Here is a 57,671-nt window from a genome sequence, read left to right as displayed (position 1 = left end):
TCGACACCATGGCCGCCGACCCCGCCTACCGGTTCACCATGGACGGCCAGCTCGCCGCCCTGGAGGACTACCTGGAGATCCGCCCCGAACGGCTCGGCGAGGTGCGGCGGCTGGTCGCCGAGGGCCGCTTCGCCGCCGGGCCCTGGCTCATCCTCGCCGACGAGTTCCTCTGCTCCGGCGAGACCCTCATCCGCAACCTGGAGTACGGCATGCGCGGCGCCGAGGATCTCGGCGGCGCCATGCGCGTCGGCTACCTGCCCGACCAGTTCGGGCACTGCGCCCAGATGCCGCAGATCCTGCGCCAGGCCGGCCTGGAGCACGCCTGCCTGTGGCGCGGGGTGCCCGCCGCCGTCGAGCGCGACGCCTTCGCCTGGGTCGGCGCCGACGGCACCGCGATCCGCACCCAGTACCTCCCCGGCGGGTACGGCAACGCCGTCGCCCTGTTCACCGGCCCGGCGGGCGACCTCGCCGACCGGCTGGCCGCCTTCGCCTCGATCATGCGGCCCTGGCACCCCGAGGGCCCGCTGCTGGCCATGTACGGCGCCGACCACAGCGCGCCGGCCGCGGACATCACCGCCGCCGGGCTGCGCCTGGCCACCCTGGAGGAGTACGTCACCGCCCACGACCCCGGCGTCTCCGGGCTGCCCGCCGTCCACGGCGAGCTGCGCTCCCACGCCCGCGCCAACATCCTGCCGGGCGTCGTCTCCGCGCGGCTGCCCGCGAAAAGGCTCATGGCCCGCGCCGAACGCGTCGTCGCCCGCTACGCCGAGCCGCTCGCCGCGCTCTGGCTGCCCGGCGACACCGTCGCCGCCAGGCTGCTCGACCTGGCCTGGCGCCGCCTCATCGCCTGCAGCGGCCACGACTCCATCACCGGCTGCGGCGCCGACGAGACGGCCCAGCAGGTCGCCGCCCGCATCGCCGAGGCCGGGCAGATCGGCCAGGCCGTCGTCGACCTGGCCGCCTCCTCCCTCGCCGCCGGCACGGCCCGCGACGCCGTCGTGGTCGTCAACCCCTCCCCCTTCCGGCGCACCGGCCTCGTCCTGGCCGACCTGCCCGAGTCCCGCCCGGTCCTGACCGGCCCCGGCGGGGCCCGCGTGGCGGCGCAGCGGCTGGAGCTGGCCCCGACCCTCCTCGACGAGACCGTCATGGACGACCTCGCGCTGCTCCTCGGCCGGGTCCACGACCGGGAGCTGTTCGGCCAGCGGATCGTCTCATGGTCCGTGGGCGGGGATTCCGCGGCGCCGTGCCCGGAGAAGGGCGGGGAGGCCCCGGAGGGGGCGCCGCCGGCTTCCACGGGCGGCTCCGGAGCGGTTCCGGCGGACGCCCCGGAAGGGGTCTTCACCGTCGTCGTGGCCCGCGACCCCGCCACCGGCTACGAGTACGCCGACCTGCGCGCGGCGGTCCTGGACGCCGCCGCGACCCGGCCCGGCCCGTGGCGGGTGCGCATCGTCGCCGAACCCGTCGTCACCGTCGCCGCGCTGGTCACCGTCGAGGCGTTCGGCCGTACGGTGCTCACCCCGGCGGCCGGCGGGGGCCTCGGCGGGGAGAGCCCGGCGGTGGAGGACCCGATGGCGGGGGCGGTCCTCACCGGAGCCGGGTCCGCGGAGGAGCGGTTCGCGGACGGGAGCCCGCGGGACCCGTTCACGGAGGGCGGGGCCGCGCGTCCGGGAGACGTGCCGCGTTCCGCCGAGGGCGTCCTCGACAACGGCCTGCTGCGCGTCACGGTCGCCCCCGACGGCACCCTGTCGCTGCGGTCCGCCGGCGCCGAGGTCCACGGGGTGGGCCGCGTCGTGGACGGCGGCGACGCCGGGGACACCTACAACCATGCCCCGCCCCGCCACGACGTCCTCGTGGACGCCCCGTCCCGGGTGGAGGTCGAGACCCTCCACACCGGGCCGCTGGTGTCGGTGCTGGAGATCCGCCGCGAGTACGCCTGGCCCGCGCACGAGGAGGGGGACGGGCGCTCCGCCGCCCGCGAGGACGTCACCGTCACCACCAGGGCCGAGCTGAGGGCGGGCGAGCCGTACCTGCGGCTGGAGATCTCCTTCGACAACCGCTGCCGCGACCACCGGGTCCGCTGGCACGCACCGCTGCGACCCGGCGCCGCCGAGTCCTTCGCCGAGGGGCAGCTGTCGGTGACGCGCCGGGGGACGGCCGCCGAGGGCGGCTGCGGCGAGGAGCCGCTGCCCACCTTCCCGGCCGAGGGCTTCGTCGCCGCGGGCGGACTCGCGGTCCTGCTGGACCAGGTGACCGAGTACGAGCTGACCGGCGGGGAACTGGCGCTCACCCTGCTGCGGTCGGTGGGGCTGCTGTCACGCAACCGCAACGCCTACCGCGACGAGCCCGCCGGTCCCCAGATCGCCACCCCCGAGGCCCAGTGCCCGGGGCCGGCCGTGCTGCGCTTCGCCGTACTGCCCTGCCCCGGAGCCTGGCACGAGGCGGGGCTGCCGCGGCTGGCCGAGGAGTACCGGCACGACCTGCTGGCGGTGCCCGGCGGCGGTCCGGCCATCGGCCCGGCCGCGCGGGCGGAGGAGCGGGGCGCGGGGACGGCCGGGAACGGGACGGGGGCGGATCCGGTGGGCGGCGGAGCGGCGGGGACCCTGGACGGGACGGAGACCGGCCCGGCGGGTCAGGCGGTGGAAGGAACCCTGGACGGGACGGAGGCCGGCCCCGCGGGTCAGGTGGCGGAGGGGGCCCTGGACCGCGCGGGCGCGCGGCTGGAGGTCGAGGGCATCGGCGTGGTGCTCACGGCGCTGCGCGAGCGGGACGGCGCACTGGAGGTGCGTCTCGTCGCCGAGCATCCCCGCGGCACCGAGGCCGTCATCCGGGGGGCGTTCACCGCCGCCCGCCGCGCGGACCTGCTCGGGGTGCCGGGTGAGCGGCTGGAGGCCGCGGACGGGGAGGTGCGGCTGCCGCTGCGCCCCTTCGAGATCGCGACGGTCCACCTCATCGGTTGAGCGGCGGGGCGGGCCCGCCCCGGCCGCCGCGCGCCGGACCCGTCCGGGAGACCGTCCCGGCCGCCGGTCGCCGAGTCCGGATCCGGAGGATCGGCTCGGCGGACCGGCCGCCAGGACGGGTCCCTTCCTGATCCGTCGCCGGGACGGGCTCCCGTCCCGGCCGCGGGAACGCGGGTGACCCCGGCTATTCCCCGCCCTTCTGGATGTACGACCTGACGAACTCCTCGGCGTTCTCCTCCAGGACCTCGTCGATCTCGTCGAGGATCGCGTCGACGTCGTCCGAAAGCTTCTCGTTGCGCTCCTGGACGTCGGAGGTGTCGACCGAGGTGGTCTCCTCCGCCTCCCGTTCGGTCCGGCCGGTCTGCTTCTGGCCGCCGGTGTCCTTGCTAGCCATCTGTGGCACCTCCGCCTGGGGGACGCTTGTGCTTCCTATCTTCCCCGAAGCGACTGACATTGCGCGCGGATCGTCCCCCGATCTTTGTCCGGGGTCCGCGGCGACCGCCCAGGGGTTGTCGTCCGTCCAGAGAACCTCGTTCGTCCCCTTTAAGGCAAATATCCCCTTCTTTCGGCAACGACACCCCTGTCCGGAACGGGAAACCGTCCCGGCCCGACCCGGGAACGTTCCCGCGGCCTCCGGCGGCCGGTCCGGGGAGCCGGCGCCGCCCCGTGCCGGGAGCGGTCCCGCACGTTCTCCGTCCCCGCCTCCGCGGCCTCCCTCCGGTCACACGGCCTGGACCTTCACTCTCTGCGCCGACCGCCTTTACGATGTAGATTCGCAACTTGGGCGGGTTTTCTGACAGATCGGGGGCGTGCCAGTTAGCCCGCGGGGGTGGAAAACTGAGATCATTGACCGGTGAGCACCATCGTCGACAACCGGTACAAACTCGCCTCCCCCGTCGGCCGAGGAGCGACAGGGGTCGTCTGGCGTGCCTATGACATGCTTCTGGACCGCGAGGTGGCGCTCAAGGAGATCCCGCTGCCCCCGGGACCGGACGCGGTCGAACGGCGGCGCCGGGTGGTGCGCGAGGCGCGGATGGCGGCCCGGCTGAGCCACCGGGGCATCGTGACGGTGCACAACCTGGCCGAGGAGGCCGAGCGGCTCTGGATCGTCATGGAGTTCCTGGAGGCGCTGACCCTGCACGACACGCTGGTGCAGGCGGGGCCGCTGCCGGCGGACCTGGTGGCGGCGATGGGACGGCGCCTGCTGGACGCGCTGCGGCACGCGCACGACGGCGGGGTGATCCACCGGGACATCAAGCCCGCCAACATCATGCTGACGGGCGACCGGGTGGTGCTGGCCGACTTCGGGTTCGCCGCGCCGGAGGGGGCGGCGAGCGGCTCGATGCGGGGCACGCCCGCGTTCCTCGCGCCGGAGGCCCTGCACGGGCGGGGCGGCACCCGCGAGGCCGACATGTGGTCGTTCGGGGCGACGCTGTACATGGCCGTGGAGGGGCAGACGCCGTTCCGCACGGTCAACTCGATGGCCGCGCTGGCGGAGGCGCTGCGCGGGCCGGCGCGGGCGCCGCGGCGGGCGGGCCCCCTGGAGCCGGTGCTGCGGGGACTGCTGCGCAAGGACCCGCGGGCCAGGCTGAGCGCCGAGCAGGCCTCGGTCCTGCTGGCCCGGGTCCGCTGCACCAGCGCGGCCTGACCCGCCGGACGCGCCGCGCGGGGGCGCCCCCGCGCGGCGGCGGGCTCACCGGTCGCCGGTGAGGGCGCTGACCAGGTCGGCGGCGGTGCGGCAGCGGTCGAACAGCTCGCCCACGTGGGCCTTGGTGCCGCGCAGCGGCTCCAGGGTGGGGACGCGCTGCAGCGACTCGCGGCCGGGGATGTCGAAGATCACCGAGTCCCAGGACGCGGCGGCGACCGACTCGCTGAACTGGCTCAGGCAGCGGCCCCGGAAGTAGGCCCGGGTGTCGCTGGGCGGAGCCTCGATGGCCCGCTGGACCTCCTCCTCCGTGACCAGGCGCCGCATCCGCCCGCGGGCGACCAGCCGGTTGTACAGGCCGCGGTCGGGACGGATGTCGGAGTACTGCAGGTCGACGAGCTGCAGGCGCGGGTGGGACCAGGCCAGGCCGTCGCGGCTGCGGTAGCCCTCCAGCAGTTCCAGCTTGGCCACCCAGTCGAGTTCGCCGGCCAGCTGCATCGGGTCCTCGGCCAGGCGGGTGAGGACCGACTCCCAGCGGTCGAGGACATCCTTGGTGACCTCGTCGACGCCGTTGCCGCTGCGCTCCTCCGCGTACTTGCGCGCCAGCTCCAGGTACTCCATCTGGAGCTGGACGGCGGTCAGCCGGCGGCCGTCGCGCATGGCGATCTCGTACTTGAGGGTCGGGTCGTGGGAGACCGCGCGCAGCGCCTGGACGGGGTTCTCCACGGAGAGGTCACGCGTGAAGTAGCCGTCCTCGATCATGGCGAGGACGAGCGCGGTGGAGCCGAGCTTGAGATAGGTGGAGATCTCCGACATGTTGGCGTCGCCGATGATGACGTGCAGGCGCCGGTACTTGTCGGGGTCGGCGTGCGGCTCGTCGCGGGTGTTGATGATCGGCCGCTTGAGCGTGGTCTCCAGGCCCACCTCGACCTCGAAGAAGTCGGCCCGCTGGCTGATCTGGAAGCCCTCGCCACGGGAGTCCTGGCCGATGCCGACCCGGCCGGCGCCGGTGACGACCTGACGGGACACGAAGAACGGCGTCAGGTGCCGGACGATGTCGGCGAACGGCGTGGCCCGCCGCATCAGGTAGTTCTCGTGGCAGCCGTAGGAGGCGCCCTTGTTGTCGGTGTTGTTCTTGTAGAGCTGGATGGGAGCGTTGGAGGGGATCGCCGAGGCGCGGACCGCGGCGTCCTGCATGACCCGCTCCCCCGCCTTGTCCCAGATCACCGCGGCTCGTGGGTTGGTGCACTCGGGAGTGGAGTATTCGGGATGGGCGTGGTCCACGTAGAGCCGGGCGCCGTTCGTGAGGATCACGTTGGCCAGGCCCAGGTCCTCGTCGGTGAGCTGACTCTGGTCGGCCATCTCGCGGGACAGGTCGAAGCCCCGCGCGTCGCGGAGGGGGTTCTCCTCCTCGAAGTCCCACCGTGCCCGCCTGGCCCTGGCCGCGGAGGCGGCCAGGTAGGCGTTGACGACCTGGGACGAGGTCACCATCGCGTTGGCCCCCGGCTGTCCGGGCACGGAGATGCCGTATTCGGTCTCGATGCCCATCACCCGCCGTACCGTCATGCGCATCCTCTGTTCATCCGGGACTGTCTCCTCCGCCGTATATATCCCCGACCCTAGACCTTTCACTATGCCCGGTGGCCGGACAGTTATGGCAACGAAGCCTTTTCACCCGTCGCCCAGGGATCCGGGCGGGGATTCGGGGGCGGGCCGGGCGGGAAAGCCGGGGCCGCGGAGGCGACCGGCGGCGCGGCGGGGAACGCCGGCGCGGTGGCGGGGGCCGGGAACGCCTGGGCCACGGGGACCGGCGGCGGGGCGGGCACCGGCGGCGGGGCGGCCCGGCGCGTCCTCGCCCTGACGAACTCCTGGACCGGCCGCTCGGCCACCCGGTACACGAGGTAGGAGAAGGCCATCGCGGCCGCGACGGTGACCAGGGCGGTCAGCCAGGGCGGGAGGACGTCGCGCAGGGCGGGGACGATCAGCACGGCCGCCGCGGTGTGGAAGAGGTACAGGGGGTAGGTGAGCACGCCCAGCGTGACCAGGCCGCGCCACCGCAGCCGGCGCAGCAGGCCGAGCGCGACCAGCGCCATCAGCACGTAGAAGCCGATGACGGTGGCGGCCACGGCCCACGGGGGCACGGGCATGGCCGCGTAGCCGACCAGCCCGATCCGTCCGGCCACCCGCTCCATGGCGGCGCTGACGGCCAGCCCGGCGCTGATCCCGGCCAGGCACCACAGGACGAGGCGGGGGCCGAACCTGGTCATCAGGAAGAAGGCCATGCCGCCGACGAAGTACGGCGCGTACTTCGGCATCACGACGAGGTCCACCCACGCCTGGTCGCTGCCGGACAGGAGACCGGCCGCCAGCAGCCAGACGCCCATGAAGACCAGGCACCGGTTGAGCGTCACGCCGGCGATCACCAGGATCGAGATGAGCACGTAGAAGCGGAGCTCGGCCCACAGGGACCAGTAGACGCCGGTGGCGTCGTAGACGCCGAAGGCCCGCTGCAGCATCGTGAGGTTGACCCCGTACTCGGCGGGGCTGAGCTTGGGGTCCAGGGCGGTGGCGCCGGTCAGGCCGTAGAGGGCGGCGGTGACGGCGACGCTGACCCAGTAGGCGGGGAAGAGCCGCACCAGCCGGGAGAGGGCGAACGCGCCGAGGCCGCGGCCCCAGATGCTCATCAGGATGACGAAGCCGCTGATCATGAAGAACAGCTCGACGCCGAGGATGCCGAGTCCCGAGAGGGTCGAGATCGCGGGGAAGAGCTTCGCCGGCCGCTCGCCCCACACCGAGGCGAAGGCGATGAAGTAGTGGAAGGAGAGCACCGCCAGGGCGGCGACGAAACGGAGGAGGTCCAGCTCGGCGAGACGGCCACTCCCCCGGACCGTCCCGCGAGACCCCGCGCCGGTCACCGGATGACCGCGCCTGAATGATCACGCACGTCGGTTGGACGGCCGCTGGATCACCTGGGTTCCCGGTGGTGTGATCACACTTGTGTGACGGACGGGACGGCCGGTGCGCCGGGGCCGCCCCGCGCGCCCGGCCCGGCACCGTCGCGGCCCGTCGCGGCCCGCGGACCGCACGGTCCCGGACCGCGGCCGACAGGCCAGGGCCCGCCGTACGGCCGGACACGCCGTACCGGCCCGGACACGCCTCGCGGCGCGGCCCCCGCCGGGGTCGCGCCGCGAACGCGCTCGCCGTACGCCGGTGTGGCGACGGTCCTAGAGGTACTGACCGGTGTTGGCCACCGTGTCGATGGACCGGCCGGCCTCGGTGCCCTGCTTGCCCGTCACGAGGGTGCGGATGTAGACGATCCGCTCGCCCTTCTTGCCGGAGATGCGGGCCCAGTCGTCGGGGTTGGTGGTGTTGGGCAGGTCCTCGTTCTCGGAGAACTCGTCGACGCAGGCGGCCAGCAGGTGCTGGATCCGCAGGCCCTTCTGCCCGCTCTCCAGGAACTGCTTGATCGCCATCTTCTTGCTGCGGTCCACGATGTTCTGGATCATGGCCCCGGAGTTGAAGTCCTTGAAGTACAGGACCTCCTTGTCGCCGTTGGCGTAGGTCACCTCGAGGAAGCGGTTCTCCTCGCTCTCGGTGTACATCCGCTCGACGACCCTCTGGATCATCGCGGCGACGGTCGCGGTGCGGTCGCCGTTGTGCTCGGAGATGTCGTCCGGGTGCAGCGGCAGTCCCTCGGTGAGGTACTTGGAGAAGATGTCCTTGGCCGCCTCGGCGTCCGGCCGCTCGATCTTGATCTTGACGTCCAGGCGGCCGGGCCGCAGGATCGCCGGGTCGATCATGTCCTCGCGGTTGGACGCGCCGATCACGATCACGTTCTCCAGGCCCTCGACGCCGTCGATCTCGCTGAGGAGCTGGGGAACGATGGTGTTCTCGACGTCGGAGGAGACCCCCGAGCCGCGGGTCCGGAAGATCGAGTCCATCTCGTCGAAGAACACGATCACCGGGGTGCCCTCGGACGCCTTCTCACGGGCCCGCTGGAAGACCAGGCGGATGTGCCGCTCGGTCTCGCCGACGTACTTGTTGAGGAGCTCCGGTCCCTTGATGTTGAGGAAGAAGCTCTTGCCGGACTGACCGGTCTTCTCCGCGACCTGCTTGGCCAGGGAGTTGGCGACGGCCTTGGCGATCAGGGTCTTGCCGCAGCCGGGCGGGCCGTACAGCAGCACACCCTTGGGAGGACGCAGCTTGTGCTCGCGGAACAGGTCGGCGTGCAGGTAGGGAAGCTCGATGGCGTCCCTGATCTGCTCGATCTGCCGCATGAGCCCGCCGATCTCCTCGTAGGAGATGTCGGGCACCTCCTCCAGGACGAGCTCCTCGACCTCGGACTTGGGGATGCGCTCGTAGACGTAGCCGGAGCGCGATTCCATCAGCAGCGAGTCGCCGGCGCGGATCGGCTGGTCGAGCAGCGACTCCGCCAGCCGCACCACCCGTTCCTCGTCGGCGTGCGAGATCACCAGCGCGCGCTGGCCGTCCTCAAGGAGCTCCTTGAGCATCACGATCTCGCCGATCTCCTCGTATCCGAGGGCCTCCACCACGTTGAGCGCCTCGTTCAGCATGACCTCCTGGCCACGCTTGAGCGACTCGACGTCCACCGCGGGGCTGACGTTCACTCGGAGCTTGCGGCCGCCGGTGAAGACCTCCACCGTGCCGTCTTCTCTGGCCTCGAGGAAGACGCCGAACCCGGACGGCGGCTGCGCCAACCGGTCGACCTCCTCCTTGAGCGCGACGATCTGGTCTCTGGCCTCCTTGAGGGTCGACACCAGACGCTCGTTCTGACCGGTGACGGCCGCGAGATTCGCCTGCACCTCATGGAGACGCTCTTCGAGGACTCTGGCCTGCCGGGGAGACTCCGTCAGCTTCCGACGCAACGCGGTGATCTCCTCCTGCAGGAAGGAGACCTGCGTTCTGAGGTCAGCGACCTCCCGTTCGCGCTGCGCGGCCCGAGCTTCGGCGTCATCGCGAGCTGCCACGGCGTCACCTCCTTCCCAGTCGAGACCGACTACTCAAAACCCTACCCATCCGGGGGCTGTCAGTTACCTGGTAGAGCAGTGTTCGTATAGCTACATTAAGTATCTGGCGATTAATCCCTTATGAAGCGGTTAGTGCGTAGAAGCATAAGAACACGACCGTCTGGCGTCATGTAACACGCCTACGTGCTCTCGTGGCTGAATCGTCATCATGCGGTGGAAGTCGAGTCCTCGCCATACGCTCCCTTTGCCGGACGCCTACGCCGGGGTGGTGGGGTCACCCCGTCCGCCATGCGACGGGCGGTGACGAGGAATCCGGTGTGTCCGACCATCCGGTGGTCGGGCCGTACGGCGAGCCCCTCGACGTGCCAGTCGCGAACCAGGGTCTCCCACGCGTGGGGCTCGGTGAAACTCCCGTGTTCGCGCAGAGTTTCGACCGTTCGCGACAACTGCGTGGTGGTCGCCACATAACAGCAGATCACCCCGCCGGGCGTGAGCGCCTTGGCCGCGGCGTCCACGCACTCCCACGGCGCGAGCATGTCGAGAATGATCCGGTCGACGTCACTCTCGTCGAGCGCTTCGGCGAAGTCCCCGACCACCAGGCGCCACTGCTCCATCGGGCCGCCGTAGAACTTCTCCACGTTCTTGGTGGCCACCTCCGCGAAGTCCGCGCGCCGCTCGTAGGACGTCACCTTGCCCTCCGTGCCCACCGCGCGCAGCAGGAAACACGTCAGCGCGCCGGAGCCGACCCCCGCCTCGACGACGCGCGCGCCGGGGAAGACGTCGGCCATCGCGACGATCTGCGCCGAGTCCTTGGGGTAGATGACCGCCGCGCCGCGCGGCATGGACAGCGTGTAGTCCTGGAGCAGATGCCGGAACGCGAGGTACTGGGTGCCGCCGGACGAACGGACCACCGACCCCTCGGGCTGCCCGATGAGGTCGCTGTGCGGGATCGCACCCTTGTGGGTGTGGAAGACCCCGTCCTCCTTCAGCGTCACCGTGTGGCGCTTGTTCTTGGGGTCGGTGAGCTGAACCTGATCCCCGGCCCTGAAGGGCCCATGCCTGCGAAAACCCATGAACGCAAGGTTATCGGCGCGCGGGGTGCCCCCGATCCCGGGCGGCGGGGCCGCCGGACGCGCGGAGGAGGCAATTCGTTCGCTCCTTTCGGGAGGAACTGATAGCACTTGGAGGGTGTTCCCCAGAGACGTCATCCCCGCCGGTTCCGTCCTCCTGCGCGAGGTGACCCCCGCCGACCTGGAACCGATGGTCAGGGCCTGCGCCGATCCGCTGATCATCCGGTTCGTCCCGAGCGTCCGGGTGCCGTACACCCTCGCCGACGCGTCCTCCTATCTGGAGGTCGCCGGGCGGACATGGGGCAACGGCGGCGCCTCCTTCGCCGTGGCGGACGCCGGCACCGGCGAGTGGCTGGGCAACATCAGCCTCAAGCCGTCCGACCCGCGCGGCAACGCCGAGGTCGGCTACCTCATCGCGCCGTGGGCGCGGGGCCGCGGCGTCGCCACCGCTGCCACCCGGGCGCTGACGGAGCGCGCCTTCGCCCACGGGGTGGCGCGCGTGGAGCTGCTGGCCGACGTGGAGAACCTCCCCAGCCAGCGGGTCGCGATGGCCGCCGGCTTCGGCCGGGAGGGCGTGCGGCGCGCGGCCGAGCCCCGCCGCGACGGCACCCGCGGCGACCTGGCGTCCTTCGCCCGGCTGGCCACCGACTCGGGTGAGCGGGTACGGTCGCTCCTCCCGGACCTGCCCGGCGGCTCGCTGACCGACGGCGTCGTACGGCTGACGCCGCTGGAGGCCGGCGACGCCGACGACTACCACGCCCTGCAGAGCCTGCCGGACGTCGTGGCCCACAGCGTCCCGCCGGAGGCGCCCGACCCCGACGACAGCGAGCGGTTCTGCCGGGAGGCGGGCATGCTGTGGCTGGCCGGCGAGCGGGTCGAGCTCGCCGTACGGGACGCCACCACCGGCGCCTTCGCCGGGCACATCCAGCTCAGCGCGATCATCCCCCCGCTGGGCGAGGCCATGACCGGCTACAGCCTGCTGCCGGAGTTCCGGGGCAGGGGGTTCGCCTCCCGCGCGGTGGACCTGCTCACGGAGTGGGCTCTGGCGCACACCCCGCTGGCCCGGATCGTGGCCGGCACCTCGCCGGACAACATCGCCTCCCACCGCGTGCTGGAGCGCGCGGGCTTCACCCGGGAGGCGCTGCTGCACGGCAGGCTCCCCGGCCCCGGCGGCACGCGCGTGGACGACCTGCTGTGGTATCGCGCCCGGACGGCCGGGGCCTGACGGATCGGCCCGCCCGGACGGCCCAGGGGCCTCCCCGGGGCCGGGCGGCGCCTCCCTAGGCCAGGCGGCGCCTCCCCGGGCCGGGGAGGCGCGGGGAGGCCTCCCCGGAGCCGGTCAGCGGTTGCGGTGCGACTCGTAGCGCATGGTGCGGGAGACCCCGATCCGCACGGTCGTGCCCGGCATGATCGTGACCGGCTCGTTCGGCGGGATGTCGTAGAAGTTGGGGTCGCCCGGCGGCTGGATCTGCGTGCCGTTGACCGAGCCGAGGTCGATCAGGTTGACGTCCCAGCCGTCCAGCGCCACCCGCAGGTGGCGGCGCGACACCGAGCCGTCGGGGCTGGTGACCTTCGCCGGGCGGACCGAGCCGTCGGCGACCTCCGGCGCCCGGTCGGGGTCGCGGCCGACGAGGTGGTCGGCGTCGAGGCGCAGGGTCATCCCGTCGTCGAGCAGCAGCACGCCCAGCGGCGGGCGCGGCCCCTGGTAGGGGGCGAGCGAGCGCTGCACGAGGGCGATGCCGCACACCGCGCAGTACGGCACGCGCGGGTCGTTGAAGTGGTCGTTCTTGCAGTCGACCCCGTAGACCAGCGGCTGCGCCGCGGGGGCGGCCTCCGGCTCGGGCGCCGCCTGCGGGCCGCCCTGCGCCGGCGGCTCGGAGGCGAACTGGCGCTCACGGGACTCGGGCTCGAACGGCCGCTCGCGCGGCCCGGCGGGCTCGCCGCCCGTCCCGGCGGCCTCCATGGCACCCGTGGGCTCCAGGGTGTCCGTCTCCCGCGGCGCGACGGCCGGGATCGGGCCGGACACCGGACCCTGCTGCGGCGGGACCTGCGGTCCCGGTTCGGGGTGCCACGCCTGCTGCTCCGGCCGCGGCGGCGGCGGGACCGGGATCGGCGGGGCGGGGTCGGGGGGACCCATCGGGTAGGGCGCGGGCGGCGGGGCCTCCGTCGCGGGCGCCTCCGCCTGCCGCGGCACGGCGCTCCGGGCCGCGGGCGGGGCCCCGGCGCCGGCCGGGTCGCACAGGATACCGCCGCCGACGACCACGCCGCCGTCCAGCCGGGCCAGCGGATGCGCCGGGCCGGCCTCCGGCAGGCGCAGCTCGATGCCGGTGACCGGGCCGGGGACCAGCCGGTCCGACCAGGTGAGCGCGTCGCGCCCGGCGAGCCGTACCTCTCCGCCCGGGCCGGTGACCGCCGCGGAGGCGGGTCCGCTGACCAGGACGGCCACCCCGTCGCCCACGGACCCGGCGACGGCGCACGCGACGGGCTCGCCCATCATGACGGCCAGCACCTGGGCCACCCGGCGGGCCAGTGCCCGGCCGTCGCCGCCGGAGGCGGCGGTGTCGTGCAGCGCCGCGAGGAGGTCCGCGGCGACGGTCTCGGCCGCGTCGCACACCAGCAGCAGGCCCTCCACGCGGGCGACCAGTCCGCTGCCCGGCAGCGGGCGCACCGTTCCCAGGCCGTCCCCGCTCACCGAGCACCCCCGGCGTGACGGCCCCGTCCTTCGGTGCGGGGAGAAAACGCGGCTCGTTTCTGCATTCTGTCCTCTGAGTCTCGGTGGCTGGGATGGGGCGTCCGGCCGGCCCGGGGCGGGGATGCGGCGGACCGACATCGCCGATCATTCCAGGCCGTAGGAAAAAGTACAGCAGACGGCCGCGGGACGGGCTCCCTCCCGGCCTCGGCGACCCCGCCCGGACCACCGGCTCGTGCCGCGCGGGAGGCGGGAGACGGCCCTCCGGCTCCCTGACCGTGACGCGGCCCATGGCTCCGGCCGCGCCGCGCGGGCGGCGGGCCCGGACCCCCGGCGCGGATCAGACGCCGCTGAACATCCGGTTGACGTCGGAGGTGGCGAGCACCCCGAAGACGGTGCCGTCGCGCTCCACCAGGAGGTACTCCCCCGCCGGGGACTGGCGCATGGCGTCGATCAGGGACTCCCCCACCAGGTCGGCGGCCAGCACCAGCGACGGTTCGAGGCCGCGCGCCAGCGAGCCCGCCGTCACCCAGGGACGGCGGTGCTCCGAGGTGGCCTCGACCGCCGCCTCGTTGACGATGCCCGTCGGGCGGCCGTCGTGGCCGACCACGACCACCGCGCCCGCGCGCACCTCGGCGGCCCGGCGCAGCGCCTCGGCCAGCGGCACGTCCCCGGTCACGGCGACGGCCCGGCGGGCCAGGGAGCGGGCGTTCAGCTGGGGGATGCGGGCCCGCAGCTTGGCGCCCTGCAGCGCCTGGGTGGCGCCGATCCAGATGAAGCTGGCCAGCAGCACCGACCAGATGACCATGCCCCAGCTGGGGTCCTGGCCGCTCATCAGCGCCAGGCTGACCGGCACCGCGATCAGGACGACGGCCAGCACGCGGCCCGTCCAGGCCGCCGCGATCGTGCCCGAGCCGGGGCTGCGGGTCGCCTTCCAGACCCCGGCGCGCAGCATGCGCCCGCCGTCCAGCGGCAGGCCGGGCAGGAGGTTGAAGATCCCGACGACCAGGTTGGCCAGCCAGAGCTGGAAGACCAGGACGCCGAGGACGGTGCCGGGGTCGATGAACATCGAGGCGGCGTAGCCGGCGGCGCCCAGGCCCAGCGACAGCAGCGGCCCGGCGAAGGCGACCATGAACTCCCTGCCGGGCGTCTCCGGCTCGCGCTCGATCTCCGAGACGCCGCCGAGGAGGTAGAGGGTGACGCGCCGGACCGGCAGGCCGTACATCTTGGCGACCACGCAGTGCGACAGCTCGTGCAGCAGCACCGACACGTACAGCAGGACCGCGAAGACGAAGGAGACGACGTACGTCATCGGGAGGCTGAGCTGCGGCAGCCGGTAGGCCACGACCTCCTGGAAGGTGAACGTGATGAACGCCGCGACCAGCAGCCAGGTCGGCGAGACATAGACCGGGATGCCGAACGGCCGTCCCATCCGCAGCCCGGGATTTTCCTGGCGCGGGCTCTCGCTGCTCACCGCTGGCTCACCGTTCCTCGCTCGCTCGCGTCTGTTGGCCTTGATGCTACGCGCCGCCCACGCCGGGCGCGGACGCCCGCGGCCCACCCCGGGCCCAAACTGTCGTCACCGTGACCTACAGTGCGGACATGTCACTGACCGAGCCCACGATCATCGGAGCGCTGTCGCCGTCCCGCGCCGGGGACTTCATGACGTGCCCGCTGCTGTACCGGTTCCGCGTGGTCGACCGGCTTCCCGAGCCGCCGTCGCCCGCCGCGGTGCGCGGCACGGTCGTCCACTCGGTGCTGGAGCGCCTGTACGACCTGCCGGCGCCGGGTCGTACGGTGGCCGCGGCCCTCGATCTGCTGGAGCCGCAGTGGCACAGGCTCCTCGAGGAGGAGCCCGCCTACGCCGGCATGTTCTCCGGGGAGAAGGAGCGGGCCGAGTGGCTGGCCGGGGCCCGCGCCATGCTGGAGCGCTACTTCACCCTGGAGGACCCCACCTGCCTGGAGCCCGCCGAGCGGGAGCTGTACGTCGAGGCGGTGCTCGACAGCGGCCTGATGCTGCGGGGTTTCATCGACCGGCTGGACGTCGCGCCCACCGGCGAGGTCCGCGTGGTCGACTACAAGACCGGCAGCGCGCCGGGGCCGGCCTTCGAGGCCAAGGCGCTGTTCCAGATGAAGTTCTACGCGCTGACGCTGTGGCGGCTGCACGGGTCGGTGCCGCGCCTGCTGCAGCTGATGTACCTCGGCGGCGAGGGCGAGGTGCTGCGCTACGCCCCCGACGAGGCCGACCTGCTGGCCACCGAGCGCAAGGTGCAGGCGCTGTGGGCGGCCATCGAGCGGGCGCTGGAGACCGGCGAGTGGCGTCCACGGCCCAGCCGGCTGTGCGACTGGTGCAACTACCGCGAGCTGTGCCCGGAGTTCGGCGGCACTCCCCCGCCGGTGCCCGAGCGGCAGCCGGGCGACACCGTGCGCAGCACCCGCCGCACGCCCAGGGCCGCCACCGACGAGCTCTGAGGCCCGCCGTACCAGGCCGGCCGGCGGGCTCCGGGACCGGCCGTCCCGGCCGGGCGTGCGGCGGCGTGCGGGACCGGTGACGGCCGCGGCGCCGCGGGGCCGGGCCTCTCCCCGGAACGGACCCGGCGCGGGCTCGCGGCGCCGGGGGGCACGCCGCGCCTCTATGGTGGAGTTCTGCGGATCGGCCCGTGCGGAGGGCCGCTCCGAGGCCGGCGCCCGGTTCCCCTCGAAGGTGTGTGATGACGATCAGAGTGCTGCTGGTCGATGACCAGCCACTGCTGCGCACCGGTTTCCGCCTCATCCTGGAGGCCGAGCCGGAGATCACCGTCGTCGGCGAGGCCGGGGACGGCAAGGCCGCCCAGGAGCAGGCGAGGGCGCTGCTGCCCGACGTGATCCTGATGGACGTCCGGATGCCGGGCGTGGACGGCATCGACGCCACCCGCCGGATCGTCCGGGAGGCGGCGCACGGCGCCCACGTGCCCAGGGTGCTGGTGCTGACCACGTTCGACCTGGACGAGTACATCGTGGAGGCGCTGCGCGCCGGGGCCAGCGGTTTCCTGCTCAAGGACGTCCCGCCCGAGGATCTGGTGCAGGCCATCCGGGTGGTCGCGGCGGGCGACGCCATCGTCGCGCCGAGCGTCACCCGGCGGCTGCTCGACCGGTTCGGCGCGCACCTGCCGTCCACCCGCCGCCCGTCGGCCCCGGTCCGGCTGGAGCGCCTCACCGAGCGCGAGCTGGAGGTGCTGCGGCTGATCGCCCGGGGCATGTCCAACGCCGAGATCGCCGCCGAGCTGGTGGTGAGCGAGACGACCGTCAAGACGCACGTCGGCAACGTCCTCACCAAGCTGGGCCTGCGCGACCGGGTGCAGGCCGTGGTCCTGGCCTACGAGACCGGTCTGATCACCCCGGGCACCACCTTCTCCTAGGAACCGTTCGGAGCCGGTCACGTCCACCGAGGTGGTGTACGAGCCGCCACCGCGTGATCCGTCCTTGCCGGTCACGCGGTACGGCCGTCCTCGTCTCACGACGCCCCGCCCTCCGGCGGACCGATGCCGGCGGCGACGGGTGCGGGGCGCCGGTTCACCTCACCCGGCGGCGTCGAGCACCGCTTTGAGCGACGCCTCGAGGATGTCCACGCCGAGGTGCAGTTCGTCTTCCTTGATCGTGAGAGGCGGGGCGATGCGGAAGATGCCGCCCATCTCGGGTAGCTGGACGATGTTCATGTGCAGGCCTCGTTCGAGACAGGCCGCGGTGATCGCCTTGCCCAGTGCGTCGGCGGGCGCCTTGCTCTTCTTGTCCTTGACGAGCTCGATGCCTTGGAGCAGGCCACGGCCGCGAACGTCACCGACGACCTCGTAGTCGTCGCGCAGCGCCAGCAGCCGGCCGGTGAGCTGGCCGCCCAGCGTCGCGGCACGCTCCGTGAGGTTCTCGCGCTCGACGACGTCGAGGACCGTAAGCGCGACGGCGGCCGCCAGGGGGTCGGAGACGTGGGTGGTGTAGAAGAGGAAACCCCGGTCGTGGCAGACCTGCTCGATCTCGTCGGTCGTGATGACGGCCGCCACGGGCAGTCCGGCTCCCAAGGTCTTCGACAACGTCAGGATGTCGGGTGCGACCCCGTCGCGCTCGAACGCGTACATCGTTCCGGTGCGGCCGAGGCCGGTCTGCGCCTCGTCCAGGATGAGCAGCATCCCGCGTTCGTCGCACATCTCCTTGAGACGACGCAGATATCCCGGCGGCAGGTCGATGATCCCGCCTGAGGACAGGATGGGCTCGATGAGGCAGGCGGCGAGACTCCCGGCGGACTGCCGGTCGACCAGGGCGAAGCCGTAGGCGAGCTCGGCCTCCCAGTCGTACGACCCGTCGGAGGATCGGAACGGCGAACGATAGGCGTTCGGCGTGGGCAGCGCCAGGTTGCCCGGTGTCGGGGGACCGTAGCCATGCCGCCCGGCGGAGAAGGTCGCGGCGGCGGCCCCCTGGGTCATGCCGTGCCACGAGCGGTCGAAGGAGACGATCTCGAAGCGGCCGGTGGAGAGCTTGGCCATCTTGATCGCGGCCTCGTTCGCCTCGGCTCCCGTGGTGAGCAGCATCATCTTGCCGAGCGCCGGGGGCAGGGTCGCGGTGAGCCTGTCGGCGAGCTCCAGCACGGGAGCGCTGAGCATGCCGCTGAAGAGGTGGTCCAGCGACGCGACCGCGGACGAGACCGTCGCCACGATGTCCGGGTGCGCATGGCCGAGGATGGAGCTCATCTGCCCTGAGGTGAAGTCGAGGATCGGCGTGCCCTGGCGATCGAAGACGTACGCACCGGAGGCTCGTTCGATGACCCGCGGGGTGAAGCCGGTTCCGTAGCGGATCAGGAGGCGGTCCGCCTCGTCCCAAAACGTCGTGTCCATCGTCAACCCTCTCTCACCGCGTCCGAGACGACGTCGGATCTTCTGCTCGGTGCCATCTTCCATCGACGACAAAACTCGTAACAAGCAAACAAATACGACTTATCATTCGGTATTGCCTTACGATCGATGCCATGCTCAACCCGCAACGCCTCGCGATCCTGCGCGCGGTCCTGGCCGCCGGGTCGATCAACCAGGCGGCACGGAACCTCAGCTACTCCCCGGCGACGATCAGCCAGCACATGACCGCCCTGGCGAAGGAGACCGGGCTGGTCCTTTTCGAGAAGCAGGGACGCGGTATCAGCCCCACCGATGCCGCGCGGCACCTGGCAGACCAGGCTCAGTCGCTCCTCGCCGACTTCGGACGCCTTGAACGTGTCGTCGCGGACCTCCGGAGCGGTCAGGCGCAGCATCTGGCGATCACCTGCTTCGCCTCCGCGGCCGAGCGGTGGATCCCAGAGGTCGTGCGGACCGTTCGCCGGCACCGGCCGAACCTCACCGTCGAGATCAGCCTCAACGAACCCGTGGACGGGCGCGGTCGCCGACGGCCGGACCTCGACATCCGGACCGAGCCCGCCGACGGAGCCGAGGTGCACCTTGACGGCTACCAGCGTCATGAGCTCGCCGTCGAGGAACTCGTCGCCGTGCTCCCCGCCGACCACCCCCTCGCCGATGCCCGCGAACTCGCTTTCCGGGACCTCGAGGGCGAGCCCTGGGTGGACCACGACATCTACGACAGTCCGATCGGGCAGATCATCCTGACCGCTTGCAGGGCCGCCGGATTCACGCCGCGCTATGCCGCCCGCTTGGACGATCACCGGGCGGCGCTGCGACTGGTGGAGACGGGCATCGGCGTCACCGTCATGCCACGCCTGGCCGTCGCGGAGCTCCCCGGCGGAGTCGTCGCCAGGCCCGTGGTCCGCCCCACCGTCTTCCGGCGCATCGTCGTCCACGCCCGCCAGGATCGACGGCGCGGCGACCTCATCGCCCGCGCGGTGGCACAGCTTCGCGACAGCGCCCGCAAGGTGGTACCGGCGGAGACCTCACCGACGGGGAACGGTCCCTGATCGAGCCTCATCCGCCCCCGGGCGAGCGGGGCCCGGCCCCGGACCCGCGGTCACGGCGCCGGCGGGTGGCCCGCCGGGGCGTGCCGGCGCAGCTCGGCGAGGATCCGGGAGAGCACCGGCCGGGTGTCGGCGCGCCGCCAGGCGAGGGCGACGGTGCACCGCCGGTCGCCGGAGAGCGGCACGAACACCACCCCGGTGCGGGCGTAGTGCTCGTCGGTGCTCTGCGACAGCAGGGCGATCCCCTGACCCGACGCCACCAGCTCCAGGGTCTCCTCGATGGCGCCGGACCCGATCTCACCGGCGATGTCCGTCACGCCGAGCGATCCGGGGCCGCGGAAGTCCCGCCAGACCGGGTCGGGACTGCGCGGCACCACCCACACCCGGCCGCCCAGGTCGGCCGGGCCGAGGACGGAGGCCCGGGAGAGCGGGTCGCCGGCGGGCACCGCGACGGCCCGGCGGTCGGCGCTGACGACCATGAGTTCCAGGGCGTCATCGGTCAGCGGCGGCCACACCACGGCCAGGTCGCTGGTCCCGGCCAGCAGGCCGCAGGAGGGGTCGTCGAAGTCGAAGCGGCGCAGCCGTACGTCCCGACCGGAGGCCCGCCGTACCGTGCCGAGCAGCGTCGAGGTGCGCGTCCCCGCCGCCTCGCCCATGAAGCCCACGGTGAGGCCGGGGGCGTCCCCGGCGAGCAGGGCCTCGAACTCGTCGGCGGCGGCGGTCACCGCGGCCGCGTGGGCCAGCACCCCGGCGCCCAGCTCGGTCAGGCGGGCGCCGTCGTGGTCGCGGACCAGCAGCGGCCGGCCCGCCGCGGCCTCCAGGCGGCGCACCGCGGCGCTCACCGTCGGCTGGCTGACCCCGAGCGCGGCGGCGGCCCCGCGGAAGGAGCCGGCGCGGGCGACGGCGACGAACGCCCGTACGGCGGGCAGCGTGATGTCCACCCCGGGATGATAGCCGTCGGCTATCGGCATAGCGGGAAACTGTCGGACCGGCCGGCGTCCCGTACCCGAGGATCGTCCGGTGATGTTCGCGGGACGGGCGAGCCGCCCGGACGGGCCTGGCCCGCCGCGACGGCGCTCCCCGGCACCGTGGCCGGGGCGCCCGGGATCTTGGAGGAATGTGATGGTGATCCGGGAGCTGACGTCCGGCGACCTCGACGGCTGCCTGCGGCTCGCCGAGGACAGGGGCTGGGGCCGGGAGGAGCGCAAGTGGCGTTTCCTGCTGGAGGGCGGCGAGGGGTACGGGATCGTGGACGGCGCCGGGGACCTGGTGGCGACCGCGATCCTGACCCGGTACGGAGGTCGCACCGCGGCGGTCAGCATGGTGCTGGTGGCCTCACGCCTCGCGCGGCGGGGCCTGGGCACCCGGCTGATCGCGCACGTGCTGGACCGGGCGGGCGGCCTGACCGTCTTCCTGAACGCCACCGCCCAGGGGCGCCCCCTGTACGAGAAGCTGGGGTTCCGGGTGACCGGCGGGGCCTCCATGCACGTGGGGGTCTTCACCGGGCCGCCGTCGGGCGTCTCCCGCGCCGCGCGGCCGGAGGACCTGAAGGCGATCGCCGACCTGGACGCCGAGGTCGTGGGCGCGAACCGGTCCGATCTGCTGCGGCGCTACGCGGGCTTCGCCGAGGAGATCCGGGTGATCGACGACGGCCGGGGCGTGTCGGGGTACGCGGGGATGTGGCGCAACGTCACCAACACGGTCGTCGGCCCCGTGATCGCGGCCGGCCCGGAGGACGCCCGCGCCCTGATCGCCGACCTCGCCGCGCGGGCCGGGCGGCCGGTGCGGCTGGAGGTCGAGGACCGGCGCCCGGAGCTGGCGGCGTGGCTGGACGGCCACGGAGTGACCGCGGGCATGCGGACGTCGGACATGGTCGCCGGGTCCGGGCCGCTGCCCGGTGACCGGTCGCGGTTCTTCGCCCCGGTCATGTCGGCGCTCGGCTGAGGCGCCCGCGGGCCGGGAGCGGCTCGCGGGCCGAGGGGCCGGACGCCGGGGCCGGCCGGGCCGTGGACCGGACGCGGACGCGGACGCGGGGCCGATCGGGACGAGGGGCCGGGCGCGGGGAGGGGAGCCGGGCGCCGGGACGAGGCGTGCTCGTCCCGGCGTCGCGCGGGATGGCCGGCCGGGCGGTCTCCCCCGGCGGGCGGTCAGGCCGGGACGGTCTCCCCCGGGGCGGGCCTGGCGGCCGCGCCGGGAGCGTTCTCCGGGAAGTGGCAGGCGACCTGGTGGCCGGTGGCCAGCTCGACCAGCGGCGGCTCCACCGTCTTGCAGACCTCCTGGGCCTTCCAGCACCGGGTGTGGAAGCGGCAGGCGGGCGGCGGGTTGAGCGGGCTGGGCACGTCGCCCTGGAGCCGGATGCGCTCGCGGTCCTTGCGCCGGGCCGGGTCGGGGACCGGCACCGCCGACATCAGCGCGTTGGTGTACGGGTGCATGGGCGACTCGTACAGGTCCTTGCGGTCGGCCAGCTCGACGATCTTGCCGAGGTACATGACCGCGACCCGGTCGCTGATGTGCCGGATGACCGACAGGTCGTGCGCGACGATGACGTAGGTCAGGTCGAGCTCGTTCTGCAGGTCCTCCAGGAGGTTGACCACCTGCGCCTGGATCGACACGTCGAGGGCGGAGACCGGCTCGTCGGCGATGATGAGCTTGGGCTTGAGCGCGAGCGTGCGGGCGATGCCGATGCGCTGGCGCTGCCCGCCGGAGAACTCGTGCGGGTAGCGGTTGTAGTGCTCGGGGTTGAGCCCGACCAGCTCCAGGATCTCCTGGACGGCCTTCTTGATGCCCTGCTCGGTCTTGATGCCCTGGATGCGGAAGGGCGCGCTGACGATGGCGCCCACCGTGTGCCGGGGGTTGAGCGAGGAGTAGGGGTCCTGGAAGATCATCTGCATGTCGCGGCGGAGCGGCCGCAGCGACGACTGCGACCTGTGGGTGATGTCCTCGCCCTCGAACACGATCTTCCCGCCGGTCGGCTCCAGCAGGCGGGTGATCAGGCGGCCGGTGGTGCTCTTGCCGCAGCCGGACTCGCCCACCAGGCCGAGCGTCTCTCCCTTGCGGACGTCGAAGCTGACTCCGTCGACCGCCTTGACCGCGCCGACCTGACGCCTGAGCAGGCCCTTGGTCACCGGGAAGTGCTTCTGCAGCCCCTGGACGGACAGCAGCGCACCGGGATCGGTCACCGCAGCGCCCTTGTCGTCAGTCACGTGCTCTCCAACATCGGCTTGATCTCGTTTTCCCAGATGGCCCGCCGCTCCGCGGGCGGCATGTGGCAGCGGACCAGGTGGCCGCCCTCGGTCTCGGCGAGCTGGGGCACCTCGGTGGTGGCCTTGCCCCCGGTGCGGCCCTCGTAGGCGCAGCGCGGGTTGAAGGCGCAGCCGGTCGGCACGTTGATCAGGGAGGGCGGGCTGCCCTTGATCGGCATCAGCCGCTCGGTGGGCTCGCGGTCCAGGCGGGGCATGGAGCCCAGCAGGCCCCAGGTGTAGGGGTGCTCGGGACGGTAGAAGATGTCCTCGGCACTGCCGTACTCGACGCACCTGCCGCCGTACATCACCAGGATGTCGTCGGAGAGCTCGGCGACCACGCCGAGGTCGTGGGTGATGACGATCAGCGCGGAGTTGAACTCGCGCTGCAGGTCGAGCATCAGGTCCAGGATCTGCGCCTGGACCGTCACGTCGAGGGCGGTGGTGGGCTCGTCGGCGATCAGCAGCTCGGGGTCGCACGACAGGGCCATGGCGATCATGGCGCGCTGGCGCATGCCGCCGGAGAACTCGTGCGGGTAGCTGTCGACGCGCTTGTCGGGCTGCGGGATGCCCACCCGGCCGAGCATGTCGATGGCGTGCTTGCGGGCCACCTGCTTGCTGACCTTGTGGTGGATCCGGTACGCCTCGATGATCTGGGCGCCGACCGTGTAGTACGGGTGCATGGACGACAGCGGGTCCTGGAAGATCATCGCCATCTTCTTGCCGCGCAGCGTCCGCACGTGGTCGACGCTCGCCCCGACGAGCTCCTCGCCGTCCAGCCAGATCTCACCGGAGATCTTCGCCCGGCCGCCCTTGTGCAGGCCGAGGATGCCGAGGCTGGTCACGCTCTTGCCGGAGCCGGACTCGCCCACGATGCCCAGGGTCTTGCCCCGATCGAGCTTGAACGACAGGCCGTCGACCGACTTGACGACTCCGTCCTCGGTCGGGAAGTGGATGCGCAGGTCGCGCAGCTCCAGGAAGGAGTCGGGCGCGGAGGAACCGGGCGCCGTCGTCATGAGAGCCTCACCCTCGGGTCGACCACCGCGTACAGGATGTCCACGATGAGGTTGGCCAGGACGATGAAGAAGGCCGCGAACATGGTCACGCCGAGCACGACCGGCAGGTCGTTGCCGCGGATCGCGTCGATGACCAGCTTGCCGACGCCGGGGATGGAGAAGGTGCTCTCGGTGAGCACGGCTCCGCCCAGCAGCAGGCCGACGTCGAGTCCGAAGATGGTGAGGATCGGGGTCAGCGTGGCGCGCAGGGCGTGCTTGGTGACGACCGTGCTCTCCTTGAGGCCCTTGGCGCGGGCCGTGCGGATGTAGTCCTCGCCCATGGTCTCCAGCATGCCCGCCCGGGTGAGCCGGGCGTACAGGGCCGCGTAGAGGAACGCCAGGGTGATCCAGGGCAGGACCAGCGCCTGGAACCAGGCGATGGGGTTCTCGGAGATCGAGGTGTAGGTGCCGCCGCCGGGGAAGATCCCGAGCGTGTAGGCGAACACCGACAGTGAGACCAGGCCGGTGAAGTAGATGGGCAGCGAGACGCCGGCGAGCGCCACGGTCATGGCCGCGCGGTCGAGCGCGGTGCCGCGTCTCAGCGCGGAGACGATGCCGATGCTGACGCCGGCGATGAGCCAGAGGATCGCCGCCCCCGCGGCCAGCGACATCGTCGCGGGCAGCCGGTCGAGCAGCGTCGGCCAGACCGGCTGGTTGTTGTTGAAGGAGTAGCCGAAGCAGGGCGCCGGGCACTCGGCCTTGCGCGGGCCGAGCGAGTAGTCCTCGCCGGCGACGATGCCCTTGGCGAACCGCCCGTACTGCACGATGAGCGGATCGTCCAAGTGCAGCCGCTTGACGGCGCCCTGGATCGCCTCGGGGGTGGCATCCCGTCCGACGTAGCGCGACGCCATGCCCTCGGGGGTCTGTCCCAGGGCCCGTGGGATGAGAAAGAAGATCGCGAAGGTGGCCGCGCTGACGACAGCGAGCATCAGCACGGCGGCGATCACGCGGCGGACGATGAATGCGACCACGATCGTTCGGCCGGGTGCCCGGGAGGGTCACTCCCGGGCACCATGGCCTTCACCTGCCTTTGGTTGGCTAGAGAAGGACTACTGCTGCTTGACGCCGAGCCACGTGTAGTCGTACATGCCGTAGGCCGGGTGCACGTACACGTTGGTCAGGTTCGAGGGGCGGAAGAGAAGCGTCTTCTCGTAGACGAACGGCATGAACGCCGCCGACTCCATGACCTTCTTGTCGACCTGGGACCAGATCTCGTTGCGGGCCGCCGTGTCGGTGGTCTGGATGCCCTTGTCGAGCAGCTCGTTGACGGTCGGGTCGTCCAGCTCCATCATGTTGTAGTTGCCGGAGTCCTTGATGAAGCGACCGTCGACGATCTGCGACAGGAAGCCGAAGCCGGACGGCCAATCGGAACCCCAGCCGGCGATCATGATGCCCAGGTTGTTCTTGTGCACGAACTCCGGCTTGCCGGCGTACTGCGAGCTCCAGTCACCCGAGGGGTACTTCTTGATCGTGGCCTTGATGCCGACCTGGTCGAGCGAGGCCTGCAGGGCCTCGGCGACCTGGACCTCCTTGACCCGGTCACCGCGGACCGCGATGTTGGTCTCGAAGCCGTTCGGCTGGCCGCAGGCCGCGAGGCTCGCCTTGGCCTTGTCCTTGTCGCCCTTGTGGTCCTGACCGTTGGGGTACAGGTCGAACGGCTTGTAGCCGACGGTGGTCGGGGTCATCGCGGTGCTGCCGATGTCACCGCCGAGCGGGCCACCCCACGGCGCCTGGGTGGCGACCTTGTCGGTGGCGTACTGCACGGCCTTGCGGCACTCGATGTTGTCGAACGGCTTGACCTTGGTCGACATCATCGCGTAGCGGTTGAACGGCGTGTACGGGTTGTCCGACGAGTTCTTCAGCTCGGGCTTGCCGACGATCTTGGCGCGGGCCGCGGGCTGGACGCCGGTGCCGCCCAGGTCGACGTGGATCTGCCCGTTGAGCAGACGCTGGTCGATGTCGTCGGCGTTCTGCTTGTACTGCACCTCGATGCGGTCCGGCAGCTGCTTGCGGGTGGTGTCGGTCGAGGGGTCCCAGTTCTCGTTCTTGACGAGGTTCAGCTGCTTGCCGACCTCGTAGCTCTCGAACTTGTAGGGGCCGGTCGAGGCGACGTTCTTCTCGTAGTCGAGACCGGTGTCCTTGGCCTGCGGCACCGGAGCCGACTGCGGGTTGGCGACCAGGAAGTCGAACTCCGAGAACGGGGCCTTGAGCTTGAAGACGACGGTGTAGTCGTCGGGGGTCTCGACGCCCTTGAAGTCGTCGAGGTTCTTGTCCTTGTACGGACCCTTGTAGCCCTCGGCGTCGAGGTACTGGGCGAAGTACTTCGGGCCGTCGGTGAGCTCGGAGGTGAAGTTGCTGCGGGCGATGGCGTACTTGACGTCGGCGGCCTTGACCTCGGTGCCGTCGTCGTACTTGATGCCCTTCTTCAGCTTGTAGGTCCAGGTCTTGCCGTCCTCGCTGGCCTGGCCGGGGCCCTCGGCGAGGTCGGGGACGAGCTTCAGTCCCTCCTCACCCGGGGCGGGCTGGTAGGTCATCAGCGGGCGGGCGTACAGCCGCGAGAAGTTCCAGTTCCAGGCGTAGTAGGTGTTGCCCGGGTCCGTGGAGTCCGGCTCGTCCGTCAGGGCGAACTTGAGCGTGCCGCCCTTGGCGTCGGAGGCGTTGACGAGCTTGGTGTAGGCGTCGTTGAAGGCCGTGCCGGAGGCTCCGGTGCCCTGGTTGCCCGAGCCCGTGTTGTTGCCACCGCCGCCGGCCGTGCCGCCGCAGGCGGCAAGACCCATGCTCAGCGTGGTACCCAGCGCGGCGAGCGCAAGGGCTTTGGTCTTCCTCATCGTGGTGGTACACCCCTTGTCGTGAAGTGGCGGTGGTGGAGACGAACGGTCGCGACGGTCGCTTCGCGCTACCTGGCTCGCGGGTCGAGGGCGTCCCGCAGCCCGTCGCCCAGGAGGTTGAAGGCCATCACGGTAATGAAGATCGCGAGACCGGGAACGATCATGAAGTGCGGGGCGATCTGGTAGTAGTCGACCGCCCGGGTGAGCATGCCGCCCCAGGACGCCTGGGGCTCGTTCACACCCACGCCGAGGAACGACAGCGACGCCTCGAACATGATGTTGGTGGGGATGAGCAGCGTGGAGTAGACCAGGATCGGCGCCACGAGGTTCGGGAACACCTCGCGGAAGATGATGTAGCGGTTCGTCGCCCCCAGCGAGCGGGCGGCGTCGACGAACTCGCGCTCGCGCAGCGACAGTGTCTGGCCGCGCACGATGCGCGCGATGTAGGGCCAGCTGAAGAACCCGATGATGAACACGATCACCGCGATGCGCAGCGCGTTGCCCTTCATGCCGAGCGCCTGGTCGGGCAGCGCGCCGACGATGGCGATCGCGAACAGCAGCAGCGGGAAGGCCAGGAAGACGTCCATCAGCCGGCTGATGACCGTGTCGATCCAGCCGCCGAAGTAGCCGGCGAGCACGCCCAGCAGCGCGCCGATCACCACCGAGACGAGCGTGGCGAGGAAGGCGACCAGCAGCGAGATCTGCGCGCCCGACAGGATGCGGGCGAAGATGTCGCGGCCGTTGACCGGCTCCAGGCCGAAGGGGTGCTCCAGGCTGATGCCGCCGAGGGGAGCCGTCGGCGCGCTGGTCATCGGGTCGATGAGGTCGTTGTTGGGGATGTTGGGCGAGTCGCCGAAGAGGGCGATCAGTCCTCCGAAGGGGCGCTCCGCGAAGATCGCCACCAGAACGAGGAACACCACCACGACGGCGCCCGCGACGGCGGCCTTGTCGCGTTTGAGGCGAGTCCAGGCGATCTGGCCGAGCGAACGGCCTTCGATGGCCTTTCCGCCCGTCCCCTGGAGAACGGCCTCCGGCTGGGCCTCCATGGCCTGCCCGGAGACGTCGAGCGGCGTGGTCATGCGTGTGGCCCCCTGGATCCCAGACGACGTTGTCCGACGGGTGCGCCCGGGTGGGGTGCGCCCTCCTGCTGTTCCGAACCGCGCTCACGGTCCTGGACGCAGAATCTATGGGCTGATCTGCGCAGACCAACCCCTGAGGGCGCTATGTGGCTCAACTGTGATTCATGCGCAATTCATTTGTTTTGATCTTGGGCCGAATGTCAGGAAGCCGTTCCGCTTCTGTCTCGGATTCGTGACATTGCACTGAGGGGTAACTCAGTGTCAACCGATCCCACGTCGCTTGAGGATGTCCTCGATCTCCGAGAAGTCGTCATCGGAGGAGGCGGCCCGCTTCCCGGCCGGTTTCCCGGCGGGCTTCGCACCGGGCCGGGCCATGGGCTGGGTGCCGGATCCGGCGGCGGGCCGGGCGGGGTCGGCGGGCGCCGCCCCGGGACGCGGCAGCGGCCGGGTGCCCGAGGAGCCCTGTACGGCGCCGCCCCCGCCGGCCCCCGCTCCCCCGGCCGGCGCCTCCGCGCCCCGCCCGGCCCCGGACGTCCGCAACCGGCGGCTGCGCACCGCCCCGGTCACCACGAACAGCACCGCCGACAGCCCGGCCAGGGCCACCCCCGCCCACACCATGGGGTTGAGCGCCACGCCGGTGACGAACCCGACGATCGCCGTACCGATCCGCCAGAGGGTGGGCAGCGCGCCCGTCAGATAGGCGGCCAGCGGCAGCAGCGACCACGCCACCCCCCGCAGTCCGGCCAGCACCCCCCTGCGGCGCATCCCCAGGAAGCTGAGCAGCAACCCCACCCCGGTCAACCCGGCGCAGAGCGGCAACCATGCGATCTGTTCGAACGACATAGCGGACCGTCCCTCGTATCGGCGTACCCGTCTTCCATCCTGGCACGCGGGATCGCGGGGGTTCCTCCTCCCGGGGGAGGGATGATCCCCTAGGGGACGGCCCCGGGAGCGGCGGCGGTCTCTCGGGGATCCCCCCGGTTCGGCGGGCCCTCCGAGGGCGTGCCCCGGCCCTCCCCGCGGGCGGCCCGGGTCAGGCGGCGCCGAGGACGTGCGCCCGGAGCACCTCGACGTCGACCTCGTGCAGGGAGTCCACGACGAGGCGGCCGGGGGCCGAGGGGATCGGCAGCACGCTGGGCACGGCCACCACCCGGCAGCCGGCGGCGGTCGCCGCGGTCACGCCGTTCGGGGAGTCCTCCAGGGCGACGCACCGGGCGGCGGCCACCCCCAGCAGGCGGGTGGCCGTGAGGTACGGCTCGGGGTCCGGCTTGGTCCGCGCCACGTCGTCGCCGGTCACCACGCGGTCGAAGTGGTGGCGGCCGATGAAGGCCAGGCAGGCGTCGGCGATCGGCCGGACCGAGGAGGTGACCAGGGCCGTGGGCAGGCCGGCCCGCCGTACGGCCGTCAGCAGCTCGGCGGCGCCCGGCATCATCTCCACGCCGGCGGACAGCCGGCGGGTCATGCCCTCCAGCATCCACGTCTCCACGTCGGCCGGGTCGGTGGCCGAACCGGTGACCCTGAGCATGTGGTCCACGGCGGCCGGCATGGAGCCGCCCACCAGATGCCGCTGGTCGGCGTGGCTCCACTCGCCGCCGAGCCGCGCCATCACCTCGCTCTCGACCTCGAACCACACCTTCTCGCTGTCCACGAGAAGCCCGTCCATGTCGAACAGAACCGCGTCCATGTATCGGTGGAATCCTTGACGGTCAGACGTTGAAGTAGTTGGCCTCGGGGTGGTGCGCGACGAGCGCGGAGGTCGACTGCTCGGGGTGCAGCTGGAACTCCTCCGACAGGCTCACCCCGATCCGGCCGGGGTCCAGCAGCCCGGTGAGCTGCACCTGGTCCTCCAGGTTGGGGCAGGCGGGGTAGCCGAAGGAGTAGCGGCAGCCGGTGACGTCGACCTTCAGCATGGCCTCCAGCGACTCGTCGCCGCCGATGCCGAGCTCGGAGCGGACCCGGGCGTGCCAGTACTCGGCCAGCGCCTCGGTGAGCTGCACCGACAGGCCGTGCAGCTCCAGGTAGTCGCGGTAGGCGTCCTTGGCGAACAGCTCGGCGGTGGCCTCGGCGATCCGGCTTCCCATCGTGACGATCTGGAAGGCGACCACGTCGGTCTCGCCGGACTCCCGGGGGCGGAAGAAGTCCGACAGGCACAGGTGCCGGTCGCGCCGCTGGCGCGGGAAGGTGAACCTGGTCCGCTCGCCGCCCGCGTCGTCCAGGATCACCAGGGAGTCGCCCTCGCTGACGCACGGGAAGTAGCCGTAGACGACCGCCGCCTCCAGCAGCCCCTCGGTCTGCATCCGGTCCAGCCACATCCGCAGGCGCGGCCGGCCCTGGGTCTCGACCAGCTCCTCGTAGGAGGGGCCCTCGCCGCCGCGGGCGGCCTTGAGGCCCCACTGGCCCATGAACGTCGCCCGCTCGTCCAGGAACGCGGCGTAGTCGGCGAGCGGGATGCCCTTGACCACGCGGTCGCCGTGGAAGGGGGCGACCGGCACGGGGTTGGCGGTGCTCACGTCGGAGCGGGCGGGCAGCTCCTCCACCGGGGTGCGCTTCAGGGTCGCGCCGGTCCTGACGCGCCGCTGCCGCAGCGGCGGCAGGGCCGCGCCGTCCTCGCCGCGCTTGACCGCCATGAAGGCGTCCATCAGCCGCAGCCCCTCGAAGGCGTCGCGGGCGTAGCGGACCTCGCCCTCGAACAGCTCGGCGAGGTCCTGCTCGACGTAGGCGCGGGTCAGCGCGGCGCCGCCGAGCAGCACGGGGTATCTGCCGGCCAGCCCCCGGGAGTTCATCTCCTCGAGGTTCTCCTTCATCACGACCGTGGACTTCACCAGCAGCCCGGACATGCCGATCACGTCGGCCCGCTGCTCCTCGGCGGCCTCCAGGATCACCGACACCGGCTGCTTGATGCCGAGGTTGACGACCTCGTAGCCGTTGTTGGACAGGATGATGTCCACCAGGTTCTTGCCGATGTCGTGCACGTCGCCCTTGACGGTGGCCAGCACGATGCGGCCCTTGGTCTCACCCTCGACGCGGTCCATGTGGGGCTCCAGGTAGGCCACGGCGGCCTTCATCACCTCGGCCGACTGCAGCACGAACGGCAGCTGCATCTGCCCGGAGCCGAACAGCTCGCCGACGGTCTTCATGCCGTCGAGCAGCACGTCGTTGACGATCTCCAGGGCGGGACGCCGGGCGAGCGCCTCGTCGAGGTCGGCCTCCAGGCCCTTGCGCTCGCCGTCGACGATGCGGCGCTTGAGCCGCTCCCACAGCGGCAGCGCGGCCAGCTCCTCGGCCCGGCCGGCCTTCACCGCGGCGGCGTCGACGCCCTCGAACAGCTCCATGAACCGCTGCAGCGGGTCGTATCCCTCGCGGCGGCGGTCGTAGATCATGTCCAGGGCGACCTGGCGCTGCTCGTCGGGGATCCGGGCCATCGGCAGGATCTTGGAGGCGTGCACGATCGCCGAGTCGAGGCCGGCGTTGACGCACTCGTTGAGGAAGACGCTGTTGAGGACGACCCGCGCGGCCGGGTTGAGGCCGAAGGAGATGTTGGACAGCCCGAGGACCGTCTGCACGCCCGGGTGGCGGCGCTTGATCTCGCGGATCGCCTCGATCGTCTCGGCGCCGTCGCGGCGGGTCTCCTCCTGGCCGGTGGCGATGGGGAAGGTGAGGGCGTCGATGACGATGTCCTCGACCCGCATCCCCCAGTTGGCGGTGAGGTCCGCGATGAGGCGGTCGGCGACCCCGACCTTCCACTCGGCGGTGCGGGCCTGGCCCTCCTCGTCGATGGTCAGCGCCATGACGGCGGTGCCGTGCTCGCGGACCAGCCGCATGATCCTGGTGAAGCGGGAGTCGGGGCCGTCGCCGTCCTCGTAGTTGACCGAGTTGACGATCGCGCGGCCGCCGAGCGCCTCCAGCCCGGCTTCGAGGACGGCGGGCTCGGTGGAGTCGAGCACGATGGGCAGCGTGGAGGCGGTGGCGAAGCGGAACGCCAGCTCCCGCATGTCGGCCACGCCGTCGCGGCCGACGTAGTCGATGCACAGGTCGAGCATGTGCGCGCCGTCGCGGGCCTGGGCCCGGGCGATCTCGACGCACTCCTCCCAGTCGCCGGCGAGCATCGCCTCGCGGAACGCCTTGGAGCCGTTGGCGTTGGTGCGCTCGCCGATGGCGAGGTAGGAGGTGTCCTGGCGGAAGGGGACGGTCTGGTAGAGGGAGGCGGCGCCGGGCTCGGGGCGCGGGCGCCGCGCCGCGACCTCCCGGCCGCGCACCCGCTCGACCACCCGGCGCAGGTGCTCGGGGGTGGTGCCGCAGCAGCCGCCGACCAGCGACAGGCCGAAGTCGCGGACGAAGTGGTCGTGGGCGGCGGCCAGCTCGTCGGGGGCGAGGGGGTAGTGGGCGCCGTCGGCGGTCAGCACCGGCAGCCCGGCGTTGGGCATGCAGGACAGCCGCACCCGGGCGTGGCGCGCGAGGTAGCGCAGGTGCTCGCTCATCTCGGCCGGGCCGGTGGCGCAGTTGAGGCCGATGACGTCGACGCCGAGCGGCTCGATCGACGTCAGCGCCGCGCCGATCTCCGAGCCGAGCAGCATCGCGCCGTTGGTCTCGATCGTCACCTGGGCGATGATCGGCACGTCGCGGCCGGCCTCGGCGACGGCCCGCCGCGCGCCGACGACGGCGGCCTTGACCTGGAGGAGGTCCTGGGCGGTCTCGATGATCAGGGCGTCGGCGCCGCCGGAGATCAGGCCGGCCGCGTTCGCCTGGTAGGCGTCGCGCAGCTCGCCGTACGGCTTGTGCCCGAGGGTGGGCAGCTTGGTGCCCGGGCCGATGGAGCCGAGGACGAAGCGGGGGTGGTCGGGGGTGGACCAGGCGTCCGCGGCCTCCCTGGCGACGCGGGCCCCGGCCTCGGAGTACTCGTGGACCCGGTCGGCGATGTCGTACTCGCCCAGCGCGCTGAGGTTGGCGCCGAAGGTGTTGGTCTCGACGCAGTCGACGCCGACCTCGAAGTAGGCCTCGTGCACGGCGCGGACGATGTCGGGGCGGGTGACGTTGAGGACCTCGTTGCAGCCCTCGTGGCCCTCGAAGTCGTCGAGGCCGACGTCGTGGGCCTGGAGCATCGTCCCCATGGCCCCGTCGGCGACCATCACGCGCTGGGACAGGACGTCACGGAAGGACGGGATGCTCGTCATGGCCCCAAGGGTACTAACCGATCCGCCCTCGGTCGCTCATGGCGGTGTCCGGATGCTGACATCGGAGTGACCGGATGCTGAACCGCCCGCCCCGGGCATCCTCCTCCCGGAACCCTCGTCCGGCCGGGGCCCCGGAGCCCGGGCGGGGCGGGGAAGGGGCCCGTGCCCTGGGAATTCGGTGATGTCCACCGCACCGCATAGGCTTATGCGGTAGACGGCCATGGCGAGGCGAAGAAGGAGGCCGCGCGTGATCGAACTCGAAGGTCTACCCAAGCTCGTCGACCCGGTGCTGATCGCCGCGTTCGAGGGGTGGAACGACGCGGGCGAGGCCTCGAGCGGAGTGATCGCGCACCTCGAGAACGAGTGGAAGGCGACCCCGCTGGTCTCCTTCGACCCCGAGGACTACTACGACTTCCAGGTCACCCGCCCGATCGTGGAGATGGGCGACGGGCTGACCAGGTCGATCACCTGGCCGACCACCCGGCTGCTGGTGGCCCGGCCGCCGGGTGCCGACCGTGACGTGGTGCTGCTGCGCGGCATCGAGCCCAACATGCGCTGGCGCACGTTCTGCCAGGAGATCACCGAGGTCTGCCGTCACGTGGGGGTGGAGCTGGCGGTGCTGCTCGGCGCGCTGCTCAACGACTCCCCGCACACCCGCCCGGTGCCGATCGTGGGCTCGGCGAGCGACGAGGACCTGGCGCGGGCGATCAACCTGGAGCTGAGCCGCTACGAGGGGCCGACCGGCGTCGTCGGCGTGCTCCAGCACATCCTGGGGGCCTCCGGGATACCGGCGGTCTCGCTGTGGGCGTCGGTGCCGCACTACGTCGCCCAGCCGCCCAACCCCAAGGCCACCATGGCGCTGCTGCGCCGCCTGGAGGACCTGCTCGACATCCCGATGCCGCTGGGCGACCTGGCCGAGGAGTCCAGGGCGTGGGAGAACGGCGTGGACGAGCTGGCCTCCCAGGACAGCGAGGTGGCCGAGTACGTCAAGGAGCTGGAGGAGCGCAAGGACGCCGCGGAGCTGCCCGAGGCCAGCGGCGACGCCATCGCCGCCGAGTTCGAGCGCTACCTCCGCCGCCGCGACCGCGACGGCGACGGCTGAGACCCCGGATCCGGGCCCGGGAAAGCACCGGGCCCGGGACGACGCCGGATCCGGGCGCGGGCCCGGAGGCCATGCCCGGGACGGCGCCGGAGCCACACCCGCGTCCGGGCCGGGAGCGCGCCGGCGGTCGCGGGCCAGGTCGGCGGGCCGCGCCCTCCGGAAAAACACTCAGCGCATCGTTATCGTCACCGCACCCCCGGCGCGCCCGCGCGGGGCCATAATCGGCCCCACCCGGTTCGGCCGCGGGCCGTCCGCCGGGTAACCGCTCCGCAACGATTCGACGACCCGGAGGAGCACACCTTCGTAAACTCCGGTGAACGACCCCTCCCCCACGCCGCACATTGTCCGGGTGACTGCGCACGTTAGGGCAACCATGGCGACTCCCCAGCTCGACCCCCGCCGGCTCGACCCCTACCAGAAGGCCCAGGAGACGCGGCGCCGCGTCCTTGAGCTGGCCGGGCTGATGAAACGCGAGGACGGCGAGAACGCCGCCTCCTCCCCCCGCGCGGGCGGCGCCGCCCCCGGCCAGGCGGTCGACATGTTCCTCGCCCTGCTGCAGGACCGGCTGCCGGTCTGGCTGCGCCTCCTCGACGACCTGGGGTACCTGGTCGGCCGGGGCGAGGTCGGCGGCAACCTTCTGCCCGTCACGCGGGCCGGCATCGACTACTACGTCGAGGTGCAGTCGGCGGCGCTGCCGGTCTTCAGCTCCCCCTCCGTCACGGTGCGCTTCCGCGAGGCGCTGCGCGACTCCGCGATGGGGCCGATGGCGTAGGTGGTGCCGCTGACCGCCTATCTCGCGGCCGAGCAGCGCGCGGGCCGGGTCTCCCCCGGCGTGGACCCGGTCGCCAGCGCGCGGCTGCTGCTGGCCGGGTGCTTCCGTCACGCCTACTACGAGATGCTCGTCGGCGCCGCCTCGCTGCCCTCGCGTGACGCCGCCGCCGGGGAGATCGTCCGGGAGCTGAGGCTGGACCCGTCCTGAGGCCGCCCGCCCCGCCGGGTACAAAGGCGCGGGGCCGGCCGGCGGCACCGGCGTCCATGACGGCCTGAGCGGCGCCGGCCCCCGCCGGGCGGCGCCGCGGTCGCGAGAAGGCGGGCCGGACGGCGTCAGGCGGCGCCGCGGTCGCAGGCCAGGCGGTAGCCGCGCTTGATGACCGTCTCGACGATGCCGGACCGGCCCAGCGCCCGGCGCAGCCGGGTGACGGCCATCTCGACGGCGTGCTCGGCGGAGTCGCGGGACGTGGCGCCGGGCAGCACGGTCCGCAGCTCCGAGCGGGCCACCACGTGTCCCGGCCTGACTGCCAGGCGCTTGAGCACCGCCATGGGGGCGGGCGGCAGCGTCCGCAGGCCGCCGTCCACGGCGACGGCGTGCCCGCGGATCTCCAGCTCGCAGCCGGCGGCGACCAGGCGGGTCACGCCGTGCTCGGGCAGGTGCCGGGCGAGGGCGCGGGCCAGCGCGCCCAGGCGGGGCCGTTCCGGGCACACCACCGGCACTCCCCTGGCCAGCAGGGGCCCGGCGGTGACCTGGCCCACGCAGGCCGCGACGACCGGGCCGGCGAACGCGGCGACGAGCGCCTCCTCCAGCCCCTCGGCGCGGGCCGCGGCGAGCATGGCCAGCACGGCGGGGGCGCTGGTGAAGGCCACCGCGTCCACCGCGCCGGTGACCGTCTGGCTGATCAGGCGGCGCAGCGGCGAGGGGTCGCGGTAGGGCAGCCAGCGGTAGACCGGCACCTCGACGACCTCGGCCCCGGCCGCGCGCAGCTCCGCCACGAAGCCGGTCAGCGGCTCGCCGTGCAGCTGTACGGCGACGCGGCGCCCGGTGAGGTCCTGGGCGAGGAGGTGGCGTTTGATCTCCTCGCACGACTCGTCGGGCGCCGTCCAGTGGTCGTCCAGCCCGGCGGCCCGGACCGCGCCGCGCGCCTTGGGGCCGCGGGTCAGCAGCCGGGCGCGGGACAGGTGCGCCGCCAGGTCGCCCGACAGCCCCCAGCCCTCGGCGGCGGCCGTCCAGCCCCGGAAGCCGACACCGGTGGTGATCACCACGTCGTCGATCGGGCCGGACAGCGCCTCCCGGGTCGCGGCCAGCAGGCCGGCGTCCTCCTCCAGGGGGACGAGCCGGATCGCCGGGGCCCGCACGACCCGCGCGCCGCGCCGCTCCAGCAGGGCGCAGAACTCCTCGCGCCGCCGGGTCGCGGTGACCCCGACGGTGAAGCCGGCCAGCGCGTCGGGCGCGGTCTCGGGGGACACGGCGGCGCGGCCCGCGAGCGCCCCTCCCCCGCCGGGGGGACGCTCCGCGCCCGCCCCGGTCGCGGCGCGTCCCGGGGTCGCCGCGGCTCCGGTCACGGCGCGCCCACCTCCACCGCGCCGCCCGAGAGCCGTACCGGATAGGTCGGTACGGCCACCGCCGGGTCGTCCAGGCAGGCCCCGGTGGCCAGGGAGAACGTCTGCCGGTGCATGGGTGAGATCACGACGGGCGAGCCGCCGCGGGTGCCGACGATCCCCCGGGAGAGGACCTGGGCGCCGCTGAACGGGTCGTGGTTGCCGATCGCGAACAGCTCGCCGTCGAAGGTGCGGAACAGCGCGATCTGGTGGCGGCCGACGAGCGCGCACACCCCGCGTTCGGGCAGCAGGTCGGTGTAGGCGCACACCGGTGTCCAGCGCGGCGCCGTGTCCTCCCCGGGCGGGGTTCCGGGCGGGGCGGCGGGCGGCGGCTCGTGGAGAACGGTCATCGGGTGGCCTCCAGCGGGATGAGGACGGGCTTGATCTGGTCGCGTTCGGTCTCGAAGGCGATCGACGGGTCGGGGGTCTGCGGGGCGTTGACGAAGGAGACGAAGCGCCGCAGCTTGCCGGGGTCGTCGAGGACGGCGCGCCACTCGTCGGTGTAGGAGGCGACGTGCCGCTCCATCTGGGCTTCGAGGTCGGCGCAGATGCCGAGGGAGTCCTCCAGGACGACCCGCCTGACGTGGTCGAGGCCCTGCTGCTCCAGCCACGCCGAGGTCCGCTGGAGCCGGTCGGCGGTGCGGATGTAGAACATCAGGAACCGGTCGACGACGCGGACGAGTCCGCCGGTGTCCAGGTCGGCGGCGAACAGGTCGGCGTGGCGGGGGGAGAACCCGCCGTTGCCGCCGACGTAGAGGTTCCAGCCCTTCTCGGTGGCGATGATCCCGAAGTCCTTGCTCCGCGCCTCGGCGCACTCGCGGGCGCAGCCGGAGACGGCCGACTTGATCTTGTGCGGTGAGCGCAGGCCCCGGTAGCGCAGTTCCAGGGCGACGGCCAGCGCCGCCGAGTCCTGCACGCCGTAGCGGCACCAGGTGGAGCCGACGCACGACTTCACCGTGCGCAGCGCCTTGCCGTACGCGTGGCCGGACTCGAACCCGGCGTCGACCAGGCGCCGCCAGATGAGCGGGAGCTGCTCCACCCGGGCGCCCAGCAGGTCGATCCGCTGTCCTCCGGTGATCTTGGTGTAAAGGCCGAAGTCGCGGGCCACCTCGCCGATCACGATCAGTCTGTCGGCGGTGATCTCTCCGCCGGGGACGCGCGGCACGACCGAGTAGGTGCCGTTGCGCTGGATGTTGGCCAGGAAGTGGTCGTTGGTGTCCTGCAGGGCGGCCTGCTCGCCGTCGAGGATGTGGCCGCCGCCCAGCGAGGCCAGGATCGAGGCGACGGCGGGCTTGCACACGTCGCAGCCGCGGCCCGTGCCGTGCTCGGCGATGAGCCGGGAGAAGGTGGTGATGCCGCGCACCCGCACGATGTCGAACAGCTCGGCCCGGCTGTGCGTGAAGTGCTCGCACAGGGCGGTGGAGACCTCGACGCCCGCCCCGGCGAGGATCTTCCGCAGCGCCGGGACGCAGCTGCCGCAGGTCGTCCCGGCGCGGGTGCGGGACTTGATTCCGGCGACGTCGGTGAGCCCCTCCCCGGCGATGGCGGCGCGGACCCGCCCGGCGGTGACGTTGTTGCAGGAGCAGACCTGCGCGTCGTCGGGGACGTCGAGGCCGGCCGGGCCGCCGGTGAACAGCAGCTCGCCCGGCGCGGCCGGCAGGTCGCGGCCGACGAAGGGCCGCAGCGTGTCGTACGGCGCGACGTCGCCGACGCAGACGCCGCCGAGCAGGGTGCGGGCGTCGTCGCTGACCAGGAGCTTCTGGTAGACGCCCCCGACGGGGTCCATGAAGGTGACGTCCAGCGCGCCCTCGGCGGCGCCGAACTGGGCGACCTCCACGCCGAGCAGCTTGAGCCTGGTGGAGGTGTCGGCCCGGGTGAAGACCGCCTCACCGCCGAGGACGCGGTCGGCGGCCACCTCGGCCATCGTGAGGCACGGTCCGGCCAGGCCGTAGACGACGCCGTCGTGCAGGGCGCACTCGCCGACGGCGTAGACCGCCGGGTCGGAGGTGCGCATGCCGTCGTCGACGACGACGCCGCCGCGCTCGCCGACCGCCAGGCCGGCCTGCCGGGCCAGTTCGTCGCGCGGCCGGACGCCCGCGGAGAAGACCACCACCTGGGCCTCGATCGTCTCGCCGTCGGAGGTGACGAGGCCGGCGACCCGCCCGTCCGGCCCGGCGACGACCTCCCGCACGCCGGTCCCGGTGTGGACGGCCAGGCCCAGCGCCTCGATGTGGCGGCGCAGCACGGCGCCGCCGCCCTCGTCGACCTGCCGGGGCATGAGCCGCCCGGCCATCTCCACGACGTGGGTGGTCAGGCCGAGGCCGCGCAGCGCGTTGGCGGCCTCCAGCCCCAGCAGGCCGCCGCCGACGACGACCCCGGCGCGGGCGCCGGCGCAGGCGGCCCTGATCGCGTCCAGGTCGTCGATCGTCCGGTAGGTGAAGCAGCCGGGCAGGTCGCGGCCGGTGACCGGCGGGACGAAGGGGCTGGAGCCGGTGGCCAGCACCAGCGTGTCGTAGGGCTCGGTGTGGCCGTCGGCGGTGGTCACCGTACGGGCCTCCCGGTCGATTCCGACGACCGGACGGCCGAGACACAGCTCCACCCCCTCGGGCACCGGGTAGGTGAGGTCCTCGGCGGTGCGGCCGGACAGGTAGGAGGTCAGCGCCACCCGGTCGTAGGCGGCTCTCGGCTCCTCGCCCAGCACCGTGACGCGCCCGGCGAAGCCGCCGGCGGCCAGCGCCTCGGTCAGGCGGGCGGCGGCCGGGCCGTGCCCCACCACGACGAGCCTGGTCCCGGCTCCGGCGGGGAGATGGTCGGAAGATCTCATGCGGGTATGCCCTCCTGCTCGCACAGCCAGCCGACGATGCCCTCCACGGCGTCGCGGCAGCTTCCGCAGCCGGTCGTGGCGCGGGTCGCGGCGGCCACCGCCGCGACGTCCCTGGCGCCCGACTCCCAGCAGCTCCGGATCCGGCCCTTGGTGACGTTGTTGCACTGGCAGACGCGCGCGGTGTCCGGCATCCGGACCGGGCTGTCGGCGGCGCCGCCGGCGAGGCCGGGGAACAGCAGCCCGGCCCGGTCGGCGGGCAGCGGGCCGCCGTGGTCGAACAGCCGGGTCACGGTGCCCACCGCGGGCGTCTCGCCGAGGAGGATCGCGCCGACCAGGCGGCCGTCGCGGATGACGAGCTTGCGGTAGACGCCCCGGGTCCGGTGGCTGAACCGCACGATCTCGGCCTCGTCCTCGGTCAGGTGGGTCTCGCCCATCGCCGCCAGCTCCACGCCGCGCGCCTTGAGCCGCGTCACCAGCCGCGAGCCGCGGTAGCGGGCGGTCCTGTCCGTGGCGGTCACCAGGCCGGCGACCACGGCCGCCTGCTCCCAGGCCGGGGCGACCAGGCCGTAGACGACGCCGTCGTGCTCGGCGCACTCGCCGATCGCGAAGATCGACGGGTCGCCGGTGCGCATCTCGTCGTCCACGACGACGCCGCGGGCCACCGCGAGCCCGGCGTCCCGGGCCAGCCGGGTCACCGGCCGCACGCCGCAGGCGAGGATCACCAGGTCGGCCTCGACGACCTCCTCCCCCGCCGCCCCGGATTCCCCGGTCCCGGACGGGCTCGCCGCCGCCCCCGCCGTCCCCGGCGCGGTTCCCGTCCCGGCGGCGAGCCGTACGCCGTCGTCGAGGATCTCCCGGACGGTCACGCCGGTACGGATCTCCACGCCCAGCCCGGCCAGGCTCTCCCCGAGCACCAGCCCGGCCTCGGCGTCGAGCTGGCGCTCCATCAGGTGGCCGGCCAGGTGCAGCAGCGTCACCGGCAGGCCGCGCCCGGCCAGGCCGCGGGCGGCCTCCACGCCGAGCAGGCCGCCGCCGACGACCGCCGTGCGCCGCGCCGTACCGGCCGCGGCGAGGATCGCCTCGCAATCGCCCATCGTCCGGAACGCCACGGCCCGCTCCGCGCCGGGCAGCGGCGGCACCACCGCCTCGCCGCCGGTGGCCAGCACGAGCACGTCGTACGGCTCGCGCCGGCCGCAGGCGGTCAGCACCTCCCGTGCCTCCCGGTCGATCGCGGTCACCTCGACACCGGGCAGGGCCGTCACCGCGTGGTCGGCGTACCACTCCGCGTCCAGCATCCGCACCTGGCCGGGCGTCATCGTCCCGGCCAGCACGTTCGACAGCAGCGCCCGGTTGTAGGGCCGCCCGGCCTCGGCGCCGAACACGGTGATCCGGATGCGCGGGTCGCGGGCGCGGACCTCGCTCACCAGGCGCGCGCCGGCCATCCCGTTGCCCACCACCACCAGCCGGGTCACGCGGCACGCTCCAGGCGGACCGCGCAGACCTTGAACTCCGGCATCCGCGACACCGGGTCCAGCGCCGGGTTGGTGAGGAGGTTCGCCCCCGCCCAGTGGAACGGCATGAACACCGTGTCCGGGCGGATCGCCGGGCTGATCCTGGCCACCGCCTCGGCCGTCCCCCGGCGGCCGACCACCCGCACCCGCCCGCCGGGTTCCACCTCCAGCCGCTCGGCGAGGTCGGGGTGCAGCTCCACGAAGAGCTCCGGGGCCGCCTCGTTCAGCGCGGCGATCCGCCTGGTCTGGGCGCCGCTCTGGTAGTGCGCCAGCACCCGGCCGGTCGTCAGGTACAGCGGGTGGTCGTCGTCGACGTCCTCCTCGGGCGGGCGGTGCTCGACCGGCGTGAACCTGGCGCGGCCGTCGGGGGTGGCGAAGCGGTCCAGGAACGGCCGGGGCGTGCCCGGGTGGCCGGTGTCCGGGCAGGGCCAGAACACGCCCGTCTCCGCGGCGATCCGCTCGTAGGTGATGCCCGAGTAGTCGGCGATCCCCCCGGCCGAGGCCCGCCGCAGCTCGTCGAAGACCTCGCGCGGCTCGGCGGGGAAGCCCTCCGGGCCGCGCAGCCGGGCCGCCAGGCCGCGGAGGATCTCCAGGTCGCCGCGGACTCCGGGCGGCGGCGCGACGGCCCGGCGGCGCAGCAGCACCCGGCCCTCCAGGTTGGTCATCGTGCCGTCCTCCTCGGCCCACTGGGTGCTGGGCAGGACGACGTCGGCCATCGCCGCCGTCTCGGACAGGACGAAGTCGGAGACGACGAGCAGGTCCAGGGAGGCGAGCCGCTCGGCGACGCGCCCGGCGTCGGGCGCCGAGATCACCGGGTTGGAGCCGAACAGCAGCAGCGCCCGGGGGCCCGCGGCGGTACCGAGGGCGTCCAGCAGCTCGTAGGCGGACCGGCCGGGACCGGGCAGCTCGCCGGGGTCGACGCCCCACACCGCGGCCACGTGGGCGCGGGCGGCGGGGTCGTCGATCCTGCGGTAGCCCGGGAGCTGGTCGGCCTTCTGGCCGTGCTCGCGGCCGCCCTGGCCGTTGCCCTGGCCGGTGACGCAGCCGTAGCCGGACCCCTCGCGTCCGGGCAGGCCGAGGGCGAGGGCGAGGTTGATGAACGCGCTGACGGTGTCGGTGCCCTTGGCGTGCTGCTCGGCGCCGCGGCCGGTGAGGACCATCGCCCGGCGGGCGTCGCCGAGAATCGCCGCGGCCTGGCGCATGCGGGCGACGGGCACCCCGGTGATCCGCTCCACCCGCTCGGGCCACCAGGCGGCGGCCGAGGCGCTCACCCGCTCGAACCCGGTGGTGCGGGCGGCCACGTACGCCTCGTCCACGCGCCCCTCGGCGATCACGATGTGCAGCAGGCCCATGGCCAGCGCCAGGTCGGTGCCGGGGACCGGCTGCAGGTGCAGGTCGGCCCGCCGGGCGGTGGCGGTGGCCCGGGGGTCGATGACGACGAGCCGGCCGCCCCGCTCCCGCATCGCGGTCAGGTGCCGCACGAACGGCGGCATGGTCTCGGCCATGTTGCCGCCCGCGACGAGGATCGCGTCGGCGCCGGCCAGGTCGGTGATCGGGAACGGCAGGCCGCGGTCCATGCCGAAGGCGCGGTTGGCGGCCGCGGCGGCCGAGGACATGCAGAACCGGCCGTTGTAGTCGATCTGGCTGGTGCGCAGCACGACCCGGGCGAACTTGCCGAGCTGGTAGGCCTTCTCGTTGGTGAGCCCGCCGCCGCCGAACACGGCCACGCCGTCGGGGCCGTGCTCCGCCCGCACCGCGCGGATCCGCGCCGCGACGGTGTCGAGCGCCTCGTCCCAGGTCGCGGGGCGGCCGTCCACGAGCGGGGTGGTGAGGCGCCGGTCGCGGCCCAGCAGCTCCCCGGCGGTCCAGCCCTTCTGGCACAGCCCGCCGGCGTTCGCCGGGACGTCGTGCCTCGGGGTGATCGTCACGGCCGGTCCCGCGGTCTCCCCCAGGGTCCCCGCCTCTCCCGTGTCTCCCGCGATTCCGGCGGCTCCCACGGCCCCGGCCGCTCCGGCCGCTCCGGCCGCTGCTCCGGCGGTGACGTTCATGCCGCACTGCAGCGCGCAGTACGGGCAGTGCGTCGCCGTACCCGCCCTCACAGGCGCGGGAACGGCGGGTGAGATCGTCATGCGTCCGATGGTGCTTTCAGGCGGTTTCACCGCTGGGTCCCCTCTGTTACCGGTGTGCTACAAGCCGCCAAAGCGGTTCACGTCGGCGATCGGCGGGTGTGAGCCACGCCGCCGACGGCCCGCACGGTCGCGCGGACAGCCGGACGGCCGGGCGGACGGCCTCCACGGCGTACGGCCCGCGGACGGGCGGCCGGGCGCGGACGGCTCACACCCGGGCGGCCGCCAGGCCCGCCACCGGACCGGCCGACCTCAGGTAGCAGGCCCACGTCAGCAGCGCGCACACGACGTAGAAGCCGGCGAAGGCGGCCAGCGCGGCGCCCGCGCCGCCGGTCCCGGCGATCGAGCCGCCGAACCCGCGGTTGATGAAGAAGCCGCCGAACGCGCCGATCGCAGAGATGATCCCGACCGCGGCCGAGGCGTCGCGCCGGCCGGCGGCCAGGGCGGCCTCGTGGGCGGGCGTGCCAGGCGCGAGCCCCGCGGTGGCCTTGGCCCGGAAGATCGCCGGGATCATGCGGTAGGTGGAGCCGTTGCCGATCCCGGTGGCGGCGACCAGGAGCAGGTAGGCGCCGAAGAACAGGACGAAGTCGTGCCGGGCCAGGCCCTGCCACACCAGCGCGGCCACGGCCGCCATGGCGGCGAAGCCGGCGAGCGTCACCCGCGCCCCGCCGAGCCGGTCCGACAGCCAGCCGCCCGCCGGGCGGACCAGCGAGCCGAGGAGCGGGCCGAGGAAGGCCAGCCAGACCAGGGAGGCCCGCTCGGGGAACTGGCTCTTGATGAGGAGCGGCAGCGCGGTGGAGTAGCCGATGAAGGAGCCGAAGGTGCCGATGTAGAGGAGGGACATGATCCACGTCTGGGCCCGTCCGGCGATCCTCAGCTGCTCGCGCGCCGGGGCGCGGGCGGACGACAGGTTGTCCATGAGGAAGAACGCGCCGAGCGCGGCGGCGACGATGAAGGGGATCCAGAACAACCCGGCGGCGGCCAGCCCGAGGGCGCCGATCACCAGGGGCATGAGGAGCTGGACGGAGCTGACGCCGATGTTGCCGCCGGCCGCGTTGAGGCCGAGCGCCGCTCCCTGCCGCTCCTGGGGGTAGAAGTGGGTGATGTTGGCCATGCTGGAGGCGAAGTTGCCGCCGCCCAGGCCCGCGGTGGCCGCGATCACCAGGAACGCCCAGTACGGCGTGGCGGGGTCGCTCACCGCGACGGCCAGCAGCACGGCGGGGACGAGCAGGAGCAGCACGCTGACGACGGTGAAGTTGCGGCCGCCGAACCTCGCCGGGCCGAAGGTGTAGGGGATGCGCAGCGCCGAGCCCACCAGGTTGGGCAGGGAGACGATCCAGAAGAGCTGGTCGGTGGAGAACCGGTAGGAGCCGAGGTGCACGGCGACGATGCTCCACACCGTCCACAGCGTGAAGCCGAGGTGCTCGGCGAAGATCGAGAAGGCGAGGTTGCGCCGCGCGATCCTCCGGCCCGTATAGGCCCAGAACCCGGGGTCGTCGGGCCGCCACTCGGCGATCCAGCGGTTCGCCATCGTTCCTCCTGCTCGCTGTCGGACCGCCGGGCGCCGTTCGCCCAGCAAGATCAGCAGGCATCATAGGGGGGCTGGTTACTCACTTTCGTGACTTGGGGTAGTGAGCCGGTTAAATATGGCTAACCCCGGAAATACGCAACGCACGGGCCGCACGGATGAAACATCCCGGACATCCGGCGGCGGTACGGCCCCCCAGGACGGCGGCGCCGGGAGAACCCCGGCCGGGCGCCGGAGGCGCACAGGACGGGCGCCGGAAGGGCGTCGGGCGAGAACCCGGAGGCACCGGGCACCCGCCGGGAGAGCACCCGGCCGGGAGCGGCCGGAGGGCGGCCGGCGCGCGCCGGGGAGGACCCGGTGATCCGCGGTTGAGACGGCGCCGAAGCGGGAATCGTCCGCCTGACCTTTCGCCTGACCTTTCGCCTGTCGTTTCGCCGCCCCGGGGAGTGCGCGTGGCCGTCCAGCCGATCCGACTGTTCGCCGATCCTGTCCTGCGCACCGCCGCCGAACCGGTGACCGCCTTCGACCGGACCCTGCGGGAGCTGGTCAAGTCGCTCCAGGCCACGCTGCGCGCCGGCGCCGGGCGCGCGGGCCTGGCCGCCCCGCAGATCGGCGTCCCGCTGCGGGTCTTCGTCTACGACGTGGACGGCCGGTCCGGCCACCTGGTCAACCCGCGCGTCGAGGCGTCCGAGCGTACGGTGCTGGCCGACGAGGCGTGCCTGTCGGCGCCCGGCGTCTGGTGGCCGCTGGAGCGTTCCTACATGGTCACCGCGCGCGGGCGCGACATGTACGGCAAGCCCGTCACCGTCCGCGGTCTGGGCACGCTCGCGCGGGTCCTGCAGCACGAGGCCGACCACCTCGACGGCGTCCTGTTCATCGACCGCCTGCCCGAGGACGAGCGCGAACGCTTCCTGCAGGAGGTCTCCTCCTGAGTGTCGGTGTCATTAACCGCCGGAAGCATGTAGAGTCTGATTGTTGCAGTCGCAGTTCTTGATGACGCTTGATGACGGTTGTCAGCTCAGGTGTTCCGGGAAGCCGCCGACAACGGGCGCCCCATTTTCTCCGGTGATTCTGGCGGATACGTGGTGGTCCGCGCAGCCCCGAGCCGTCACCTGACGGCTCGGTGAGACTAGATCAGGAGAAACAGTTTTGTCTGAGGGCACCGTCAAGTGGTTCAACGCCGAAAAGGGCTTCGGATTCATCGCGCCGGATGACGGCAGCGCCGACGTCTTCGTGCACTACTCGGCCATCGCCTCCAGCGGCTACCGCAGCCTGGAGGAGAACCAGCGTGTCAGCTTCGTCACCACGCAGGGCCAGAAGGGCCCGCAGGCCGAGCAGGTCCAGCCCCTCTAATCTGGGCTGATCAGCTCGACCGGCCCTAGGGGCCGTGGGCTTCCATCCGGGCCCGTACCGCTTCGGCGGTGCGGGCCCGGACTCGTTCTCCGGCGTCAAAGGGCGACGACGGCGCTCCGGCCGGGGCTCAGCAGGGTGAGCCGGTCGGCGAGCCCGGCCCGGTCGAACGCCTCACGCAGCTCGTCGCCGCCCTCGGTGAAGTGGCCCCAGCCCTCGAAGTGCAGCGGAACCACGTGCCGGGCGCCGAGGAGGACCGCCGCCTCGGCGGCCTGGGCGCCGGTGAGCGTGAGGTGGCCGTCGATCAGCGCGGTCCGCGCCGCGCCCGCGAAGAGGACCGCCACGTCGATCGGGCCGGTCCGCGCGGCTATCTCGCGCACGATCCGGAGAGAGGCGTTGTCCCCGCTGACGTAGACGGTCGGCAGGTCCTCCCCCGACAGCACGAACCCGGCGACCTCGCCGACCAGGTGCTCGCTGCCCTCCGGTCCGTGCAGGGCCGGCACCCGGGTCACGCGCAGCGTGCCCCCGCCGGGGCGCGGCAGGTCGGCGTGCTCCCAGAGGGCGAGCGCGCGGGCGGTCCCGGCCAGCCGTACGGCGGCGCCCGCGGTGGTCAGCACGAGCGGCGCCTCGGTGAGGTAGGCGCGGCCGGAGACGTCGAGGTTGTCGGGGTGCTGGTCGTGCGAGAGCAGGACGGCGTCGATCGGCCCGAGCCGCGGGGGCCGCAGGGCGGGCGGGGCCGTCTTGACGAGGACCCGCCCCGGGCCGACCGGGTACTCCCCCGGCTCGTCGAAGGCCGGGTCGGTGAGCAGGCGGAGTCCGCCGATCTCCAGTACGGCGGTGGGCCCGCCGAGCAGGTGGACGCCGAGTCCCCGGCCCGCTCCGACCGACGGGACGGATGTCGGGGAAAGGGCGGATGGCGAGGTGCGGTGGTTCATGCCGATGATCGTCCCGTTTGACGGCGATGCCCCGGGAGTGGCCTGAAAGCCATCCTGCGATAGGTTCACGCCATGCGAGAGCCGTACGGGGACCGTGCGAAGGCGATGTGGGGGCTCGATGAGCGCGCGTGACCCGCTGGCCGTCGCGGTGCTGATGTTCGACCGCGCGCCGCTGTTCGAGACCAGCGTGCCGATCAGCGTCTTCGGCGGCGGCCGCCCCGGCGCCGGCGTCCCCCGGTTCGACGTGCGCGCGGTGGCCTGCGACCCGGGGCCCCTGCGCACCAGCGCGGGCGTCACGTTCCGCGCCCCGCACGGGCTGGAGGCGCTGGAGACGGCCTCCACGGTCGTCGTGCCGAGCTGGCGGATCGCCGACGAGCGGCCGCCGGAGACGGTGCTCGGCGCACTGCGGGCCGCGCACGCCGACGGCGCCGTGGTAGTGGGGCTGTGCCTGGGGGCGTTCGTGCTGGCGGCGGCGGGACTCCTCGACGGCAGGCGGGCCGCCACCCACTGGATGTTCGCGCCCACCCTCGCGGCCCTCCACCCGGAGGTGCGGGTGGACGCGTCGGTCCTGTTCGTCGACGACGGCGACATCCTCACCTCCGCGGGCACGGCCGCCGGCATCGACGCCTGCCTGCACCTGGTGCGGCGCCGGTTCGGGGCCCGGGCGGCCGGTGCGATCGCCCGCCGCATGGTCGTCCCGCCGCAGCGCAGCGGCGGGCAGGCGCAGTACATCGAGCGGCCCCTGCCCGATCCGGAGACCGGCGACCCGCTGGGCGAGGTGCTCGCCCACGCCATCCGGCACCTCGACGACCCCGGCCTCGACGTGGACGCCCTGGCGGGCCGGGCGTTCATGAGCCGGCGCAGCTTCGACCGGCGCTTCCGGGCGCTGACCGGCAGTTCGCCGTTGCAGTGGCTGCTGGCGCAGCGTGTCATGCAGGCTCAACGGCTGCTGGAGGGCACCGGATCGAGTGTGGACGAGGTCGCCCGCCGGGTGGGCTTCGCGAACGGCGTCGCGCTGCGCCCGCATTTCCGCCGCCTGGTCGGCGTCGCACCGCAGACCTACCGCGACACCTTCCGGACCGGCGACGCGTTCCGGGCCGGCCGTCCCGCCGGGACCGGCGGCGCCTGAGGTCCCGGCGGATCCGGCGCGACGCCTTCCGGTGGCGCCTGACTCCCCGCCGGGCCCGGTGCGACGTGTCGCGGACCGGCGGCGCCCGAGGCCCCGCCCCGGTCCCGCGTGACATCCGCGCACGGGACCGGCGAGGCCGGTGTCGGCTCGGCCGGCCGGTGAGGCGGCTTTAGAGGGAGACGCCCAGCAGGGCGTCGGTGAGGTCGCGGACCAGCGCGGGCGCCTGCGGCTCGGCCCCGCCGCCGGCCAGGGCCTCCTCCGCCCAGGCGTCGACCGCGGCGAGCGCCCCGGGGGTGTCGAGGTCGTCGGCCAGCCGGGCGCGGACCTCGCCGAGCAGGGCCAGGGCCTCGGGGCCCGCGGGCAGCGCCGCGGCGGAGCGCCAGCGGGCCAGCCGGGCCTCGGCGGCGGCGAGCTGGCCGTCGGTCCACTCCCAGTCGGCGCGGTAGTGGTGGGCCAGCAGGGCCAGCCGGATGGCCATCGGGTCGGTCTCCTCGCGCAGCCGCGAGACGAACACGAGGTTGCCCTTGGACTTCGACATCTTCTCGCCGTCCAGGGCGACCATGCCCGCGTGCACGTACGCCCTGGCGAAGGGCCACTCGCCGCAGGCGACGTGCCCCTCGTGGGCGCCGCACTCGTGGTGCGGGAAGATCAGGTCGGAGCCGCCGCCCGCGACGTCGAAACCGCTGCCGAGGTTGGCCAGCGCGATCGCGGTGCACTCGACGTGCCAGCCCGGCCGGCCCGGCCCGAACGGCGAGGGCCACGAGGGCTCACCGGGGCGCTCGGCGCGCCAGAGCAGCCAGTCGAGGGGGTGCTTCTTGCCCTCCCGGCCGGGGTCGCCGCCCCGCTCGGCGGACAGGGCCAGCATCGTCTCCTCGGAGTATCCGGAGACGGCGCCGAACTTGGGGGCGGCGGCGACGTCGAAGTAGACGTCGCCGTCGAGGTCGTAGGTGGCGCCCTTGTCGCGCAGGGTCTCGATGAGCTCGACGACCTGGCCGATCACCTCGGTCACGCCGACGTACTCGCGCGGCGGGATGATCCGCAGCGCCTCCATGTCGGTGCGGAACAGCCGGATCTCCCGCTCGGCGAGGTCACGCCAGTCGATCCCGGTCTTCTCGGCGCGCTCCAGCAGCGGGTCGTCCACGTCGGTGGTGTTCTGGGTGAAGTGCACCTCGTGGCCGCCGTCCCGCCAGACACGGTTGACCATGTCGAAGGCGAGATAGGTGTTGGCGTGGCCGAGGTGGGTCGCGTCGTAGGGGGTGATGCCGCAGACGTACATCCGCGCCTCGGGGCCCGGCCGGGTGGGGACGACCTCACCGGCGGCGGTGTCGAACAGCCGCAACGGAACACCGGCACCGGGAAGCGGAGGGACCTTCGGCGCAGACCACGATTTCATATCAGGGAGCCTATCCAGCAGACAGACCGCCCCGATCATCTCGGGGCGGTGGACACACAAGGGGCAATAACCTCAACCGCCGTGAGGCACCGGCTCATTCCAGCCGGGGGCGGCACCGGGCGACGTCAGATGGGGGGCCAGGGGATGGCGGGCCAGTCCTGGGAGGGCAGGGGGTGCAGGCCGGTGTCGAGGAGCCTGCGGACCCTGACCCAGGTGGCCTCGACCTCGGCGAGGGTGAGCAGCTCGCGCAGCCGGCGGCCGAGCCGGCCCTGCTCCAGGTCACGCTCCAGGCGGGCCAGGACGTTCATGGCCTCGCGCGACAGGGGCTTGCCGCGCCACTGCCACAGCACGGTGCGCAGCTTGTCGTCGGCGGAGAAGCAGACGCCGTGGTCGACGCCGTAGACGTGGCCGTCGGGCAGCGGGAGCAGGTGACCGCCCTTGCGGTCGGCGTTGTTGATGACCGCGTCGAAGACGGCCATCCGACGCAGGGCGGGCTGGCGCCCGCGGATCAGCGCCATCAGGTCGGCCTCGGGGTCGGCGTCGACCCACAGCTGGCACATGCCGGGGCCGAAGGGGCCGTCGCGGTAGACGGTGGGCGGCACGATCCGCCAGCCGGTCGCCGCCGACACCTCGAAGGCGGCCACCTCCCGGGCCGCCAGGGTGCCGTCGGGGAAGTCCCACAGGGGACGCTCCCCCCGTACGGGTTTGTAGACGCAGGCGGCGGCCAGCCCGCCGTGCCGGATCGAACAGTAGAGCGTCATGTTGGTCGCCTCGACCAGCCGTCCGGCGATCTCCAGATGCCCCTCGCGGAGCAGACGCAGCGCGGTCTCGTCGTCCATTCCCGCCGTGGGCGCCGCGCTCAGCGCAGGCTCGCTCTCGGCACTCATTCGCCTCCCTCGCCCGGTGAAACGCTCTTACCCCGATAACCGTTGAGACGCACGCAGATATGCCCCTCGGCGTCGAGCGGCTGGCCGCACAGCGGGCACGGCGGGCGCCCGGCGGCGACGAGGGCCAGGGCGCGCTTGCTGAACGCGCGGGCCGCGCCGGGGGTGATGTGCACCCGCAGCAGGGCCGGCTCGGCGAGTTCCTCCTCGAACGCCTCGCCCTCGGCGGTGACCTCCTGGGCCTCGATGACCACCATGGAGGCGTCGGCGTCCCAGGCGAGCGCCATCGTGCCGACCCGGAAGTCCTCGCTGATCGGCGTGTCGAGCGGGTCGTTGTCGGTGAGCGCGAGCGGAGCGGCGGCGGGCACCTCCGCGGTGCCCCCGCTGCGCCGCAGCACCTCGTCGAGAAGCTCGTCCAGACGGTCGGCCAGCGCCGCGACCTGGAACTTCTCCAGGGCGACGGTGGTCAGCCCGCCCTGTCCCCGTGCCTGGAGGAAGAAGGCGCGTGATCCCGGCTGCCCAACGGCACCGGCCACGAATCTGTCGGGCGGATCGTAGTCGAAGACCGGCATAGTCCTGACCTTACGTCGTCCCGGCTCCGCCGCCGACGGCGGCGTCGCTTCCGGACGGGTTTTCTCCCCCGCCGGCGTCCTCCGTGCCCTCGGGGGGCCGCAGCCCGGCCACGTCTCCCCCGACGTCGTTGAGCCTGAGCACGAAGGGGCGCATGGGGGTGTAGCGGATGGCGGTGAGCGACGCCGGGTCGGCGGCTATCCGCTGGAACTGGTCCAGATGGAGTCCCATGGCGTCGGCCACGATCGCCTTGATGACGTCCCCGTGGCTGCAGACGAGGTAGACGGCCTTCGGGCCCAGCCGCTCGTTCCACTCCCTGACAGCGCTCACCGCGCGGTGCTGGACCGCCGCGAGGGACTCCCCGCCGGGGAAGGTGACGGCGCTGGGGTGGTTCTGCACGACCGGCCAGAGGGGGTCCTCGGCGAGCTCGCCGAGCGGGCGGCCGGTCCAGTCCCCGTAGCGGCACTCGCCGAACCGCTCGTCGGTCCGCACCTGCGTCTCCCGGCCGGCGGCGACCGCCTGGGCCGTCTCCTGGCAGCGTTCCAGCGGGCTGGAGACGATCGCGTCGAGGTCCAGGGCCGAGAGCCGGGAGGCCAGCGCCCCGGCCTGCTCGCGGCCCCGGTCGCTGAGATGGACTCCGGGGGTCCAGCCGGCCAGCACCGGGCCGGTGAGGTGGGTGAGGCCGTGTCTGGCCAGCAGCAGGGTCGTCACGCGGCCAAGTCTTGCAGGCGGCGCTCCACTACTTTTAACTGGCCGGACGGTAACCTGGCCGGATCATGGAGCAGCGCTATGTGGGCCGGAGCGGGCTGTCGGTCTCCCGCCTCGGACTGGGGACGATGACGTGGGGGCGCGACACCGCCGCTGAGGAGGCCGCGGCCCAGCTCCGCGCCTTCGCCGAGGCCGGCGGCACGCTCATCGACACCGCGGACGTCTACACCGACGGCGAGACCGAGAAGCTGCTGGGCCGGCTGCTCCGCGACACGGTGCCGCGGTCGCGGCTGGTGCTGTCCACCAAGGCCGTGCTCACCCCGGCCGGCCGCCGGCCCCGGGACGCCTCCAGGCGGCACCTGATCGCCGCCGCCGACGCCTCGCTGGCCCGCCTCGGCGTGGACGAGGTGGACCTGTGGCAGCTGCACGCCTTCGACCCCGAGGTGCCGCTGGAGGAGACCCTGGCCGCGGTGGACACCATCGTGGCGTCGGGGCGGGCGGCGTACGCGGGGGTGTGCGACTACACGGGCTGGCAGCTGGCGGCGGCCGCGGCCGGGCAGCGGGCGGTCCCCGGCCGGGCGCCTATCGTCGCGGCGCAGGTCGAGTACTCCCTGCTGGCCAGGGACGCCGAGCGCGAGCTGATCCCGGCGGCCGAGTACGCCGGCGCCGGCGTGCTGGCCTGGTCCCCGCTCGGCAGGGGCGTCCTGACCGGCAAGTACCGCACGGGCGTCCCCGCCGGCTCACGGGCGGCCACCCCGCACTTCGCCGACTTCGTCAAGCCGTACCTGGACGAGCGGTCGCGCCGGGTCGTGGAGTCGGTGGCGACCGCGGCCGAGGGCCTGGGCGTCTCGCCGCTCTCGGTCGCGCTGTCCTGGGTGCGCGACCAGCCGGGGGTCGTCGCGGCCATCGTCGGCGCCCGCACCTCCGCCCAGCTCTCCGGAGCGCTCCAGTCCGAGGAGCTGACGCTGCCCCTGGAGATCAGGGAGGCGCTGGACGACGTCTCGGCCGACTGAGGCCGACTGGACGCGCCGTCCGGACCGGCGTTCGCCCGCGGCGGCCCGGTCACGGTGACCCGCGCGCGACGGTCCGCGTGAGGCTGCTCGCGTGAAGCTGTTCGCGTGAGGCGGGCGGAACAAGACGGGACAGAACCAGAATCGATCTCGTTTATCACGCGTCGATACCGAATCGTCCCTTCATCTGGCGAGACCGGCCCTTCCCGCAAAACTGTCGATTGGCGCATCGGGGGGAGCCCGATGGCCGGCGAGGCGACGTTGGGCGAGGGGGACCGTTGCGAACTGCGATCTCGGCCGGTGCGCTCGTGCTCGCGCTGATCGGAGCCCTCCTCCTGGCCGCCGCGGCGCCCGCGGGGGCCGCCGCGTGGTCGGCGCAGCCGGGCTGCGAGCGCCGGGGCCCGCTGGGCGGCGTGACCGGCGGGCTGTGCGACACCCTCGGCACCGTCGGCGACACCGTCGGCAAGGCGGTGGACGGCGTCGTGGACCGCGCGGCCGAGACGGTGGACACCGGACGGTTCGGCGTCACCGCCGAGACCACCACCGGCACCGGCGACTCCCGCCTCGGCGTCGAGGCCGACGTCGGCGTCACCACCGGCACCGGAGCGGAGACCTCAGGCGCCACCTCCCGGTCCGCCGGCCCTGGCGAGGACCCCTCCACGCCGGGAGACGGCGCGGCCGGACCGGCCACCGCCGCGCCCCGTGCCTCCGCCGGCGCCTGCGCCCCCGCGGCCTCCTCCGGATGCGCGGACCCGGCCGAGCGCTCCGTCCGGAAGCCTCCTTCGAGCGAGGCCCGGCCGACCGCGAGGCCGCTCCCCCGCCCCTCGCGGAGCGGCGATCCCGAGCAGGCCGTACGGCGGGACGCGCCGTCCGGACCGGTCCGCCCGACGGCGGTCCCGGCCGTCCACGACACGGGCTCCGGGCCGGTGACCGCCGAGCCGTCCCCCCCGGTGGCCGACCCCGAGGCTCCGCGGGTGGAGCTGCTGTGGCCGGGCGCCGGGATGCGCGAGCTGCGCGACCGGATGCCCTCGGACCGGCCCGTCAGGCCCACCCGGTCGTCCGATCCGGCCGGCACGGCGCTCACCATCGTGCTGCTCGTCGTGGCGATCCTCGCGGTCCGCCTGCTGTACGTCCGGCGCGGCGGCGCGGAGTCGATGCCGTTCGAGCCGCTGCGGCTGGGCCGCCACCGGACGGCATCGGCCTCCCGCCTCTGAGCGGACGACCGGCACACGGCGTGGACGCGTCCGCGGAGGGCCGCCAGGTCCTGGGGGTGCGTCGCGCCTCGCCACACCGGTGGCCGGGGCTCGGCCTGGAGCGGAGCGCGTGGGTCCGGGAGGCGCCGGAGACAGGGGAGGCCGGCCCGATCGCGCCGCCCTCCCTGCTTCCGCCCGCCGTACGGCCCGTCAGCCTCCGATCGCGTGCACGCCCCCGTCGACGTGTACGATCTCGCCGGTCGTGGCGGGGAACCAGTCGGACAGCAGCGCCAGGCACGCCTTGGCGGCGGGCACGGTGTCGCCCAGGTCCCAGCCGAGCGGTGCCTTGCCGGGCCAGCTGTCCTCGAACTCGGTGAAGCCCGGGATGCTCTTGGCGGCCATGGTGCGCAGCGGCCCGGCCGCCACGAGGTTGACCCGGATGCCGTGCCCGCCGAGGTCGCGGGCGAGGTATCGGGAGCAGGACTCCAGGCCGGCCTTGGCCACGCCCATCCAGTCGTAGACGGGCCAGGCCTTGCTGGCGTCGAAGTCGAGGCCGACGATCGCGCCGCCCTCCTTCATCAGCGGCAGGCAGGCCTGGGCGAGCGCCTTGAACGAGTAGGTGGAGACGTGCAGGGCGGTGGCGACGTCCTCCCACGGCGTGTTGAGGAAGTTGCCGCCCAGGCAGCTCTGCGGGGCGAAGCCGATGGAGTGGACGACGCCGTCGAGCCCCCCGACGTGCTCGCCGACCCGGTCGGCCAGCGAGTCGAGGTGCTCGGTGTTCTGCACGTCGAGCTCGATCACCGGCGGCGGCTCGGGAAGCCGTTTGGCGATCCGCTCGACCAGGCTGAGCCGGCCGAAGCCGGTCAGCACGACCTGCGCCCCCTCCTCCTGGGCCATCTTCGCCACGGAGAAGGCGATCGAGGACTCGGTCAGCACGCCGGTGACCAGGATGCGCTTGCCTTCGAGGATTCCCATGCTCAGTGCCCCATTCCCAGGCCGCCGTCGACGGGGATGACCGCCCCGGTGATGTAGGCGGCGTCTTCGCTCGCCAGGAACCTGACCACGCGGGCGACCTCGTCGGCGCTCGCGTAGCGGCCCAGCGGGATGTTCTTACGGATCTGCTCCTGGTGCGCCTCCTCCAGCGCGGCCGTCATGTCGGTCTCCACGAAGCCCGGGGCGACGACGTTGACGGTGATGCCGCGCGAGCCGAGCTCGCGCGCCGCGGAGCGGGCGAAGCCGATCATGCCGGCCTTGGAGGCGGCGTAGTTGGTCTGGCCGGCGGAGCCCAGCATGGCCACCACCGAGGAGATCAGCACCACCCTGCCTCGCTTGAGGCGCAGCATGCCGCGGGTGGCGCGCTTGACCACCCGGTAGGCGCCGGTCAGGTTGGCGTCGATGACGTCGGTGAAGGCGTCCTCCTTCATCAGCGGAAGCAGGGTGTCGCGGGTGATGCCCGCGTTGGCGACGAGCACCTCGACCGGGCCCTGCTCGGCCTCGACCTTTCCGAACGCCTCATCGACGTCGGCCGCGCTGGTCACGTCGCACCGCACGGCGAGGAAGCCCTCCGGGGGCTCCCCGGAACGGTACGTCACGGCGACCGAGTCACCGGCCCTGGCGAGTTCGCGGGCGATCGCGAGGCCTATGCCGCGATTGCCGCCGGTTACGAGAACAGATCGAGCCATGAAAGTGACGCTATCGGCTACCGGGGGGTAAACCTCTTGTCCGCCAGGGACAAGATCACAGGGCTAGGATCGTCGACATGCGCCAGATCGACTCCGATTTCCTCGCCCTTCCCCTGGGACGGCTGGCCGACGCGGCCCTGCAGCGCGCCCGCGACCTCGGCGCCGAACACGCCGACTTCCGGCTGGAGCGCATCCGGTCGGAGGTGCTGCGGCTGTCGGACGCCTCGCTGGAAGGTTCCATGGACGCCGACGACCTGGGCTACGCCGTACGGGTCGTCAAGGACGGCACCTGGGGCTTCGCCGCGGGCATCGACCTCACCCCCGAGGCGGCGGCGCGGGTCGCCGAGCAGGCGGTGGAGGTGGCGGTCGTCTCCGCGGCGGTCAACCGCGAGCCCGTCGAGCTGGCCCCCGAGCCGGTCCACGCCGACGTCACCTGGGTCTCCTCCTACGAGATCGACCCGTTCGAGGTGCCGGCGCGCGACAAGGCGGCGCTGCTCGCCGAGTGGTCGGACGGCCTGCTGCGCGACCCCCGCGTGGACCACGTCCGGGCCTACCTCAACCAGGTCAAGGAACAGAAGTTCTACGCCGACACCGCCGGAACGGTGACCACCCAGCAGCGGGTGCGCCTGCACCCGTACCTGGAGGCGACGAAGGTCGAGGACGACCGCTTCGACTCGATGCGCACCCTCGCCCCGCCGGCCGGCCGGGGTTACGAGTACCTCACCGGCACCGGCTGGGACTTCCCCGCCGAGCTGGCCGCCCTCCCCGAGCACCTCGCCGAGAAGCTCAAGGCGCCCTCCGTCGAGGCCGGCGACTACGACCTGGTCGTCGACCCGTCGAACCTGTGGCTGACGATCCACGAGTCCATCGGGCACGCCACCGAGCTGGACCGGGCCCTGGGTTACGAGGCCGCCTACGCCGGCACCAGCTTCGCCACCTTCGACCGGCTCGGCTCGCTGGTGTACGGCTCGCCGGTGATGAACGTGACGGGCGACCGCACGGTCGAGCACGGCCTGGCGACCGTCGGCTACGACGACGAGGGCGTGGCGACCCGGGAGTTCGACATCGTCTCCGGCGGGATCCTGACCGGCTACCAGCTCGACCGGCGGATGGCGCTGCTCAAGGGCCTGGGCGCCTCGAACGGCTGCGCCTTCGCCGACTCCCCCGGGCACATGCCCATGCAGCGCATGGCCAACGTCTCGCTGCGGCCCGCCGACGGCGGCCCCTCCACCGAGGAGCTGATCTCCGGCGTGGAGCGCGGCGTCTACGTCGTGGGCGACAAGAGCTGGTCCATCGACATGCAGCGGTACAACTTCCAGTTCACCGGCCAGCGGTTCTACCGGATCGAGAACGGCCGGCTCGCCGGGCAGCTCCGCGACGTCGCCTACCAGGCCACGACCACCGACTTCTGGCGGTCGATGGAGGCCGTCGGCGGGCCGCAGACCTACGTCCTGGGCGGCGCGTTCAACTGCGGCAAGGGCCAGCCCGGCCAGATCGCCGCGGTCAGCCACGGCTGCCCGTCGGCGCTCTTCCGCGGCGTGCGCATCCTCAACACCCTCAAGGAGAGTGGCAAGTGAGCCCCCAGGAGATGATCGAGAAGGCTCTCGACCTCTCCACGGCCGACGACGTCGTGGTGATCGCAGACGAGAGCTCCAGCGCCAACCTGCGCTTCGCGGGCAACACGCTGACCACCAACGGCGTGACCCGCTCGACGCGGCTCACCGTGATCTCGGTGGCCGGGCGCGGCGTGGGCGTGGTCTCGCGGTCGGCGGTCCGCCCCGAGCAGCTCGCCGGCATCGTCGCCGAGGCCGACCACGCCGCCGAGGACGCCGCCCCGGCCGAGGACGCCCGGCCTCTGGTCGAGGGGACCCGTTCGGCCGACTGGGACGACCCCGCCGAACCCACCTCCATCGGGGTGTTCGGCGCCTTCGCCCCCGCGCTGGGCGAGGCGTTCGCCGCCGCCGAGGCGGGCGGGCGCAGGCTGTACGGCTTCGCCGAGCACATCGTGACCACGACCTACGTCGGCACCTCGGCCGGGACCCGGCTGCGTCACACCCAGCCCACCGGCCGGCTGGAACTCAACGCCAAGTCGGCCGACATGAAGCGCTCGGCCTGGACGGGCGTGGCCACCCGTGACTTCACCGACGTCGACGTGGCGGCGCTGGACGCCTCACTGGCCCGGCGGCTGGAGTGGTCCAAGCGGCGGATCGACCTGCCCGCGGGCCGGTACGAGACGCTGCTCCCGCCGTCGGCGGTGGCCGACCTCATGATCTACATGTACTGGACGGCCGGCGCCCGGGACGCCATGGAGGGCCGCACGGTCTTCGCGAAGCCCGGCGGCGGCACCCGCGTCGGGGAGTCGCTGGCGCGGCTTCCGGTCCGCCTGTACAGCGACCCGGCCGCGGCGGGCGCCGAGTGCGCGCCGTTCGTGGTGGCGCACTCCTCCGGCCGGCAGAGCTCGGTGTTCGACAACGGCCTGCCGCTGGCGCCCACCGACTGGATCTCCGGCGGTGCGCTGTCCGGCCTGATCCAGACCCGGCACTCGGCCGAGCTGACCGGCCTTCCGGTGACCCCGGCCGTCGACAACCTCCTCATGGAAGGGCCCGGGGGCGGCCGGTCGCTGGAGGAGATGATCGCCTCCACCGAGCGCGGCCTGCTGCTCACCTGCCTGTGGTACATCCGCGAGGTCGACCCGCAGAGCCTGCTGGT

At 73.1% G+C, this 57,671-nt stretch carries 47 protein-coding genes (2 of these 47 running past the window's edge); 17 read left to right on the top strand and 30 right to left on the bottom strand.

All coding sequences use genetic code 11. The features are described 5' to 3' along the window. A protein-coding gene (locus tag HDA43_RS35575) for a glycoside hydrolase family 38 N-terminal domain-containing protein (RefSeq protein ID WP_312873637.1) crosses the window boundary here: on the top strand, positions 1-2,957 show its 3' portion. 142 nt of this gene lie to the left of the window's left edge; only the last 2,957 of its 3,099 coding nucleotides appear in the window; the start codon falls outside the window, past its left edge; it ends in the stop codon at positions 2,955-2,957. A gap of 184 nt (positions 2,958-3,141) precedes the next feature. Here the strand turns inward: HDA43_RS35575 and HDA43_RS31715 are convergent, their stop codons facing one another. Further along, positions 3,142-3,351 (bottom strand): ubiquitin-like protein Pup, encoded by a 210-nt coding sequence (locus HDA43_RS31715; RefSeq protein WP_179828145.1) that lies wholly within the window; start codon positions 3,349-3,351, stop codon positions 3,142-3,144. 459 nt (positions 3,352-3,810) lie between these two features. Here HDA43_RS31715 and HDA43_RS31710 point away from each other — a divergent pair, with 459 nt between their 5' ends. Further along, positions 3,811-4,605: a serine/threonine-protein kinase gene (locus tag HDA43_RS31710; protein ID WP_179828143.1), complete on the top strand. Its 795-nt coding sequence runs from the start codon at positions 3,811-3,813 to the stop codon at positions 4,603-4,605. A gap of 45 nt (positions 4,606-4,650) precedes the next feature. Here the strand turns inward: HDA43_RS31710 and dop are convergent, their stop codons facing one another. The 4 genes from dop to HDA43_RS31690 all read right to left on the bottom strand — a co-directional run bounded on the left by dop (position 4,651) and on the right by HDA43_RS31690 (position 10,663). Beyond that, positions 4,651-6,168, bottom strand: a complete 1,518-nt coding sequence (gene dop, locus HDA43_RS31705) for a depupylase/deamidase Dop (protein WP_179828141.1) — start codon at positions 6,166-6,168, stop codon at positions 4,651-4,653. 86 nt (positions 6,169-6,254) lie between these two features. Next, the gene (locus tag HDA43_RS31700) at positions 6,255-7,517 is read right to left on the bottom strand and encodes an acyltransferase family protein (protein WP_179828139.1); all 1,263 of its coding nucleotides are present in this window, start codon (positions 7,515-7,517) and stop codon (positions 6,255-6,257) included. Positions 7,518-7,826: 309 nt separating this feature from the next. Further along, positions 7,827-9,590 (bottom strand): proteasome ATPase, encoded by a 1,764-nt coding sequence (gene arc, locus HDA43_RS31695; protein WP_179828137.1) that lies wholly within the window; start codon positions 9,588-9,590, stop codon positions 7,827-7,829. Between the two features lie 206 nt (positions 9,591-9,796). Next, positions 9,797-10,663 carry a tRNA (adenine-N1)-methyltransferase gene (locus tag HDA43_RS31690; protein ID WP_179828127.1) on the bottom strand — a complete coding sequence of 289 codons (867 nt, stop codon included), beginning with the start codon at positions 10,661-10,663 and terminating at the stop codon, positions 9,797-9,799. Positions 10,664-10,778: 115 nt separating this feature from the next. Here HDA43_RS31690 and HDA43_RS31685 point away from each other — a divergent pair, with 115 nt between their 5' ends. Then, complete coding sequence (locus HDA43_RS31685) at positions 10,779-11,885, top strand: GNAT family N-acetyltransferase (RefSeq protein WP_312873636.1); 1,107 nt, start codon at positions 10,779-10,781, stop codon at positions 11,883-11,885. A gap of 114 nt (positions 11,886-11,999) precedes the next feature. Here the strand turns inward: HDA43_RS31685 and HDA43_RS31680 are convergent, their stop codons facing one another. Together HDA43_RS31680 and HDA43_RS31675 are read right to left on the bottom strand one after the other, a co-directional pair. Further along, entirely contained in the window at positions 12,000-13,352 is a 1,353-nt protein-coding gene (locus HDA43_RS31680) for an FHA domain-containing protein (RefSeq protein ID WP_179828123.1), read from the bottom strand. 337 nt (positions 13,353-13,689) lie between these two features. Further along, entirely contained in the window at positions 13,690-14,781 is a 1,092-nt protein-coding gene (locus tag HDA43_RS31675) for a site-2 protease family protein (RefSeq protein ID WP_179828880.1), read from the bottom strand. A 170-nt stretch (positions 14,782-14,951) separates the two neighbouring features. Between HDA43_RS31675 and HDA43_RS31670 the strand changes: the two genes are divergently transcribed. Then, on the top strand, positions 14,952-15,821 hold the full coding sequence (locus HDA43_RS31670) for a RecB family exonuclease (protein WP_179828121.1): 870 nt from the start codon (positions 14,952-14,954) through the stop codon (positions 15,819-15,821). A 239-nt stretch (positions 15,822-16,060) separates the two neighbouring features. Beyond that, complete coding sequence (locus HDA43_RS31665) at positions 16,061-16,747, top strand: response regulator (RefSeq protein ID WP_179828119.1); 687 nt, start codon at positions 16,061-16,063, stop codon at positions 16,745-16,747. 159 nt (positions 16,748-16,906) lie between these two features. Here HDA43_RS31665 and HDA43_RS31660 read toward each other — a convergent pair whose 3' ends face one another. Next, positions 16,907-18,211: an aspartate aminotransferase family protein gene (locus HDA43_RS31660; RefSeq protein ID WP_179828117.1), complete on the bottom strand. Its 1,305-nt coding sequence runs from the start codon at positions 18,209-18,211 to the stop codon at positions 16,907-16,909. 131 nt (positions 18,212-18,342) lie between these two features. Here HDA43_RS31660 and HDA43_RS31655 point away from each other — a divergent pair, with 131 nt between their 5' ends. Further along, entirely contained in the window at positions 18,343-19,275 is a 933-nt protein-coding gene (locus HDA43_RS31655; protein ID WP_179828115.1) for a LysR family transcriptional regulator, read from the top strand. A gap of 50 nt (positions 19,276-19,325) precedes the next feature. On the opposite strand, the gene HDA43_RS31650 is transcribed toward HDA43_RS31655, so the two are convergent. Continuing rightward, positions 19,326-20,213, bottom strand: coding sequence for a LysR family transcriptional regulator (locus HDA43_RS31650; protein WP_179828114.1), 888 nt, complete (start codon positions 20,211-20,213; stop codon positions 19,326-19,328). A 181-nt stretch (positions 20,214-20,394) separates the two neighbouring features. On the opposite strand from HDA43_RS31650, the gene HDA43_RS31645 reads away from it, so the two are divergent. Then, complete coding sequence (locus tag HDA43_RS31645; protein WP_179828113.1) at positions 20,395-21,216, top strand: GNAT family N-acetyltransferase; 822 nt, start codon at positions 20,395-20,397, stop codon at positions 21,214-21,216. Between the two features lie 203 nt (positions 21,217-21,419). Here the strand turns inward: HDA43_RS31645 and HDA43_RS31640 are convergent, their stop codons facing one another. From HDA43_RS31640 to metH, 8 genes are all read right to left on the bottom strand, one after another. Further along, positions 21,420-22,475 (bottom strand): ABC transporter ATP-binding protein, encoded by a 1,056-nt coding sequence (locus HDA43_RS31640; RefSeq protein ID WP_312873635.1) that lies wholly within the window; start codon positions 22,473-22,475, stop codon positions 21,420-21,422. Beyond that, on the bottom strand, positions 22,472-23,527 hold the full coding sequence (locus HDA43_RS31635) for an ABC transporter ATP-binding protein (protein ID WP_179828112.1): 1,056 nt from the start codon (positions 23,525-23,527) through the stop codon (positions 22,472-22,474). Before HDA43_RS31635 ends, HDA43_RS31640 begins: the two co-directional genes overlap by 4 nt. After that, on the bottom strand, positions 23,524-24,537 hold the full coding sequence (locus HDA43_RS31630) for an ABC transporter permease (protein ID WP_179828111.1): 1,014 nt from the start codon (positions 24,535-24,537) through the stop codon (positions 23,524-23,526). The genes HDA43_RS31635 and HDA43_RS31630 overlap by 4 nt, the downstream gene beginning before the upstream one ends. Before the next feature lie 78 nt (positions 24,538-24,615). Beyond that, a complete protein-coding gene (locus tag HDA43_RS31625) occupies positions 24,616-26,394 on the bottom strand; it encodes an ABC transporter substrate-binding protein (protein ID WP_179828110.1) in 1,779 nt (592 codons plus the stop codon). 68 nt (positions 26,395-26,462) lie between these two features. Then, positions 26,463-27,473: an ABC transporter permease gene (locus HDA43_RS31620; protein WP_179828109.1), complete on the bottom strand. Its 1,011-nt coding sequence runs from the start codon at positions 27,471-27,473 to the stop codon at positions 26,463-26,465. A 261-nt stretch (positions 27,474-27,734) separates the two neighbouring features. Next, positions 27,735-28,316, bottom strand: coding sequence for a cellulose synthase (locus tag HDA43_RS31615; protein ID WP_179828108.1), 582 nt, complete (start codon positions 28,314-28,316; stop codon positions 27,735-27,737). A gap of 190 nt (positions 28,317-28,506) precedes the next feature. Then, complete coding sequence (locus tag HDA43_RS31610; RefSeq protein ID WP_179828106.1) at positions 28,507-29,157, bottom strand: HAD family hydrolase; 651 nt, start codon at positions 29,155-29,157, stop codon at positions 28,507-28,509. A gap of 22 nt (positions 29,158-29,179) precedes the next feature. Then, positions 29,180-32,644 carry a methionine synthase gene (gene metH, locus HDA43_RS31605; protein WP_179828104.1) on the bottom strand — a complete coding sequence of 1,155 codons (3,465 nt, stop codon included), beginning with the start codon at positions 32,642-32,644 and terminating at the stop codon, positions 29,180-29,182. A gap of 247 nt (positions 32,645-32,891) precedes the next feature. On the opposite strand from metH, the gene HDA43_RS31600 reads away from it, so the two are divergent. From HDA43_RS31600 to HDA43_RS31590, 3 genes are all read left to right on the top strand, one after another. Beyond that, the gene (locus HDA43_RS31600; protein ID WP_179828102.1) at positions 32,892-33,746 is read left to right on the top strand and encodes a PAC2 family protein; all 855 of its coding nucleotides are present in this window, start codon (positions 32,892-32,894) and stop codon (positions 33,744-33,746) included. A gap of 373 nt (positions 33,747-34,119) precedes the next feature. Further along, positions 34,120-34,518 carry a hypothetical protein gene (locus tag HDA43_RS31595; protein ID WP_179828100.1) on the top strand — a complete coding sequence of 133 codons (399 nt, stop codon included), beginning with the start codon at positions 34,120-34,122 and terminating at the stop codon, positions 34,516-34,518. Next, positions 34,519-34,725, top strand: a complete 207-nt coding sequence (locus HDA43_RS31590) for a hypothetical protein (RefSeq protein ID WP_179828098.1) — start codon at positions 34,519-34,521, stop codon at positions 34,723-34,725. 125 nt (positions 34,726-34,850) lie between these two features. On the opposite strand, the gene HDA43_RS31585 is transcribed toward HDA43_RS31590, so the two are convergent. From HDA43_RS31585 to HDA43_RS31560, 6 genes are all read right to left on the bottom strand, one after another. Further along, positions 34,851-35,987, bottom strand: a complete 1,137-nt coding sequence (locus HDA43_RS31585) for a uroporphyrinogen-III synthase (protein ID WP_179828876.1) — start codon at positions 35,985-35,987, stop codon at positions 34,851-34,853. Between the two features lie 92 nt (positions 35,988-36,079). Continuing rightward, positions 36,080-36,469 (bottom strand): nitrite reductase small subunit NirD, encoded by a 390-nt coding sequence (gene nirD, locus HDA43_RS31580; protein ID WP_179828095.1) that lies wholly within the window; start codon positions 36,467-36,469, stop codon positions 36,080-36,082. Then, positions 36,466-38,943, bottom strand: a complete 2,478-nt coding sequence (gene nirB / locus HDA43_RS31575; protein WP_179828093.1) for a nitrite reductase large subunit NirB — start codon at positions 38,941-38,943, stop codon at positions 36,466-36,468. The genes nirD and nirB overlap by 4 nt, the downstream gene beginning before the upstream one ends. After that, the gene (locus HDA43_RS31570; RefSeq protein WP_179828091.1) at positions 38,940-40,415 is read right to left on the bottom strand and encodes an FAD-dependent oxidoreductase; all 1,476 of its coding nucleotides are present in this window, start codon (positions 40,413-40,415) and stop codon (positions 38,940-38,942) included. The genes nirB and HDA43_RS31570 overlap by 4 nt, the downstream gene beginning before the upstream one ends. After that, positions 40,412-42,583, bottom strand: a complete 2,172-nt coding sequence (locus HDA43_RS31565; RefSeq protein WP_179828089.1) for a molybdopterin oxidoreductase family protein — start codon at positions 42,581-42,583, stop codon at positions 40,412-40,414. The genes HDA43_RS31570 and HDA43_RS31565 overlap by 4 nt, the downstream gene beginning before the upstream one ends. A 205-nt stretch (positions 42,584-42,788) precedes the next feature. Further along, positions 42,789-44,111 (bottom strand): MFS transporter, encoded by a 1,323-nt coding sequence (locus tag HDA43_RS31560; RefSeq protein ID WP_179828087.1) that lies wholly within the window; start codon positions 44,109-44,111, stop codon positions 42,789-42,791. Between the two features lie 449 nt (positions 44,112-44,560). Here HDA43_RS31560 and def point away from each other — a divergent pair, with 449 nt between their 5' ends. Then, positions 44,561-45,040 (top strand): peptide deformylase, encoded by a 480-nt coding sequence (gene def / locus HDA43_RS36575; protein ID WP_179828085.1) that lies wholly within the window; start codon positions 44,561-44,563, stop codon positions 45,038-45,040. Positions 45,041-45,257: 217 nt separating this feature from the next. Next, on the top strand, positions 45,258-45,461 hold the full coding sequence (locus HDA43_RS31550; protein WP_179828083.1) for a cold-shock protein: 204 nt from the start codon (positions 45,258-45,260) through the stop codon (positions 45,459-45,461). A 95-nt stretch (positions 45,462-45,556) separates the two neighbouring features. Here the strand turns inward: HDA43_RS31550 and HDA43_RS31545 are convergent, their stop codons facing one another. Further along, positions 45,557-46,393, bottom strand: coding sequence for an MBL fold metallo-hydrolase (locus tag HDA43_RS31545; protein ID WP_179828081.1), 837 nt, complete (start codon positions 46,391-46,393; stop codon positions 45,557-45,559). 118 nt (positions 46,394-46,511) lie between these two features. On the opposite strand from HDA43_RS31545, the gene HDA43_RS31540 reads away from it, so the two are divergent. After that, a complete protein-coding gene (locus HDA43_RS31540; protein ID WP_179828079.1) occupies positions 46,512-47,522 on the top strand; it encodes a GlxA family transcriptional regulator in 1,011 nt (336 codons plus the stop codon). A gap of 169 nt (positions 47,523-47,691) precedes the next feature. Here the strand turns inward: HDA43_RS31540 and mshC are convergent, their stop codons facing one another. The 4 genes from mshC to HDA43_RS31520 all read right to left on the bottom strand — a co-directional run bounded on the left by mshC (position 47,692) and on the right by HDA43_RS31520 (position 51,080). Beyond that, the gene (gene mshC / locus HDA43_RS31535; RefSeq protein WP_179828077.1) at positions 47,692-48,915 is read right to left on the bottom strand and encodes a cysteine--1-D-myo-inosityl 2-amino-2-deoxy-alpha-D-glucopyranoside ligase; all 1,224 of its coding nucleotides are present in this window, start codon (positions 48,913-48,915) and stop codon (positions 47,692-47,694) included. 125 nt (positions 48,916-49,040) lie between these two features. Next, positions 49,041-49,802 (bottom strand): Rv2133c family protein, encoded by a 762-nt coding sequence (locus HDA43_RS31530; protein ID WP_179828075.1) that lies wholly within the window; start codon positions 49,800-49,802, stop codon positions 49,041-49,043. Continuing rightward, a complete protein-coding gene (locus HDA43_RS31525) occupies positions 49,799-50,371 on the bottom strand; it encodes an Rv2134c family protein (protein WP_179828073.1) in 573 nt (190 codons plus the stop codon). The genes HDA43_RS31530 and HDA43_RS31525 overlap by 4 nt, the downstream gene beginning before the upstream one ends. A gap of 10 nt (positions 50,372-50,381) precedes the next feature. Next, complete coding sequence (locus HDA43_RS31520; RefSeq protein ID WP_179828070.1) at positions 50,382-51,080, bottom strand: histidine phosphatase family protein; 699 nt, start codon at positions 51,078-51,080, stop codon at positions 50,382-50,384. A 65-nt stretch (positions 51,081-51,145) separates the two neighbouring features. On the opposite strand from HDA43_RS31520, the gene HDA43_RS31515 reads away from it, so the two are divergent. Continuing rightward, entirely contained in the window at positions 51,146-52,090 is a 945-nt protein-coding gene (locus tag HDA43_RS31515) for an aldo/keto reductase (RefSeq protein WP_179828068.1), read from the top strand. Between the two features lie 275 nt (positions 52,091-52,365). Continuing rightward, a complete protein-coding gene (locus HDA43_RS31510) occupies positions 52,366-53,301 on the top strand; it encodes a hypothetical protein (protein ID WP_179828066.1) in 936 nt (311 codons plus the stop codon). Between the two features lie 189 nt (positions 53,302-53,490). On the opposite strand, the gene fabI is transcribed toward HDA43_RS31510, so the two are convergent. After that, a complete protein-coding gene (gene fabI / locus HDA43_RS31505) occupies positions 53,491-54,255 on the bottom strand; it encodes an enoyl-ACP reductase FabI (protein WP_179828064.1) in 765 nt (254 codons plus the stop codon). A gap of 2 nt (positions 54,256-54,257) precedes the next feature. Next, positions 54,258-54,962 carry a beta-ketoacyl-ACP reductase gene (locus HDA43_RS31500; RefSeq protein WP_179828062.1) on the bottom strand — a complete coding sequence of 235 codons (705 nt, stop codon included), beginning with the start codon at positions 54,960-54,962 and terminating at the stop codon, positions 54,258-54,260. A 77-nt stretch (positions 54,963-55,039) separates the two neighbouring features. Between HDA43_RS31500 and HDA43_RS31495 the strand changes: the two genes are divergently transcribed. Both HDA43_RS31495 and HDA43_RS31490 read left to right on the top strand, forming a co-directional pair. Next, positions 55,040-56,539 (top strand): TldD/PmbA family protein, encoded by a 1,500-nt coding sequence (locus HDA43_RS31495; RefSeq protein WP_179828060.1) that lies wholly within the window; start codon positions 55,040-55,042, stop codon positions 56,537-56,539. Then, on the top strand, positions 56,536-57,671 hold the 5' portion of the coding sequence (locus HDA43_RS31490; RefSeq protein ID WP_312873633.1) for a metallopeptidase TldD-related protein. Its footprint extends 232 nt past the window's final position; 1,136 of the gene's 1,368 nt are visible here — the first part of the coding sequence; its start codon is at positions 56,536-56,538; the stop codon falls past the right edge of the window. The genes HDA43_RS31495 and HDA43_RS31490 overlap by 4 nt, the downstream gene beginning before the upstream one ends.

Origin of the sequence: Streptosporangium sandarakinum, assembly GCF_013409935.1 — a bacterium.
GTDB classification, from domain to species: domain Bacteria; phylum Actinomycetota; class Actinomycetes; order Streptosporangiales; family Streptosporangiaceae; genus Streptosporangium; species Streptosporangium nondiastaticum.
Note: the sequence above shows the minus strand (reverse complement) of the source record. Positions and strands in the feature narration are given on the sequence as shown.

Bases quoted from the DNA above. Each gene is read 5' to 3' on its own strand.
- HDA43_RS31715 (WP_179828145.1), bottom strand. From the start codon at position 3,351: ATGGCTAGCAAGGACACCGGCGGCCAGAAGCAGACCGGCCGGACCGAA.
- dop (WP_179828141.1), bottom strand. From the start codon at position 6,168: ATGACGGTACGGCGGGTGATGGGCATCGAGACCGAATACGGCATCTCC.
- HDA43_RS31690 (WP_179828127.1), bottom strand. From the start codon at position 10,663: ATGGGTTTTCGCAGGCATGGGCCCTTCAGGGCCGGGGATCAGGTTCAG.
- HDA43_RS31675 (WP_179828880.1), bottom strand. From the start codon at position 14,781: ATGGGACGGCCGTTCGGCATCCCGGTCTATGTCTCGCCGACCTGGCTG.
- HDA43_RS31670 (WP_179828121.1), top strand. From the start codon at position 14,952: ATGTCACTGACCGAGCCCACGATCATCGGAGCGCTGTCGCCGTCCCGC.
- HDA43_RS31665 (WP_179828119.1), top strand. From the start codon at position 16,061: ATGACGATCAGAGTGCTGCTGGTCGATGACCAGCCACTGCTGCGCACC.
- HDA43_RS31660 (WP_179828117.1), bottom strand. From the start codon at position 18,211: ATGGACACGACGTTTTGGGACGAGGCGGACCGCCTCCTGATCCGCTAC.
- HDA43_RS31655 (WP_179828115.1), top strand. From the start codon at position 18,343: ATGCTCAACCCGCAACGCCTCGCGATCCTGCGCGCGGTCCTGGCCGCC.
- HDA43_RS31645 (WP_179828113.1), top strand. From the start codon at position 20,395: ATGGTGATCCGGGAGCTGACGTCCGGCGACCTCGACGGCTGCCTGCGG.
- HDA43_RS31635 (WP_179828112.1), bottom strand. From the start codon at position 23,527: ATGACGACGGCGCCCGGTTCCTCCGCGCCCGACTCCTTCCTGGAGCTG.
- HDA43_RS31625 (WP_179828110.1), bottom strand. From the start codon at position 26,394: ATGAGGAAGACCAAAGCCCTTGCGCTCGCCGCGCTGGGTACCACGCTG.
- HDA43_RS31620 (WP_179828109.1), bottom strand. From the start codon at position 27,473: ATGACCACGCCGCTCGACGTCTCCGGGCAGGCCATGGAGGCCCAGCCG.
- HDA43_RS31615 (WP_179828108.1), bottom strand. From the start codon at position 28,316: ATGTCGTTCGAACAGATCGCATGGTTGCCGCTCTGCGCCGGGTTGACC.
- HDA43_RS31610 (WP_179828106.1), bottom strand. From the start codon at position 29,157: ATGGACGCGGTTCTGTTCGACATGGACGGGCTTCTCGTGGACAGCGAG.
- metH (WP_179828104.1), bottom strand. From the start codon at position 32,644: ATGACGAGCATCCCGTCCTTCCGTGACGTCCTGTCCCAGCGCGTGATG.
- HDA43_RS31595 (WP_179828100.1), top strand. From the start codon at position 34,120: ATGGCGACTCCCCAGCTCGACCCCCGCCGGCTCGACCCCTACCAGAAG.
- nirD (WP_179828095.1), bottom strand. From the start codon at position 36,469: ATGACCGTTCTCCACGAGCCGCCGCCCGCCGCCCCGCCCGGAACCCCG.
- nirB (WP_179828093.1), bottom strand. From the start codon at position 38,943: ATGAGATCTTCCGACCATCTCCCCGCCGGAGCCGGGACCAGGCTCGTC.
- HDA43_RS31565 (WP_179828089.1), bottom strand. From the start codon at position 42,583: ATGACGATCTCACCCGCCGTTCCCGCGCCTGTGAGGGCGGGTACGGCG.
- HDA43_RS31560 (WP_179828087.1), bottom strand. From the start codon at position 44,111: ATGGCGAACCGCTGGATCGCCGAGTGGCGGCCCGACGACCCCGGGTTC.
- HDA43_RS31545 (WP_179828081.1), bottom strand. From the start codon at position 46,393: ATGAACCACCGCACCTCGCCATCCGCCCTTTCCCCGACATCCGTCCCG.
- HDA43_RS31540 (WP_179828079.1), top strand. From the start codon at position 46,512: ATGAGCGCGCGTGACCCGCTGGCCGTCGCGGTGCTGATGTTCGACCGC.
- mshC (WP_179828077.1), bottom strand. From the start codon at position 48,915: ATGAAATCGTGGTCTGCGCCGAAGGTCCCTCCGCTTCCCGGTGCCGGT.
- HDA43_RS31530 (WP_179828075.1), bottom strand. From the start codon at position 49,802: ATGAGTGCCGAGAGCGAGCCTGCGCTGAGCGCGGCGCCCACGGCGGGA.
- HDA43_RS31525 (WP_179828073.1), bottom strand. From the start codon at position 50,371: ATGCCGGTCTTCGACTACGATCCGCCCGACAGATTCGTGGCCGGTGCC.
- HDA43_RS31515 (WP_179828068.1), top strand. From the start codon at position 51,146: ATGGAGCAGCGCTATGTGGGCCGGAGCGGGCTGTCGGTCTCCCGCCTC.
- fabI (WP_179828064.1), bottom strand. From the start codon at position 54,255: ATGGGAATCCTCGAAGGCAAGCGCATCCTGGTCACCGGCGTGCTGACC.
- HDA43_RS31500 (WP_179828062.1), bottom strand. From the start codon at position 54,962: ATGGCTCGATCTGTTCTCGTAACCGGCGGCAATCGCGGCATAGGCCTC.
- HDA43_RS31495 (WP_179828060.1), top strand. From the start codon at position 55,040: ATGCGCCAGATCGACTCCGATTTCCTCGCCCTTCCCCTGGGACGGCTG.